Origin of the sequence: Micromonospora sp. DT178 (assembly GCF_049841695.1) — a bacterium.
GTDB lineage: Bacteria > Actinomycetota > Actinomycetes > Mycobacteriales > Micromonosporaceae > Micromonospora.
Genome location: NZ_JBNCKV010000028.1, coordinates 1 through 57,671, shown reverse-complemented (window position 1 = coordinate 57,671; position 57,671 = coordinate 1). Strand labels below are relative to the sequence as shown.

Annotated in this window: 32 protein-coding genes (1 of these 32 running past the window's edge); 15 read left to right on the top strand and 17 right to left on the bottom strand. The window is 70.4% G+C overall.

Annotated features, from left to right (window positions below; all coding sequences use genetic code 11):
* Nucleotides 1-962, top strand: partial view of a TIR-like protein FxsC gene (locus ACLQ22_RS30755; RefSeq protein WP_425695392.1) — the 3' portion only. 250 nt of this gene lie to the left of the window's left edge; only the last 962 of its 1,212 coding nucleotides appear in the window; its start codon lies beyond the left edge, outside the window; it ends in the stop codon at nucleotides 960-962.
* Nucleotides 959-4,870, top strand: coding sequence for an FxSxx-COOH system tetratricopeptide repeat protein (gene fxsT, locus ACLQ22_RS30750; protein ID WP_425695391.1), 3,912 nt, complete (start codon nucleotides 959-961; stop codon nucleotides 4,868-4,870). Before ACLQ22_RS30755 ends, fxsT begins: the two co-directional genes overlap by 4 nt.
* Here the strand turns inward: fxsT and ACLQ22_RS30745 are convergent.
* The 3 genes from ACLQ22_RS30745 to ACLQ22_RS30735 all read right to left on the bottom strand — a co-directional run bounded on the left by ACLQ22_RS30745 (nucleotide 4,864) and on the right by ACLQ22_RS30735 (nucleotide 7,633).
* A complete protein-coding gene (locus ACLQ22_RS30745; RefSeq protein ID WP_121397644.1) occupies nucleotides 4,864-5,814 on the bottom strand; it encodes an alpha/beta fold hydrolase in 951 nt (316 codons plus the stop codon). The two genes, fxsT and ACLQ22_RS30745, sit on opposite strands and share 7 nt — an antisense overlap.
* Before the next feature lie 320 nt (nucleotides 5,815-6,134).
* Nucleotides 6,135-6,902 (bottom strand): RluA family pseudouridine synthase, encoded by a 768-nt coding sequence (locus ACLQ22_RS30740; RefSeq protein WP_425695390.1) that lies wholly within the window; start codon nucleotides 6,900-6,902, stop codon nucleotides 6,135-6,137.
* Between the two features lie 233 nt (nucleotides 6,903-7,135).
* On the bottom strand, nucleotides 7,136-7,633 hold the full coding sequence (locus tag ACLQ22_RS30735) for a pyridoxamine 5'-phosphate oxidase family protein (protein ID WP_425695389.1): 498 nt from the start codon (nucleotides 7,631-7,633) through the stop codon (nucleotides 7,136-7,138).
* A 195-nt stretch (nucleotides 7,634-7,828) separates the two neighbouring features.
* Here ACLQ22_RS30735 and ACLQ22_RS30730 point away from each other — a divergent pair, with 195 nt between their 5' ends.
* Both ACLQ22_RS30730 and merB read left to right on the top strand, forming a co-directional pair.
* Nucleotides 7,829-9,697 (top strand): ABC transporter ATP-binding protein, encoded by a 1,869-nt coding sequence (locus tag ACLQ22_RS30730; RefSeq protein WP_425695388.1) that lies wholly within the window; start codon nucleotides 7,829-7,831, stop codon nucleotides 9,695-9,697.
* A 277-nt stretch (nucleotides 9,698-9,974) separates the two neighbouring features.
* Nucleotides 9,975-10,640 (top strand): organomercurial lyase, encoded by a 666-nt coding sequence (merB, locus tag ACLQ22_RS30725; protein WP_425695387.1) that lies wholly within the window; start codon nucleotides 9,975-9,977, stop codon nucleotides 10,638-10,640.
* Between the two features lie 66 nt (nucleotides 10,641-10,706).
* Here merB and ACLQ22_RS30720 read toward each other — a convergent pair whose 3' ends face one another.
* Complete coding sequence (locus ACLQ22_RS30720) at nucleotides 10,707-11,939, bottom strand: trypsin-like serine peptidase (RefSeq protein WP_425695386.1); 1,233 nt, start codon at nucleotides 11,937-11,939, stop codon at nucleotides 10,707-10,709.
* Between the two features lie 226 nt (nucleotides 11,940-12,165).
* Here ACLQ22_RS30720 and ACLQ22_RS30715 point away from each other — a divergent pair, with 226 nt between their 5' ends.
* Complete coding sequence (locus tag ACLQ22_RS30715; protein WP_425695385.1) at nucleotides 12,166-12,729, top strand: hypothetical protein; 564 nt, start codon at nucleotides 12,166-12,168, stop codon at nucleotides 12,727-12,729.
* Here the strand turns inward: ACLQ22_RS30715 and ACLQ22_RS30710 are convergent.
* Nucleotides 12,726-14,015: a GAF domain-containing protein gene (locus ACLQ22_RS30710; protein WP_425695384.1), complete on the bottom strand. Its 1,290-nt coding sequence runs from the start codon at nucleotides 14,013-14,015 to the stop codon at nucleotides 12,726-12,728. The two genes, ACLQ22_RS30715 and ACLQ22_RS30710, sit on opposite strands and share 4 nt — an antisense overlap.
* Nucleotides 14,016-14,266: 251 nt before the next feature.
* Between ACLQ22_RS30710 and ACLQ22_RS30705 the strand changes: the two genes are divergently transcribed.
* Nucleotides 14,267-14,719, top strand: coding sequence for a helix-turn-helix transcriptional regulator (locus tag ACLQ22_RS30705; RefSeq protein ID WP_425695383.1), 453 nt, complete (start codon nucleotides 14,267-14,269; stop codon nucleotides 14,717-14,719).
* Between the two features lie 274 nt (nucleotides 14,720-14,993).
* Here the strand turns inward: ACLQ22_RS30705 and ACLQ22_RS30700 are convergent, their stop codons facing one another.
* Genes ACLQ22_RS30700 through ACLQ22_RS30675 form a run of 6 tightly spaced genes read right to left on the bottom strand, consistent with a single transcriptional unit; the run spans nucleotide 14,994 to nucleotide 26,693 of the window.
* A complete protein-coding gene (locus ACLQ22_RS30700; protein WP_425695382.1) occupies nucleotides 14,994-15,728 on the bottom strand; it encodes an SDR family NAD(P)-dependent oxidoreductase in 735 nt (244 codons plus the stop codon).
* A gap of 57 nt (nucleotides 15,729-15,785) precedes the next feature.
* Nucleotides 15,786-16,226 (bottom strand): nuclear transport factor 2 family protein, encoded by a 441-nt coding sequence (locus ACLQ22_RS30695; RefSeq protein WP_425695381.1) that lies wholly within the window; start codon nucleotides 16,224-16,226, stop codon nucleotides 15,786-15,788.
* A 9-nt stretch (nucleotides 16,227-16,235) separates the two neighbouring features.
* Entirely contained in the window at nucleotides 16,236-17,114 is an 879-nt protein-coding gene (locus tag ACLQ22_RS30690; protein ID WP_425695380.1) for an SDR family oxidoreductase, read from the bottom strand.
* 3 nt (nucleotides 17,115-17,117) lie between these two features.
* The gene (locus ACLQ22_RS30685; protein ID WP_425695379.1) at nucleotides 17,118-18,440 is read right to left on the bottom strand and encodes a phthiocerol/phthiodiolone dimycocerosyl transferase family protein; all 1,323 of its coding nucleotides are present in this window, start codon (nucleotides 18,438-18,440) and stop codon (nucleotides 17,118-17,120) included.
* Nucleotides 18,430-19,596, bottom strand: a complete 1,167-nt coding sequence (locus ACLQ22_RS30680; RefSeq protein ID WP_425695378.1) for an FAD-dependent monooxygenase — start codon at nucleotides 19,594-19,596, stop codon at nucleotides 18,430-18,432. Before ACLQ22_RS30680 ends, ACLQ22_RS30685 begins: the two co-directional genes overlap by 11 nt.
* Nucleotides 19,593-26,693, bottom strand: a complete 7,101-nt coding sequence (locus tag ACLQ22_RS30675) for an amino acid adenylation domain-containing protein (protein WP_425695377.1) — start codon at nucleotides 26,691-26,693, stop codon at nucleotides 19,593-19,595. The genes ACLQ22_RS30680 and ACLQ22_RS30675 overlap by 4 nt, the downstream gene beginning before the upstream one ends.
* 546 nt (nucleotides 26,694-27,239) lie before the next feature.
* Between ACLQ22_RS30675 and ACLQ22_RS30670 the strand changes: the two genes are divergently transcribed.
* From ACLQ22_RS30670 to ACLQ22_RS30630, 9 genes are all read left to right on the top strand, one after another.
* A complete protein-coding gene (locus ACLQ22_RS30670; protein WP_425695376.1) occupies nucleotides 27,240-28,694 on the top strand; it encodes an alpha/beta hydrolase in 1,455 nt (484 codons plus the stop codon).
* A 327-nt stretch (nucleotides 28,695-29,021) separates the two neighbouring features.
* Nucleotides 29,022-30,272: a S8 family peptidase gene (locus tag ACLQ22_RS30665; protein WP_425695402.1), complete on the top strand. Its 1,251-nt coding sequence runs from the start codon at nucleotides 29,022-29,024 to the stop codon at nucleotides 30,270-30,272.
* An 848-nt stretch (nucleotides 30,273-31,120) separates the two neighbouring features.
* A complete protein-coding gene (locus ACLQ22_RS30660) occupies nucleotides 31,121-32,170 on the top strand; it encodes a Gfo/Idh/MocA family oxidoreductase (RefSeq protein ID WP_425695375.1) in 1,050 nt (349 codons plus the stop codon).
* 35 nt (nucleotides 32,171-32,205) lie between these two features.
* A complete protein-coding gene (locus ACLQ22_RS30655; RefSeq protein WP_425695374.1) occupies nucleotides 32,206-33,579 on the top strand; it encodes a phenylacetate--CoA ligase family protein in 1,374 nt (457 codons plus the stop codon).
* Nucleotides 33,572-34,807: a hypothetical protein gene (locus ACLQ22_RS30650; protein ID WP_425695373.1), complete on the top strand. Its 1,236-nt coding sequence runs from the start codon at nucleotides 33,572-33,574 to the stop codon at nucleotides 34,805-34,807. Before ACLQ22_RS30655 ends, ACLQ22_RS30650 begins: the two co-directional genes overlap by 8 nt.
* Before the next feature lie 19 nt (nucleotides 34,808-34,826).
* A complete protein-coding gene (locus ACLQ22_RS30645) occupies nucleotides 34,827-35,702 on the top strand; it encodes a phytanoyl-CoA dioxygenase family protein (RefSeq protein WP_425695372.1) in 876 nt (291 codons plus the stop codon).
* Nucleotides 35,699-36,373 (top strand): ABC transporter ATP-binding protein, encoded by a 675-nt coding sequence (locus tag ACLQ22_RS30640; protein WP_425695371.1) that lies wholly within the window; start codon nucleotides 35,699-35,701, stop codon nucleotides 36,371-36,373. The genes ACLQ22_RS30645 and ACLQ22_RS30640 overlap by 4 nt, the downstream gene beginning before the upstream one ends.
* Nucleotides 36,349-37,086 (top strand): hypothetical protein, encoded by a 738-nt coding sequence (locus ACLQ22_RS30635; protein ID WP_425695370.1) that lies wholly within the window; start codon nucleotides 36,349-36,351, stop codon nucleotides 37,084-37,086. The genes ACLQ22_RS30640 and ACLQ22_RS30635 overlap by 25 nt, the downstream gene beginning before the upstream one ends.
* Nucleotides 37,083-37,775, top strand: a complete 693-nt coding sequence (locus tag ACLQ22_RS30630) for a hypothetical protein (RefSeq protein ID WP_425695369.1) — start codon at nucleotides 37,083-37,085, stop codon at nucleotides 37,773-37,775. Before ACLQ22_RS30635 ends, ACLQ22_RS30630 begins: the two co-directional genes overlap by 4 nt.
* Nucleotides 37,776-37,860: 85 nt before the next feature.
* On the opposite strand, the gene ACLQ22_RS30625 is transcribed toward ACLQ22_RS30630, so the two are convergent.
* The 6 genes from ACLQ22_RS30625 to ACLQ22_RS30600 all read right to left on the bottom strand — a co-directional run bounded on the left by ACLQ22_RS30625 (nucleotide 37,861) and on the right by ACLQ22_RS30600 (nucleotide 57,671).
* Nucleotides 37,861-39,135, bottom strand: coding sequence for an MFS transporter (locus ACLQ22_RS30625; RefSeq protein ID WP_425695368.1), 1,275 nt, complete (start codon nucleotides 39,133-39,135; stop codon nucleotides 37,861-37,863).
* 156 nt (nucleotides 39,136-39,291) lie between these two features.
* Nucleotides 39,292-40,452 carry a lactate 2-monooxygenase gene (locus ACLQ22_RS30620; protein WP_425695367.1) on the bottom strand — a complete coding sequence of 387 codons (1,161 nt, stop codon included), beginning with the start codon at nucleotides 40,450-40,452 and terminating at the stop codon, nucleotides 39,292-39,294.
* A gap of 105 nt (nucleotides 40,453-40,557) precedes the next feature.
* Entirely contained in the window at nucleotides 40,558-41,328 is a 771-nt protein-coding gene (locus ACLQ22_RS30615) for an alpha/beta hydrolase (RefSeq protein WP_425695366.1), read from the bottom strand.
* Nucleotides 41,325-43,376: a glycosyltransferase gene (locus ACLQ22_RS30610; protein ID WP_425695365.1), complete on the bottom strand. Its 2,052-nt coding sequence runs from the start codon at nucleotides 43,374-43,376 to the stop codon at nucleotides 41,325-41,327. Before ACLQ22_RS30610 ends, ACLQ22_RS30615 begins: the two co-directional genes overlap by 4 nt.
* Before the next feature lie 83 nt (nucleotides 43,377-43,459).
* Nucleotides 43,460-45,010, bottom strand: a complete 1,551-nt coding sequence (locus ACLQ22_RS30605; protein ID WP_425695364.1) for an AMP-binding protein — start codon at nucleotides 45,008-45,010, stop codon at nucleotides 43,460-43,462.
* A gap of 52 nt (nucleotides 45,011-45,062) precedes the next feature.
* Nucleotides 45,063-57,671, bottom strand: a complete 12,609-nt coding sequence (locus ACLQ22_RS30600; protein WP_425695363.1) for an amino acid adenylation domain-containing protein — start codon at nucleotides 57,669-57,671, stop codon at nucleotides 45,063-45,065.

The window sequence follows — 57,671 nt, the reverse complement described above, 5'->3', positions numbered from 1 at the left end:
CGCTCAGCCTCGCGCACGTCTTCGTGCCGCTGCACTCACCGAACTACTTCCGCAACGCGTGGGCCCTGGGCGAACGCGAGTCGTTCCGCAGCCGACTCACCCGGCTCGCCCCGGCGCAGGCCGAGCGGCACCTGGTGCCGGTGCTGTGGCTGCCGCTGCCGTCCTGGGGCGAGCGGCCGGAGACGACCCGGGCCCTCGACCTGGTCCCGGACGCCGGCGACCGGGCCGACTACGCCGAGAACGGCCTGCGGGCCCTCTGCAAGCTCAGCGCCTACCACGACCTGTACCGGCGGGTCCTCGATGCACTGGCGAGGCAGATCGTCACGGTGACCGAGACGCAGCCGCTGGCCCGGTCCCGGGCGGCGACGCTGTCCAGCCACCCGGTGCCCGACAGCGTCGGCCCGGCGCTGGTGGTCACCACCCTCACCGACCACGCACGCTGGCGGCCCTACGCCGGGCAGCACGAGCTGGCCGTGGCCGACTACGTCGCCGCGACCGCCGAGCGGCTCGGTCTGCCCACCCGGGTCGTCGACCTGGCGGCGGCCCGGGCCCTGGCGCCGCAGAGCCCCACCGTCGTGCTGGTGGACGCCGCGACCGGTGCCGCCGCCATCCGTTCGGCGCTGGACGACCTGCCCCGCTGGGTCGTCCCGCTGGTCATCGCCGCCGGCCACGAGCGTGGCGCGACGGCACCCGAGTCGGTCTCCGAGGCGTTGCAGGCCGCCGGGTTCCCCCGGGTCATGCCGGTACGGGCGATCGACGAATTCGAGCGCTGCACCCCGCTGCTGGTGACCGAGGCCCGCAAGCAGTTCCTCCGGTACGGTCCGGTCGACCCGCCGGACGGCCCGGTCACCCCGAGACCGAGCCTGCGCCCGGCCCGGCCGTTCGACGGACCGCCGGGGTCCGGCGCGACCCTGCCGCCGGTGCGGCCGTTCGACACGACGCGAGGGAAGGACGAGCGATGACGCCATCGCGCGAAGGGCAGGTCATCACCTTCTACTCCTACAAGGGCGGTACGGGCCGCACGATGGCGCTGGCCAACACCGCCTGGATCCTCGCCGCGAACGGCCAGCGGGTGCTCGTGGCCGACTGGGACCTGGAGTCCCCCGGCCTGCACCGGTTCTACGCCCCGTTCCTCGACGCGGAGCAGGTCGCCACCACCGGCGGCGTCATGGACCTGATCCTGGACTACGAGTGGGAGAACGCCCGCCGGCGCGAGGAGACCGGCGCCGACCCCCGGCCCGGCGACTGGCACCGGGAGTACGCGCGGGTCCACCGGTACGCGTTCTCGGTGAGCTGGGAGTTCCCTGGCGGCGGCAGCCTCGACCTGCTCCTGGCCGGGCGGCACAATCCCGACTACGCGACCAGCGTGACCGGCCTGAACTGGGACAACTTCTACAACCGGCTCGGCGGCGCGCAGTTCTTCGACGCGCTGCGCGAGGACATGAAGCGGCACTACGACTACGCCCTCATCGACAGCCGCACCGGGATCAGCGACGTCGCCGAGATCTGCACCATCCACCTGCCCGACGTCCTGGTCGACTGCTTCACCCTCAGCGACCAGGGCATCGACGGCGCCGCGGCGGTGGCCGCCCGGGTCCGCGACTACGAGGGGCGTCGGGCCCGGCGGGTGCTGCCCGTGCCGATGCGGGTCGACGACGGGGAGAAGGGCAAGCGGGACGCCGGGCGGTCGCTGGCCATGCAGAAGTTCGCCGGCCTGCCGGGCGGCATGACCGACAGCGAGCGGCAGGCCTACTGGCTCACCGTCGAGGTGCCCTACCGCGCGTACTACGCCTACGAGGAGACGCTGGCGACCTTCGGCGACGAGCCGGGCGGGCGCACCACCCTGCTGTCCGCGTACGAGACGTTGACCAGCCACATCACCAACGGCAGGATCACCGGCCTGCCCCGGATGGACGACCAGGTGCGTCGCCGGACGGTGCAGCGCTTCGAACGCAAGCCGACGGTCGTGGACGAGCTGATCCTGCTGCGGCACGTGCCCGAGGACCAGGTGTGGGCGGAGTGGGCGCAGGCCGTGTTGAACTCCGCGGACCTGCGGGTGGTCACCGCTTCCCTGGACGGGCCGGCACCCGAGCAGACGGGCACGGCCGTCCGCGAGGTCCGGCTGGTCTCCCGCGCCTACCTGGCGGCCTGGCGTGCCCGCTCCGGCACCGGTGACGACCGGGCCGCGCCGGGCTGGCTGGCCGTGCACGTCGACGACACCCCGCCCGTGCCGGACGTCCCGGTCGGCAGTTGGACGGCCGTGCACGACCTCACCGCCGAGGACGCGGCGACCCACCTGCTGAAGCTGGTGGGACGCACGGTGGGCGCGGCCGGCCTGCGCCCCGCCCGCTTCCCCGGGGTGCGCGCGACGGTCTTCAACGCGCCGGCCCGCAACGCCCGCTTCACCGGGCGCGAGGACCTGCTGCGCCGGCTCCGTGAGGAGCTGAGGGCCTCGGGCGGCAGCGGCACCCCGGTCGCCCTGCGGGGCGGTCCCGGTCTCGGCAAGACGCAGCTCGCCATCGAGTACGCCCACCGGTTCCGGGGCGCGTACGACATCATCTGGTGGGTCGCCGCCGACCCGCCGCAGTTCGTCGACGTGATCATGACGGAGCTCAGCGACGAGCTGGGCCTGCCGAGCCAGACGACGATCCCGGAGACCAACCGCGCCCTGCGGCAGCGGCTGGGTCAGACCGAGCGCCGCCCCGACGGCAGCCCGCCGCCGCACTGGCTGCTCATCTTCGACAACGCCGACCAGTACGAGGACGTCCGGCCCTACCTGCCGCAGGGCAACGGACACGTGCTGGTCACCACCCGCAACCCGGACTGGGGTGACCTGGCGCGGGCGGTGGACGTCGACGAGTTCGAGCGGGCGGAGAGCGTGGCGCACCTGCGCGCCCGCCTCGGCGAGCACCTGATGAGCGTCGCCGAGGCCGAGCGGGTCGCCGACGCCGTGGAGAACGTGCCGATCTTCGTCGCGACGGTCGGGGCGTGGTTGGCCGACACCCGCACGCCGGTCGAGGAATACCTGGCCGGGCTGCGCCGCACCGGCCTGGAGACGGAGGTCTGGGACCTCCCGCTCCAGCGGCTGAGGGAGGGTTCCCCGGGGGCGTACCGTCTCCTTCAGCTCGCGTCGGTGCTCGCCCCCGAGATCTCCCTCGACCTGCTCTACAGCGACCGGGTGGCGCGGGTCATCGCCCCGCACGACCCGGTGGTCGCCGCGCGGGTCGCCGACCGGGTGTCCGAGCGCGACATCGCGGCGACGCTGGTGCAGCGGATGAACAAGCTCGCGCTCATCAAGCTGGACCCGCACGCCCACCGGGTGCAGGTGCACCGGCTCCTGCAGACCGCGCTGCGCGCCCGGATGACCGACGACGAGCTGGTCACGGCCAAGCACGAGGTGCACCAGATCCTCGCCGGGTCGCGACCTCCGGGTGAGGTGGAGGACCCGGTGAACCGGCAACGGTTCCGGATGCTCTGGCCGCACCTCGACGGCTCCGACGCGATCTCCTGCCGGGACGACGACGTCCGGCAACTGGTCATCGACCGGGTCCGCTACATCTACGTCAGCGGCGGGTACGAGCAGGGCGAACGGTACGCGCGGGAGACCGAGGCCGTCTGGTCGGCGCTGTTGGCGGAGCTGCCGCCCGACGGGCCGGAGCACCGCAAGCTGCGCGTCCAACTGCTGCACCTGCGGTTCAACTGGGCGAACGTGCTGCGCAGCCTCGGGCGGTTCGACGAGGCCCTCCGGCTGGACGAGGACACCCTGCACCAGCAGGAGGAGCTAATCGGCGACAGCCACCCGCACACGCTGATGACCGCCGGCGGTTACGGGGCGGACCTGCGCACCCTGGGCCGCTACCCGGAGGCTCTGGAGCGCAGCCTGCAGACGTACGCCGCATCGGTCGAGGTGTTCGGCGAGGATCACCGGCGGACCCTGACCGCGGCGAACAACCTGGCCGTGTCCTACCGGCTGATGGGCATGTTCGACCGGGCGCTCGAAGGCGACCAGGCGACCAACCGGCGGCTGCGGGTCGTCCTCGGGCCGGAGCACCCGAACACCCTGGTGTCGGCCAACAACCTCGCCCGCGACCTGCGGGAGACCGGCGACTACGAGGGTTCCGTGGCGCTGCTACGGGAGGTGGTGACCGGCTACCGGAACCTCTTCGGCGAGCAGTCCCGTGACCTGCTCACCGCGCAGGCCAACCTGGCCGTGTCGTTGCGCAGCACCGGGGAGATCGCCGAGGCGGCCCAACTGCTCGACGAGACCTACCAGCGGCTGCTGGCCACCCTCGGGCCGGCCAGCCCGGACACCCTGCTCAGCCGGCTCAGCCGGACGGCCAACCTGATGTTGCAGGGGCAGAACGCGCAGGCCCTGGCGGAGCTGGTCGAGGTGGAGCAGCAGTTCGTCCAGGTGTTCGGCGCCGACCACCCGTACTCGCTGGTCTGCCGGGTCAACCTGGGCGTGGCCCAGTGGGACGCCGGCGACACGGGCACCAGCCTGTCGCTCACCGAGGCGGCCGCGGCGGCGATGATCGCCGCGCTCGGCGACCAGCACCCGTTCACCATGGCGGCGGCCAACAACGTCGCGGTGTTCACCATCCTCACCGGGGAGCCGGAGCGGGGACGCGACCGGCTGCTGGCGGTGGTGGAGCAGCTCGCGGAGGTCCTCGGGCCCGAGCACCCCGACACGTTGCGGGCCCGGGGCAACCTGGAGACCGTCAACCAGGCGTTGTCCGGCGGCCGGGTGAGCATCGGGCGGATGCGGATCGCCGACCGGCTCGCCAACCGGGTCGGGCAGCACCACCCCAGTGTCGTGGTGCTCCGCGACGGGCGGTACGTGCGGCGGGTACTCGACCCGCACCCCTACTGACCGGGCCGCGCGCCGATCAGCAGGTCGGCGCTCAGCGCGGGGTCGGGGTCGACGAGCCAGCGCAGGATGCGCGGCAACTCCTCGACCGCGTCGAAGTGCGCCGCCCCGGGCCGGACCTCCATCTCGGCGCCGGGTATCTGCGCGGCCAGCCAGCGGCCGTGGCTGACCGGGGCGAAGTTGTCGTCGGCGCCGTGCCACAGCCGGACCGGCGTCGCCGCGGTGTCGATCGCCCGCAGGTCGAAGGCCCAGGGGCGGCGGAACGCCAGCACGTCGTCGATCCACCCGTACGGCCCGGAGCGGAGCGCCTCCGCGTAGGTGTCGGTGATGAGCCGGCGCAGCGCCGGGTCGTTGACCGCCCGGCGGTCCGCCGCGCTCATCTCCGTCTTCAGGTCCGCGAGGAGCAGCCGTGGGTCCGCAGCGGCCCGCTCGGCACGCTGGCGGATCTCCTCCACCACGGCGGCGGTGTCGGGGCTGCCGGCGCCGAACCCGCGCACGTTGCCGGTGTTCATGCCGCCGACCCAGTCCAACTCGATGGCGTTCCACGGGGCGAGACTGACCAGCACCGCCACCCGGGTCACCCGGCCGCGCAGGCGGGCATCGGCCGCGCAGGCGAGGGCGTGCGGGCCGCCGCCGGAGCGTCCGACGACCGCGAACTCCTCCACGCCCAGGTGGTCGGCGATCGCCTCGACGTCGCGGGCGGCGTCGGCGACGTCGCGGTTCTCCCGACGGTCGGAGTCGCCGTAGCCGGGCCGGTCGTAGGCGATCAGCCGGACGCCCATGCGGTAGAGGACGATGCCGCGGGGCTTCGGGCCACGCCGGCTGCCGGGCGTGCCGTGGAGCAGGAAGACGGGGAAGCCGTCGGGCGCGCCGGTCACCTCGTACGCCACGCGTCTGCTGTCCTCGCGTTCGGCGAAGTCGGCCCCTGGCTCGCCGTCTCGGGTCACTCCGTCCTGCCCTTCGGTGCCGCTACCAGCTAATACTCGCAACCCGGCATCGAGTAGAGACGATGTCGGACGGCTCCACTCAACAATCGAGCCTAATGGTCGGGCCCGCCGCGCCGCTATGCCGAGCGGGAACATGGGGCCGGATCTGTCTGAAACGACACCTACGGCCCACCTGGGCTGGAACTTCCGGCTGCCCCGCCGACCGGGACGCCCGTCGGGGGATCCCGTCCGCCCGGGGCGACCGGGCGCGGGTCCGCCCAGTCGTCGGCCGCCGCCCGTGAGGGCCACCGCCCGGAGCGGCGGAGCCGCCGCGCGCCGGGTCAGCCGGCGAGCGCATCGAGCGCGTCGTCGAGCCGGGGCTTCCGGCCGTCGGCGAAGACGTCGAGGAACTCCTCGCCGGGCGCGGCCCAGAACCGGGTACGCGGCTCGTCCCGCCAGTCGCAGGTGATCTCGCAGCCCCACGAGTGCAGATACGTCCGCTGGTCCGCCTGCCCACGGTGGAACAGGGGGTCGCCGACGATCGGGAAGCCGAGCCAGGCCAGGTGTACGCGGATCTGGTGACGCCGACCGGTGACCGGCTTGAGCACCAGCAGCGTACGGTCGCCGCTGACCAGCGCCGTGGCGAAGTCGGTACGGGACTCGTAGGAGGGCTTGGAGCGGTCGACGGCCGACTCCGGCAGCGCGAAGCGGCGGCGGTCGGCGTCGTAGCTGATGGCCTCGCGCTCGCCCGCGATCCGGATGGTGCCCTTGCGGCCCGGCCGCAGCGGCAGGTCGATGGTGCCGGTCTCGGGCAGCCGCGCCCCCTCGACCCAGGCCAGGTAGCGCTTGTCGGCGCCCCGGTTGGCGAACTGCCGGGTCAGCGAGGCGTGCGCCGACGGCGTCCTGGCCAGCAGCAGCAGCCCCGAGGTGACCTTGTCGATGCGGTGCACCCAGTGCACCGGCTCCCCGGCGGCGGCGGCCAGGTCGGTCAGGGACTCGGCGTGCCGCTCGCCCATCACGGAGATGCCCGGCGGTTTGTCGAGCACGAGCAGGTGGTCGTCCTCGTGGATGGGATCGCGCCGAAGTTCCGACCAACTGAAGGTGGTCATCATCGCCTCGGCTCTCGACTGTGCTGAACTGCTCCGTGTCGCCGACGGCCGCGCCCGGGACATCGGTGACGCGGGGAGCGGGGTCGAGCCGGCCAGGTGGGCCGGCACGGCGAAGGATATCAACCCGGCGTCGGCGCCCCCCGAAGTCGAGCAGCGCCATCGCCTACCGGTGGCTGCACCGCACCGCCCGCCGGCACGCCTCGGCGCTCAGCTGACGCGCCCGGCCGGCGTGCTCACTCGAACCGCCACCGGGTCGCGCTGAAGCCGGACCCCTTGTCCATGCCGATGACCTTGGCCGGGGTCACCTCGAAGACGATGTACGGCGACGGGCCGATCCCGTCGCCGTCGATCCCACCGTCGACCGGGGTCACCTCCCAGCCGTACTTCTCCCCGTACGCCTCGGCGACGCGCTTGATCGTCGCCGGGTCGCTGATCCGGGCTGCCGTGCCCTCGATCGAGAGGTCCAGCTCGGGGCTGCCGACGGTGAGGACGCAGTGCGGGTTGGCGGCCAGGTTGTCGACCTTGTGGGCGGTCTCGCTGGAGCAGAAGTACATGCTCCGGTCGAGCCACAGGGCCAGCAGCGGCACGGCGTGCGGCCGGCCGTCCGGCCGGACCGTGCACAGGAAGAACTCTCCCGCCTCCGTCAGCCGCTCACGCGCCTGCGACCAGGGCATCGGCTTGGAGTCTTCGCTGGCAAAGGACGGTTCCGCGACCGGCTCACGGTCCACCATGGGTTCCCCTTCGAACGACGACATCGTGACTGGAGCAGCACGGAGAGTATCCCAGTGTGACGGTGTCCGCGCGCGGACGGACGCCGCCGCCGCGGAGTGTCGGAGGGGCACGCCCCTCGACCGCCCCGCAGTCCCGCCTCCACAGGGGACGAATTCGCTTGACCTCAACCTCGCTCCAGGTCCTAGGTTCGCGGCATGAGCATGGAAGTCACCGCGTGGATGTCCCTGCACCACGCGATGCATCAGCGTGACCAGCGACCCTTCTCCAAGGCGACCCTCAGGCGGATCGGCGGCTTCGCCCGCCCGCACCGCCGCCTGCTCGCGTGGTTCCTGGCGGGCAGCGTCGTGGCCGCGGTGCTGACCGTGGCCGCACCGGTGCTGGCCGGGCGGGTGGTCGACGCGATCGTCTCCGGCACCGACACGGCGACGGTGGTGCGGCTGGCCGTGGCGATCGCCCTGATCGCGCTCGCCGAGGCCGGGCTGGGGCTGCTCACCCGCTACCAGTCGGCGCGGATCGGCGAGGGCCTGATCCTCGACCTGCGGACCGCCGTCTTCGACCACGTGCAGCGGATGCCGGTCGCCTTCTTCACCCGTACCCGCACCGGCGCCCTGGTCTCGCGCCTCAACAACGACGTGATCGGGGCGCAGCAGGCGTTCAGCGACACGCTCTCGGGCGTGGTCAGCAACGCCGTGACGCTGCTCCTCACGCTCGCGGTGATGCTGACCTTCTCCTGGCAGATCACCCTGCTGGCGCTGGTGCTGCTGCCGATCTTCGTGCTGCCCGCGCGGAGAATGGGCCGGAAGCTGGCCCGGCTCGAACGGGAGGCGGCCGACCTCAACGCGGCGATGAGCACCCGGATGACCGAGAAGTTCTCCGCGCCCGGCGCCACACTGGTCAAGCTCTACGGGCGGCCGGCGGAGGAGTCCGCCGAGTTCGCCGCCCGCGCGCGGCGCGTGCGCGACATCGGCGTCCGTACCGCCATGTTGCAGACCGTCTTCATCACGGCCCTCACCGTGGTCGGTTCCCTCGCGCTGGCGCTGGTGTACGGCCTGGGCGGCGTGTACGCCATCCGCGGGCAGCTCGACGCCGGCGCGGTCGTCGCGCTCGCCCTGCTGCTGTCACGCCTGTACGCGCCGCTGACCTCGCTCGCCAGCGCGCGGGTGGAGATCATGAGCGCGCTGGTCAGCTTCGAGCGGGTCTTCGAGATCCTGGACCTCAAGCCGATGATCGAGGACAGGCCGGACGCCCGGCCGCTGCCCGACGGGCCGGTGGCGGTCGAGTTCGACGACGTCCGCTTCGGTTACCCGTCGGCCGAGAAGGTCTCCCTGGCCTCGCTGGAGGACGTGGCGAAGCTCGACACCCGCGGCGGCGAGGAGGTGCTGCACGGGATCTCGTTCCGCGCCGAGCCGGGGCAGATGGTCGCCCTGGTCGGCTCGTCGGGCGCGGGCAAGTCCACCATCGCGCAACTGCTGCCGCGCCTGTACGACGTGGAGGAGGGCGCCGTCCGGCTCGCCGGGCGCGACGTCCGCGACCTGACCGGCGACTCGGTCCGGGACGCCCTCGGGGTGGTCACCCAGGACGGTCACCTGCTGCACGACACGATCCGCGCCAACCTGCTCTACGCCCGACCCGACGCGAGCGAGGACGACCTGTGGGACGTACTACGTCGCGCCCGGCTGGCCGACCTGATCCGCTCGCTGCCGGACGGCCTGGAGACGGTCGTGGGCGAGCGGGGGTACCGCCTCTCCGGAGGCGAACGTCAGCGGCTCACCATCGCCCGGCTGCTGCTCTCCCGCCCGCGCGTGGTGATCCTCGACGAGGCCACCGCGCACCTCGACTCGACGTCCGAGGCGGCGGTGCAGGCAGCGCTGGGTGAGGCGTTGACCGGGCGGACCAGTGTGGTCATCGCGCACCGCCTCTCCACGATCCGCTCCGCCGACCAGATCCTGGTGCTCGAACAGGGCCGGATCGTGGAACGCGGCCGGCACCCCGACCTGCTGGCCCGGGGCGGCCGGTACGCCGAGCTGTACCGCACCCAGTTCGACCAACCGGTGCCGGCCTGACGTGTGCCACCGTGCTCACGGGCAGCGGGTTCCGCCTGCCTGCCCTCACCGAGCGGGACGGAGGCCGCCGCGCCCGCCGCTCAGCGCCGGTTGCGCGATCGGCGGGCCGCCAGGACCCCGCCGACGACCGCCGCCACGGCCGGCAGGACGCAGCAGATAGTCAGGACGAACATGTGCCACGGCTTGACAGCTCCCATGGCCGCGAGGATAGGCACCGCGGGCCACTGCCGCCGTCCGCAGTCATGCGCCGTGGCACCAGGATGACGAGGGGTGCAGGGTGACAGATCGGGACGAAAGCGTTCGCCTGGCCGTCTACCGCGCCCTCGCACGGACAGGGCAGCTCCCGACGGTAAGTGCCGTCGCGAAGGACACCGGGCTCGATCACCCGGCCGTCGAGGACGCGATCGAGGCGCTGGCTGCCGCCCGGCACCTCGCCCTCGACGCCGACGGGCGCATCGTGCTCGCCCACCCGTTCGCCGCCCGGAACTTCGGCTTCTCCGTGATGTGTGAGCGCACGCTGTGGTGGGGCGGCTGCGCGTGGGACTCGTTCGCCATCCCCCACCTCGTCCCCGACGAACCGTCCGTGCTCGTCGCGACCACCTGTCCGGCGTGCGGCACACCGCACGCCTGGGTGGTCACCCGCTCGGAGGAGCCGGCGGGCGAGCAGGTGGCGCATTTCCTCGTGCCCGTCTCGCGTGCCTGGGACGACGTCGTACACACCTGCGCGCACCAACGGATCTTCTGCTCCCCCTCGTGCGTCGACAACTGGCTACGCCGGTCCGGGCACGAGCGCGGCGCGGTCTTCGGCATCGGGGCCCTGTGGCGTCTCGCCTCCCGCTGGTACGAGGGACGCCTGGACACGCCCTACCGCCGCCGGGAGCCCTCGGAAGCAGCGGCCTACTTCGCCTCGGTGGGACTGACCGGCCCGTTCTGGGGGCAGTGAGCGAGCGCGCGGACGGGCCGCCGGGGTGCGTGTCGCGCCCCGACGGCCCGTCGTCGTCAGTCGTCGTCAGCCGTTGTTGTCGATCAGGCTGGCGATCTGGCTGTAGATCACGTGCGCCTTCGCGCCCTGGTTCGACGGGCAGCCGCCGAGGTGGTGCAGGGCGATCACCCGGTGGCTGGAGTTCAGCACCGGCGAGCCCGAGTTGCCGCCGGAGGTGTCACAGCTGTAGCTGATGTTGGAGGCGTTGTAGTTCGCGTTCTTCACGGTGCACGTCGCACCGTTCTGGGTGTCCTCGTAGATCGACAGTCGCTTCGGGCTACCGTCGCCGTGCCCCGGGATGTACATCCGCGTGCCGGTGGTGGTGGCGGTCGTCGCCAGATACAGCGTGCCGAAGCTCTGGATGCTGGTGAAGTTGTTCACCGAGTACAGGGCGTAGTCCAGCTCGCCGGAGCCGCCGCTGCTCACCTTGTAGAGGGTGGCGCCGCTGACCTTGGTGCCGGCGCCCGGGTTCGAGCCGCCGCAGGTGGCGCACTGGTAGTTGAACTGCATCTCGCTGCCGCTGACGGCGGCCTGCGTCGAGAAGCAGTGCTTGTTGGTCAGCATCCGGTTGGTGTTGCCGACCCGCCAGGTGGTGCACATCCCACCGCCGCTGATCAGCAGCCGCGCCACCGCCCTGCCGCGCGCGTACTCGGTCGGGTGGCTGTTCTGGTAGCAGACCACGTCGCGGCGGGCGTCGGTGCTGCAGACGGACTGCGTGGAGAGGTTGTGCTGCGCGATCTCCGCGCGGTCGTAGCCGCGCCAGAACCGGTCGATGGTCGCGACGTTGCCACGGGAGGCGCGGCTGCTGTGCATCGTCACCACCGCGGTGTCGCCCTCCACCGACATCGCCCAGAAGCCCGGCTGTCCGTCGGTGGTGTAGTCCGAGCCGGTCGCCCGGTTCAGGTAGCGGTCGTACCGGTAGCTCTCCCGGCCGTCGGGGCTCGACACCGTGACGTAGTCGCCGTGGGCCAGTCGCAGCGCGTTGAAGTGCACCTTGACGTACGACGCACCGGGGTGCCGGATGACCTGCGTCCGGCCGTCCCCGGCGGACGACAGCGTGCCGGTGACGGTGCGGAGTTCACCGACCGTGGTGACGCCCTCCGCCGAGAACTGATCCGATTCGGGTGCCCGTTCGGATTGCGGCGCGAGGGGTTGCACCGAGTACGCCTCGGCGGCGGGTACCGACATCAGACTCAGCCCGAGTGTGCAGGCGCCGAGCGCGACCGCCGCCGTTCGTAGGCGGCGCATGGCATGTTTCATCGTCGCTCCCTCCGAGGAACCAGCACCCAGACGTGCTTGCAGCCTTCATACACGAGTCGATGGACACATGTAAACATGTCGATGTCTTGTCGATCGGTCGACGGCCTCGACCGGCCGCACCAGAACAGTCACCGAGGTGCGGTTCCTGACGTCCGGGATGGCGGGAGGTGTTGCCGTCGTCCCGTACCGTCCGGGCGGCAACCCACTCACCGCACGGGGGAATCCTTTGACGAATTCGTTCAGTGCCCGTCGCCTGCTCGCCTGGACCGCGCCGGTCGCGCTCGCGATGACCGCGCTCGCCCCGGCCCTGCCGGCCCAGGCCGCGCCGAGGCCCACACCCGCCGTCACCACCGGCCCGGTCGACAAGGACCTCGACGGCGACGGGGTGCCCGACCTGATCGCTGTCGGCGGTCCGGGCACCGGTCTCGGCTCCGGCGTCTGGTCCGGGCTCGGCGTGAAGTCCCACAAGACCGGCGTCGGCACCGGCCTGGTGCAGGCCCCGGCCAGCAACGTCGGCCTGCGCGGCACCGGTGTCACCGGCAACAACTCCCCGACCGACTTCGACGGCGCCCAGGTCATCACCGGGCGCTTCACCGGCGCCGACCACCAGGACTTCCTGTACTACCACCCGACCGGAACCTCCGCCGGTAACGGTGGCGTCATCCGCGGTGCCGTCAGCCCGCTCGCGGTTGCCAGTGCCAGGTCGACACCCGGCGCGCCGACGGCGATGAGAACGAGCGGCGCTACCGCCCAAACCCTGACCGGGCGGCCCTGCCGGGGTCGTGGCTAGCGGTTGAGGTAGGCCGCCAGGCCGCCGAGGGCCTCGCTGGCGATGAAGACCGAACGCACGTTGAGAATGGCTTCCTCGACGTGGACGGAACAGCCCCACGCCGAGTCGCCCCACGAGTCGGCGATCTTGATCTCGGCTGGTGCGGTGCACCCTTGGACGCCGCCGAGTTGGCAGTGCTCGGGGTGTGGTGCGGCGGCCTGCGCGGCCGCGGCCGCCCGCATCTGGGCGGCGAGTTCCGCGGCGGCGGCGGCGCGCTGCTCAGCCTCGGCGCGCAGTTCCCGCTCCGCGCGTACCGCCTTGGTCAGTTCGTCGTGGGCCGCTTTGGCGCGTGCTTCGGCGGCGAGTTTCCCCTGCTCGATGTGGTGGCGTTCGATGGCCAGGGCCGCTGTGCCGGCGAAGACCCGGGCGAGGGCGAGGTCGGTGTCCTGCGGGACGCGTGGGGTTCGGTGATACATGGCGAAGGTACCCAGCAGGCCGCCGTCGCGGGCCAGGATCGGCGTCGACCAGCAGGCGGCCAACCCGGCCCGGCCGGCCAGGTCCCGGAAGTCGTCCCAGAACGGGTCGGTGGCGATGTCGGTGACGACGACCGGTTCCCGCCGGTGGGCGGCGGTGCCACAGGAGCCGACGCCTTCACCGGTGGCGATCCCGTCGATGGCCTCGTTGTAGAAGTCGGGCAGGCTGGGCGCGGCGCCGTGGCGCAGGTGCCGGCCGTCGGAATCGGCGAGCAGCACGGAGACGAGGATCTCCTGCGGTGCGAGGTTCTCGATACAGCGAGCCATCCCGTCGAGCACCTCGGTCAGGGGTGCCTGACGGGCGATCTGCTCCAACAGGGCACGATGTTCGGCCATCAGTCGTTGGGCATGCTTGACCTGGGTGGTCTCCACCCCGATCACACGGATCCCGGTCACGGCACCGTCGGCGTCCCGACGCGGCTCGTACGTGAAGTCGAAGAACGCCTCCCGCGCGTGTGGCCCGGCGCCCAGCACCACCCGGACGTCACGGCCGGTGTAGGGCTCACCCGTGCGGTAGACCTGGTCCAGCAGCGTGATGAAACCCTGACCGGCCAGTTCGGGCATCAGCTCGGCGATCGCGACCCCGGTACGCGCCCGTTCTTCGCCGATGGCGGAGAAGAACGCCGGGTTTGCCGTCTCCACCAGATGTGCCGGCCCTCTGAGCGACGCGAAGACGGCGATGGACTGCCAGAACAACGCCCGCAGGTCCTCCGCTGCCTGCCCGGCGACCGCCGGATCCGCAGCAGTCGGCCGCTGGCCCGATACCGCCGTCATGTTGGGGTTCGCCTCTCGTCCGCGGATGCGGGGAACGATCGATGATGCGCCGGTCGCTGACGATGGCCACAGTGCGCAGGGAATCGACTGAGGCCACCGCGCAGTTTACCGGCGGCCCACCGGCCCGGGCAGGCGGAGCAAGGCAGGGAAGGCGCGCTACCGCGCCGCTTCCGGCGCCGAGCGGGGCGCTGGCCGGCGGGATGATCACGACGGGCACGGCCAGCATCAGGTACGCGACCCGGACCCCGTAGGTGTCTGCGGCCAGCCCGCCGCGGCGGCGGCGTAGAGCAGGCCCGCCATCGGGTGGGAGACGGGTGCCCTTGCCCGACTGCTTGACCAAGGGCACGCCGCGGCCCTTCGGGCCGCCGGCGAGCTCTCTCCGCGGTCGTTACGCCGCGCCGTGGCCTACATCGACGACAACGCCGGCGAGCCGATCACGATCGAACAGGTCGCCGCCGCGGCCGGCGTGCGCCCCAGGGCTCTGCAACTCGCGTTCCGCCGCCCACCACGACACCACCCCGATGCGGTACGTCCGCCAGATCCGCCTCGAACGCGCGCACCGCGACCTGCAGGCCGCCGACCCGAGCACCGGTGTCACCGTCACCATGATCGCCAGACGCTGGGGCTTCACCCACCTCGGACGCTTCAGCACCGACTACCGCGCCGCCTACGGCAGCAGCCCCAGCCACACTCTGCGCACCTGACGCCAGCATTCTCGTGGAGAAGCGCGGATCCAGCGATGTGCGCCCACCGCCGCATCCGGGACCCGCATGCGGCGCTGCTGATCCCTCGGCGCTGCCCGTTCGCGGTGAGATCACCGCCCCGTGAAGGCTGTCGGCACGTCCGAGCGGGTGCGGCCCGTTCTTTCCCGCCTGGCCGTCGCCGCCACGTGCTGCACCGCTGCGGTGACGGCGTTCGCGGCGAGCGACAACGCCTGGTACCGGTTCGACGCGACGAGCCGGACGTGCCGACGGGCGGTCAGGCTATCCACCGCAGGCCGCCGCTGACTTCGAGGATGTGGCCGTTGATGTAGGAGCTGGCGGGGGTGGCGAGGAAGATCGCGGCGGCGGCGACCTCTTCCGGGGTGCCGAGACGGTCGAGGACGAGCCGGGACTGGTAGCGCTGCCAGCGTTCGGGTGCGGCGGCTAGCCGGCGACCCATCCCACCGTTGATGTAGCCGGGGGCCAGGCAGTTGACGGTGACACCCTTGGGCCCGAGCTCGATGGCCGCGGTGCGGGTGAAGGCCTCCACCGCGGCCTTGGTGGCGCTGTAGGCGGCGGCGCCAGGGACGGGCTTGGTCGCGACGCACGAGGAGACCGTGATGATCCTGCCCTCGCCACGGGCGGTCATGTGGGCGGCTGCCTCCCTGGTGCAGAGGAACACGCCCGTGAGGTTGGTGCGGACGGTGGTGTCCCAGTCGTCGAGGGGGAGCCTGACGATCTTGCCGTCTCGACTCACGCCGGCGTTGGCCACCAGCACGTCGATGCGTCCAAAGGTATCCACCGTGGTCCGCATGAGGTGGCGGACGGACTCTTCCTCCGTCACGTCGACCCGACGGTAGACAAGGCGATCGGTGGCCACCTCCCCGATGTCGTAGGGGTTGCGGGCCGCGCAGATCACGGTCGCGCCCTCGGCGTGGAACTGTTCGGCGATGGCCCGGCCGAGGCCTCGGGTGCCGCCGGTGACGATAATGATCTTGTCGGCCAACCGCATTGGTGCCCCTTCCCCTAGGCCGCGACTTCCCACACCATGGGATCTCCGATCAGGTGGCTATGCGGCGTCGATCTGCTCGATCGTGTCCATCCCCAGCGCCTCGATGACCGGCAACGGGTTCCAAAAGTCCTTGAAGTGGACGAACTTTCCGTTTCTGGTCCGCACGACCGAGATGTAGGTCTGGTGGAAGGCGCGGCCGGTGGGGACCGCCTTGCCGTCCGCCCGGAACTCGGCGATCACCAGCTCGGGGTCGACCGTGTCGTGGAAGACCAGGTCGGCGAAGCGCACCCGGAGCAGCTCCGGGAAGTTCTTCATGTGCTCGTACAACGCGTCGTGGCCGGCGAAGCGGTACGGCACACCCGGCGGGCCGTAGGCGAACTCCAGCACGCCGTCCGGCGTGAAAAGGTCCACCCATTCCCGGATCTTCTCGGCCTCGATGTACTGCAGGTTCCGGGCGAACGCCGCCTGCGCCCGCGTACGGATCTCCTGGTCATTCATGGGTCCTCCTCAGTCGGTCGAGACAAGTGGGGACAGCCGCTTGTCGAGCGCGGAGTCTGGGAGCAGCCGGGTCAGCACCCGGGTCCTGCGCATGTCCGCGCCGACCGGATAGCGGGTCCTGGGCCGCTGCGCGGTGAGGGCCTCGGCCACCACCGCGGCGAAGTCGTCCGGGGTGGTCCGGCAGACCTCGAGCTGATGCGCGTTGATCGCGAGGAATCGGTCGAACGATCCCTGGTACAGGTCACGTCGTTGGGCCGTGGCCATGATGTCTCGGCCGGCGCTGGCCATCTTCTCCCAGATCGGGGTCCGGATCGCACCCGGCTGGACCACCGAGACCGACACCCCGAACGGCGCGAGCTCGCGGCGCAGCGCGTCGCTCATGCCTTCCTTGGCGAACTGGGAGGCGGCGTACGCGCCGAGGTAGGGCAGGGCGATGCGGCCAAGGCCGGACGTCACGTTCACGATCCGGCCCCGGCGGGCGCGAAGCTGCGGCAGGAACGCCTGGGTCACCGCGAGCTGACCGACCAGGTTGGTCTCCAGCTGCAGCCGCAGCTGCTCGGCCGGCAGGCACTCCAGCGGGGCGGGAACGCTGATGCCGGCGTTGTTGACGAGACCCCACAGTCCCGAGCAACCCACCGCGGCGGACACCTCGTCGGCCGCTGAGCTGATCTCGTCCGGCCTGGTGACGTCCAAAATGATCGGGGAGATGCGGTCGTACCGTGACTCGGCGAGGAGCTTCTTGCCGTCCTCGGTGCGCCGTACGGCCGCGAACACCCGGAAGCCGACCTGTTCCAGATGGACGGCCCCGGCCCGGCCGAGCCCGGAGGACGCACCGGTGATGACGACCGACCTTCCGTCCGGTGACAACGGTCTTCGCCTTCTGAACACGCCCTACTCCTCTCTCAGCGCAGCGAGGACCGCGTCGAAGCTCGCCGCGACGAGGCGTACGGCCCGCTCCCGCGTCAGCCCGCCCTCGACGTAGCTGAAGTTCCAGTGGAGCCGGTCATGACTCGTGTTGACCGTGGCGACGAAGTACCCGCACACCGACAGGCCGGCGAGGAACTGGGCGCCGGAGAGCTGCCACGGCCCGATGCTGGCCGGGAAGTCGTACCGTCCGATGTTGGAGATGCAGAGGTTGACCGGGCCCTGCGTCTCGATGAACTCGATCAGCGGCGCGCTTTCCTCGACGGTCATCGGGCACGAGCCGCCGACCAGGTTGACCATGCCGAAGTGCTCGCCGCGGCGCTTACGCCTGACCAGGTCCCGGCTGATGGTCCTGGCCATCGACCAGAGCGACGTCTCGACCGGGACGAGCGATCCGACGGTGGCGACATAGGTGCCGACGGCGGTGTCCGGCACCGGCGGCACGAGCCCGTCGCGGAAGTTGATCGGCGAGCCGATCGCCACGCCGGCGGGGCGTTCCGGGCCGTCGCCGGCCACGGCGGCGACCATGGCGGCGGCGAGCACGCCGTGCACGGTGGTGCGCTCGCGGCGGCAGGCCCGCAGCAGCGCGTCGACCTGGTCCGCCGAGAGCGACCGGTGCACCACGCGGGTCCGGCGGGCGGTGAACGGGACGAACTCGCCCGGCTCCACCCGGGCGGGCCGCAGGCGCCGCAGCCGGCGGTCGTCGCGACTTCGTTGCCACCGCAGGCGACGCGCACCGGCCCGGCCACGGTGCCGTCGTGGAAACATCTCCTCGCAGGCCGGCAGACCGGGCTCGCGCACGTCCGACCCACGGCCGGCCGCGAGCGTGAGCCAGTCCTTGACGAGGGACAGCACCGTTGTGCCGTCGGCGATACAGTGCGGGAGCGTCAATATCAGGTCGTGCACGTCGTCGTTGGTCACGACGACCGTGCGGCACAGCGGGCCGGTGCGCCAGTCGACGGCCTGGACCATCTCGTGCTCGTTGATCTGGCGAAGCCAGTCGTCGTCGGCCGTGCCCGCGACCCGGCGAAGCGGGATGGGCGCATCGGTCGGCACGAAGCAGGGACCGTCCGCGCCGGACTCGATCGCGACACGCAGCAACGGATGGCGCACCCGCAGCGCGTCGAGCGCCTGGCGGAGCAATGACGGGGTCAGCCGGCCGGTGACCCTGACGCGGGCGATGACGTTGAGCGGGGACACCTGGTCGGCGATCCAGTACCAGCGCTCGAGTGGGCTCAACGGCCGGCGGACCACCGGAAGCACGGCCCGGGCCGAGGCATCAATGACCATGATCATGCACCGCCAGCGATCGTGCGTCGAAGGTCATCGCCGCCTCGTTGCGGCGGTCGATCACCGATCGCGGTACGAACCGCATGTAGAGGTCGCGCAGCAGGCTGGCGACCGGACGGTCGAGCTGCTCGACGCGGCTCAACGCGGACGAGACGTCCACCATGAGCCTGGCCCGTTCACGGCGTTCCGCCTCGTACCCCCGCAGGGCCTCGTCCACGCCGGCGGCGCCGCCGAGGTGGCGCGCGAGGACGACGGCGTCCTCCACGGCCTGGGCGGCCCCCTGCGCCATGCTCGGCAGCATCGGGTGTGCCGCGTCACCGAGCAACGTCACCGGCCCGGTCCCCCACTGCTCGAGGAACGGACGGTCCTGGGCCGGCACACTGATGATGGCCGCCGCCGGTGTCGCGGCGATCGCGGCCCGCACCTCCGGCGCCCACCCGGCGTAGGCGCGGAGGATCGCGTCCTTGCCCCCGGCCCACCCGCGGGCATCCGGGACGTTCTTGGTGCCCCACCAGTAGATCCGCCCGCCGCCGATGTCGACGAGCCCGAACCGCTGTCCCCGGCCCCAGTAGTGGGCGCAGTACCCGTCGGTCACGGTGGGGTGTCGGAACGGCAAGGTGGCGAGCCAGCACACGTAGCCCGGCTCCCGAGCCTCCTCCGGTCCCACCAGCTGCCGCCGGATCGCCGAGTTGAAGCCGTCCGCCCCGATGAGCACGTCGCCGCGCGCCACACCGCCGGCCGCGAAGTCGACCCGGACGCCGTCGGCGTCCACCTGAAACCCGGTCGCGGTGGCGCCGAGCCGGACCGCCGTGGCGTCGAGGTGTTCGAGCAGCGCCTGCTGCAGATCCGCGCGGTGGATGGCGACGTTCTGCGCGCCGAGCCGGTCGCCGATGTGCCCGAACGGGATCCGCCGGATCCGGCGGCCCCGGGCGGTGCGGAAGTCCAGGCTGTAGTAGACGCTGCCCCGGCGCTCGACGTCGAGCTCGATTCCCAGGGTACGCAGGGCGATCCGCGCGTTGATCGAGAGCGAGAGTGCCGACCCCGCCGGGCGCAGCTCGCCGGCCCGTTCGTAGACCTCGGCGTCGACACCGACCCGGCGCAGGCTCGCCGCCGCCGCGAGGCCGCCGATGCCGGCGCCGATGATGATCGCCTTCACGCCGCCTCCTCGCGGCTGTCCAGCGCCTCGGCGATCCGCCGCGCGACCTCGGCCACGTAGGGTTCCTCCATCAGGACGATGTGGTCGCCCGGCACATCGATCACGTCGATGCGCCCGCTGGTGTGTCTCGCCCAGCCGTTCGCGGGGTCGGTGTGGAGGGTCCCGGCGGCGGTGTGCATGGGCAGCAGCACCATCGGCAGCCGATCGCTGGCCCGGACCAGGGTGAGGTCCTGGTCGAGGACCCCGGGCTCATAGGCCATGAGTGCCTCCCAGTGCGCGGAGAACATCCGGAACAGCCGGCGTACCGACGCCCGCGAGCTGCCGGGCCGCAACACCCCGGAAGCGGTCGCGCGCGCCATGATGAAGTCGAACTTCTCCTCCTCGGCGAGCCCGTCCGGGATGGCCTCGACGGGTGCCTTGCCGCTGCGCTCGAGCCAGATCAGCTCCCAGAAGAACCATTCCAGCAGGGCGTGGTCGGCGACCGGGTCGCGCGTGCCCGGCTGGCGGGCGATGGGATCGAGCAGGATCAGCTGCTCGACACTCGCTGGATCCTCGCGCCGAAGCTGGCGCGCCAGCTCGAAGGCGACGACACCGCCGAAGGACCAGCCGCCGATGCGGTACGGGCCGCTCGGCTGGACCCGCCGGATCGCCTCGAGATAGGAGCGCGCGAGTTCGGGAATCGACCCGAGCGGCTTGGACCCGGGGTCGCTCCCGGCCGCCTGCAATCCGTACACCGGCTGCTCGGCCGGCAGGTGCCTGGCCAGGCGCACGTAGCAGAGCACGTTGCCGCCCAGCGGATGCACGAGGAAGAGCGGCGTTCGGTCTCCGCCCGCGCGGATCGGCACCAGCGGGTCGTAGGTCAGGCTGGCGCCGCCGGAACGCAGCAGCGCCGCCAGCCCGGCGACGGTCGGCGTGGTGACGAACGCGGAGAGCGGCACGCTCACCTTGAACCGCTTCTCCAGCACCACGACCAGCCGCATCGCCGTCAGTGACGTACCACCGATCTCGAAGAAGTTGTCGTGCACGCAGAGCGAGGGCAGGTGGAGCAGCTCGGTGAGGATCTCCACCAGCGAACGCTCGTAGGCGTCGCGCGGTGCGACCTGCTCGGCGGCACTGACGGCAGCCAGCGGAATCCGGCGCAGCTCCGCGTCGTTGCGCTTGCCGCTCGGCGTCAGCGGCATCCGGTCCAGCCAGGTGATGTGCGACGGCACCAGATGGTCTGGCAACGACTCACGCAGCAGGGCACGCACCTCGTTCAGGTCGACCGCACCCGCGTCACCGACCAGGAACGCGGCGAGGAACGAGTCGGCGCCATCCCGCCGCCGCGCGACGACCGCGGCCTCGCGGATGCCCGGGAAGCGCTGCGCCAGAGCCATGATCGCGATCTCGACCTCGAGCGGCTCCACCCGGTAGCCACGGATCTTGGTCTGGGTGTCGGTCCGCCTGGCCCAGACCAGGTCTCCGCTGGGCAGCACCCTGGCCAGGTCACCGGTGCGGTAGAGCCGGCTGCCCGGCTCGCCGAACGGGTTCGCGACGAAACGCTGCGCGGTCAGCTCCGGCCGGCCGTAATACCCGTCAGCCAACGCGATTCCACCGAAGTACAGCTCGCCCAGCACTCCGCGCGGCACCGGGCGTAGCCGCTCGTCGAGCAGGTAGAGCTCGACGTCGTTGATGACCGGACCGATCGGCGGCAGGTTCGGGAACTCCTCGGGGTCGCCGGCCAGCGGGTACGCCGTGACGAGATGCGTTTCAGTCGGGCCGTACTGGTTCTCCAGGATGGCGCCGGGCAGGGCGGCCATGAACTGCCGGATCTCGGCCGTGACCCGCAGCTGCTCGCCCGAGGAGATCACCACGCGAAGCTTGCCCGGAACGATGCCGAGCATGATCGCGGCCTCGGCGAGTTGTTGGAGGGCGACGTAGGGCAGGAAGATCCGCTCGACCCCCTCGCGGTCGAGCAGGCGCAGCAGGCTCCGCATGTCTCGCCGCTGCTCCTCGTCGATGATCCGCAGGGTGCCGCCGCCGCTGATCGTCGTGTAGATCTCCTGGAACGACACGTCGAAGCTGAGCGGCGCGAACTGCAGGGTCGTGCCACCGACCGCGCCGCTGGGCACGTTCGTCTGCCAGGCCTGATAGTTGTCCAGCGCGCGGTGCGGCTGTGCCACCCCCTTCGGGGTGCCGGTCGACCCGGACGTGAACAGGATGTAGACGAGGCTTTCCGGATGGATCGCGGGAAGCGCGACCGGATCGGCGTCCTCCGTGATCGACTCCCAGGTCACGAGCAGGGCCGGATCCGCGATCAGGCCGGCGCGCGGGGCATGCGCGACGATCCGCACGGGTGCGGCCTGCTCGATCATCGCCGTGATCCGCTCCTGCGGGTAGGTGACGTCGATCGGCACGCACGCCGCACCGGACTTGGCAATGCCGTAGATCGTCGCGATCATCTCCGGCGACCTGTCCATGGCGATGCCGACACACGTGCCCGGACCCGCGCCGAGCGACACCAGCCGCCAGGCCACCCGATTGACGATCCGGTCGAACTCGGCGTAGGTCCAGCGCTCGGTCCCGTGCGCCACGGCGATGGCGTCCGGAGTGCGCGCCACATGGCTTTCCAGGCGCCGCACGATGTCGCTCGACGACTCGATGGCGGGCAGCGGCTTGGCCGGCGGGTCGGCCAGGAACGTGAAGTCCACCGCGCCGTGCGGGTCGTCGACGATCCGGCGCAGGATCGCGAGGTAGTAGTCGATCAGAAGGTCGGTCTGGGCCGGTGTGATCGTGCGGCCGTCGGCGTCCACCCGCAGCGAGATGTGCCCGTCCGTCGGGCTGACGACGGCGTTGAGCAGCAGCGTGAAGTTCGTTTCTTCGCGGGTCTGGAAATCCAGCAGCTCGACACCGGGCAGTTCGAAGATCGGCGTGAGCACGTGCATGTGGACGTAGTTGAAGACGGTCTCCAGCACCGGCGCGCCGCCCCGGTCGTTCTGGATGGCGTGCAGCGGGTAGCGCCGGTGTGGGTGGATCTCCCGCTCCTGGCGGTAGACCTGGCCCACCACCCCCAGCCAGGTCTCCGACGCCGGGCCGACCCGCAACGGCACGGTGTTGAGGAACAGGCCGGCGATGCTCTCCGCTCCGGGTCGCTCCGGGCGGCCGTGCGTGATCAGGCCCGTGGTGACGTCGTCCGTCCCGGACAGTAGCCGCAGCGTCAGGCAGTGCGCGGCGAGCAGTACGGACTTCACCGGAACTTCGTGCGATCTGGAAAACTGCCGGACCCGTGTGTCGAGCCCGTCCGGCAAGCTGACCCAGCGGGTGTTCAGCTGGTCGTCACCGGGCGGCTCATACTGGCGGAAGCCGTCGAGCTGGGTCAGCTCGGCACCCTCGAGTGTCTCGCGCCAGAAGCGCTTGCTGACGGCCGACTCGATGGTGCGGCGCTCGTCGACCACGTACGCCGCCGCCGAGGGCAGCGCGGCGGCCGAAACCGGTGCGATGTCCGCGCCGGACAGGTGCAGGTAGTCGCGCAGCAGCTCGCTGATCAGGCTCGCGACGCTCCAGCCGTCGAGGATCACGTGGTGGAAGCTGAACACGAGGTCCACCGCCGACTGCCTGACGTGCGCGCGGATCAGGTACAGCGGCGCCCGGTCGAACTCGTACCGGTGGCGGCAGCGCTGCTCGATGTGCGCGGTGACCTCGGCCTCGGCGGCGTCCTCCCCGGCCGCGCGGAGATCGGCTATCTCCAGCCCGCCGCGCGCCCGCGGGTGGATCAGCTGGAGGGGCTCGGAAAAGCTGCCCAGGTCGAACGAGGACCGCAACACCGGGTGCCGCTCGACAAGCCGGTCGAACGCCTCCCGCAACGGCTCCTCGTGCCACGGCATCCGGACCTTGTAGCGGAAGACGTCGTGGTAGACGGCGGATCCGTCGTGTTCCGCGCCGTGGTAGAGCAGGCCCAGCTGGAGCTGCGTCGCCGGGTAGGCGTCCTCCGCACCGGACAGTCGTGACCTGTCCATGGTCGGCACGAGCTGGAACGGGACCAGGTCCGCGATCGAGTCCGTCAGCTCCTCGGTCGAGACGCGGTGCGCCAGGGCGGCGATGGTGGGATACCGCACCAGGTCGGCCAGCTCGAAGTAGAGCCCACGCTTCTCGGCCTCGGCTCTGACTTGCAGGGCGAGGATCGAGTCACCACCGATGGTGTAGTAGTTCCGGTGGATGCCGACCCGCTCCACACCCAGCACATCCGACCAGATCGCCGCGAGCGCCGCCTCGATCTCGGTGCGCGGCGACTCGTCCGGAACGTCCACGGCGGCCGGGGACGGGAGCGCGGACCGGTCCAGCTTTCCGTTCGGCGTCAGCGGGATCCGGTCGAGCCGTACGAAGAACGCGGGAATCATGAACTCCGGCAACGTGTTCGCCACGTGCGTCCGGAGCCGCGCCGGGTCTACCTCCTCGCTGGCGACGTAGTACCCGACGAGACAGGTGCTCCGCGCCTCGGACCGGTGGTCGATCACGATCGCGTCGCGCAGACCGGGGAACGTGGCAAGGCTGTCGCGGACCTCCCCCAGCTCGACGCGATTGCCCCGAATCTTCACCTGACCGTCGATACGGCCCAGGAACTCGAGGTTGCCGTCGGCCAACCAGCGCGCGAGATCACCGGTGCGGTACATCCGCTCGCCCGGGTGGAACGGGTCATCGACGAACCTCTCCCCGGTCAGCTCCGGGCGGTCCAGGTAGCCCCGGGCGACACCGGCACCCGCCACGCACAGCTCGCCGGCGACCCCAGCCGGCTGAGCCTCGCCGTGACGACCCAGGACGTAGAGCCGGATGTTGTCGATCGGCCGGCCGATCGGCACCCGCGACACCGGCCCCGGCGGGCAGTCGAAGGCAGACACGTCGACCGTGGCCTCGGTCGGCCCGTACAGGTTCACCAACTTCGGGCCGCCATCACCGAATATCCGGGTGAACTGCTCGACCCTGCCCGGCGTCAGCTCCTCGCCGCTGCAGAAGACCAGCCGCAGCGTGCCGGCGGAGTCGCGCAGTCGCGGCGAACGCTCGATCAGGTCGAGGAACGGCCCGAGCATGGACGGCACGAAATGGATCACGGTGACGCCGTGTGCGGCGATCGCGCCGAGGATCGCCTCCGGGTCCTTCTCCGCGCCGGCGGGTGGCAGCGCCAGCCCCGCTCCGGCGAGCGTCCACCAGAACAGCTCCCACACCGAGACGTCGAAGGAAATGGGTGTCTTCTGCAGCAACACGTCGGCGCCGCCGATGGGATAGCGCCGCTGCATCCACACCAACCGGTTCACCACCGAGTGGTGCTCCACCATCACGCCCTTGGGCTTTCCGGTCGAGCCCGATGTGTAGATGACGTACGCCAGGTCGTCAGCGGTCGCCGCCGGCTCGACCGGCGCTCGCGAGCCGGTCAGCGCGTCGACGTCGCGCACCACCGCGTCCACGGCGGGCGGCCGTGTCGCGCCGGATACGAGCACGACCCTGGCGCCGCTGTCTTCGATGAGGAACCGGATGCGGTCGGCCGGATAGCGGGGATCGATGGGCACGTAGGCACCGCCGGCCTTGAGCACGCCGAGGATGGCGGTGAGCATCGTCGCGTCACGCTCGATCAGCACGGCCACCCGGTCGTCCGGCCGGATCCCGTCCTTCCGCAAGGCCCGGGCCACCTGGTTGGCGCGAGCGTCCAACTCCGCGTAGGTGAGGGCGCCGGTCACGACCGCTGTCCGGTCGGGCGTACGCGCGACCTGCTCCTCGAACAGGCCGGGCAACGTCTGGTGCCTCGGGTACCCGATCCGCGCCGGGTTCGCCGCCTGTACGAGGCGTGCGTGCTCGGCCGGCGCCAGCATCGCGAGACTCGACACCGGTGCGTCGGGCGCGTCCAACGCGTTGCCGATCAACGTCGTGAGATGGCCGGCGAGCGACTCGATGGGAAAGTCGTCGTCGAACACGTCCGCGGCGTAGTCGATGTCGATGACGACCGGGCCGTCCTCCGTGAACTCGTTGACGACGATCGCCAGCGCGTCGGTCTCGTGGGCGTGGCCGTACACCATCGTTTCCCGTGTCACTCCGGGAATCTCCGTGGAGCTGGGCCACCGCAGGGACGACAGTGTCACGTCGAACAGGTGACGCGGCCCGGAGTCGGAAGGCCTGAGCTCCCGGAGCAGCTCGCCGGCCGGCAGGCGTTCGTGGGCGCGCATGGCTCGGGTGGAGCCGCGAAGGCGCGTCACCAACTCCCGAAACGTCTCCCGCCCGGTGGTGTTCATCCGCAGGGGCATCGCGTTGGCAAAGTGCCCGACGGTGTTCCGCTCGGCATCGGTGCGCCGGTTCAGCAGCGGGACGCCGATGACGACGTCGTCAGTGCGGTGAATGCGGGACAGGTAGATCGTCAGCGCGGCGGCGACGACGGCGAACATCGAGCCGTACTCGCCGGTCCGGGCCCGTTCGACGGTGAACGTGTGGCGGCCGGTGCGGTACGAGCCACCCGGCGCCTTCCTCGTGAACAACGCCGGCTCGACTCCAGCGAGCTCTTTGCGGTAGAACGCAATGTCCGCGGCACGTTCGTCGGAGTTCAGGTAACGGCCCGCTTCCGTCACGAAATCCAGGTACGACGGCGCCCGATCGGCCGACTCCTGCTGGTATTCCGCCCTGATCTGGCTGATCAGCAGATGGATTCCCCACCCGTCGCACACCAGGTGGTGCACGTTGAGGTAGACGTACACACTTGACTCGCTCTCCTTGAGCAGAGCCACGTCGAACATCCTGGAGCGTTTCAGGGAGTACGCGCGGGAGAACGGCCGCCGCATCCACGACAGGCACGCCTGGCGGGGGTCCCGGTCACCGGACAGGTCGACGACTTCGATTTCCGGGACGTCCTCATCCACCCACTGGTACGGCGTCCCGTTCGCCTCGTCGAACCGAAGCCGCAGCCCGTCGTTGCGCCGCACGACCCGCTCGACACACGCTTTCAGGAGAGACAGATCCAGTTTTCCGGTCAGTCGCTCGTAGACAAGCGTGTTGAACTGCGGAAGATCGGGACGCAACGAACTGGCAAACCAGAGTTCAGACTGGTAAGCCGTCAGGGGAATGCGATGGGAGAGACCCACGCCACGAGACTGCCGAAGGTGATCGACTGCCGGCACCTTCCAAAGTGCGTGGACTACGGGAGGCCGATGCGGCGGCTCGCGGTCGCGGGCGACAGACCGGCTTGAGGTGGGCGAGCGCGCCGTCCACGGCGGGTGGCGCCCATGGCTGGGCCAGGTGAGACGCGAGCACCGGGACCTGTGCGGGTGATCCCCCGGCCGCAGGCAGAGCCCCTGTTTTCGGATACTGCTCGCAGCACTCTGTGAGAATTACCGGCCCGTTCTCCGGTCTACAGTGGGTCCTGCTCGGTGGTGAGATGCGTCCTGCGCAATCCGTGCGCTTCTGGCATGCCCGAAACGGGGGCAGCGTTCCATTGTTCGGCTCGAGCCGATGCCTGAACGCGCCCAGTTCTGCAATGAGGGGGAATTGTGGCTCGAAAGATCGCGAAGGGCCTCGCCCTCCTCATCGCCGCGGCGACGGTGGCAGTCGCACCTGCGGCGAACGGCGCCTCAGCGGCGCCCGGAGCGGAGACGGCAAAGGCCGCAAAGATCAAATGGGAGCCCTGCGGGATGCCCGACCCGCAAGGGGTCGGCGCTGAGTGCGGCCTGCTCGACGTGCCGCTGGACTACAGCAAGCCGAACGGCAGGAAGATCCAGATCGCCGTCTCGCGGATCAGGTCGACGGCAGCCGCCAAGGACTACCAGGGCGTCATTCTGTCCCTTCCTGGTGGCCCCGGCAATTCCGGGCTCTGCACGTCGCCGGCAGTATGCATTCCCTCCAGCGTCGGGAATGCGTACGACTGGATCGGCTTCGACCCGCGTGGCGTCGGCTCCAGTGTGCCCGCCTTGTCCTGCGACAACGACTACTTCGACGGGCCACGCCCGGAGTACGTCCCGTGGAGCCGGAACATCGAGCAGACCTGGCTCAACCGATCGAAGACCTACGCCGACGCCTGCCGTGCGGCCGGCGGCGCGCTGCTGGACCACATGACCACGCTTGACACGGTCAAGGACGTGGAGTCGATCCGCAAGGCGCTCGGCGTCGGCCAGGTCAACCTGTACGGCGTCTCCTACGGCACCTACATCGGCCAGGTGTACGGCACGCTGTACCCGGAGACGGTGCGCCGCATGGTGCTCGACAGCAACATCGACCCGCGCAAGGTCTGGTACCGGACCGGCCTGGATCAGGATGTGAACTTCGAACGCAACCTGCGCTTGTGGTTCGAGTGGGTGGCAAGGTTCGACGACGTCTACCACCTCGGCAAGACCACCGGCCAGGTCAGGCAGCGCTGGTACGCAGTGCAGAACAACCTGCGCACGGCGCCGGCCGGCGGCGTCGTCGGCCCCGCCGAGTTCACCGACATCTTCATGTACGCCGGCTACTTCCAGTGGATCTGGCCGACCCTGGCCGAGTTGTTCGCCAGCTCCGTCAACGACCCCGACGCCGAGCTGATGGTCGCGGCGTACGAGAGCTCCTTCCGCCCTGCCAACGACAACGGCTACGCGGTCTACAACGCGGTGCAGTGCACCGACGCCCGGTGGCCGCACAGCTGGAACACCTGGCGGCGCGACAACTGGCGCACGTTCCGCAGCGCACCGTTCGCCACCTGGTACAACGCCTGGTACAACGCGCCGTGCCTCTTCTGGCCCGGCAAGGTCTCCAAGCCGGTCGAAGTCGACGGCTCGAAGGTCAAGAGCGTGCTGTTCGTCAGTGGCACGCTGGACGCGGCCACGCCGTTCGAGGGCAGCCTCGAGGCGCGCCGCCGCTTCCCGAACGGCTCGCTGTTGGCGGAGGTCGGCCAGACCACCCACGTCAACTCGTTCAACGGCAACCCGTGCGTCACCAGCGTCATCGCCGACTACCTGGCGACGGGCAGGCTGCCGCAGCGCAAGCCCGGCAACCAACCTGACGCGACCTGCAACGCCCTGCCGCAGCCCGTCCCGACCGCAACGTCGCCGCAGGCGATGTCCCTGCGGGCCGACATCGGAGCGGTGCGTGCGCCGCGGTACGCAGTGCGCCGCTGAGGTCTGTGCGCCGCGCGGAGGCAGTTGGGCTTCATCGGACTCTGACCCAGCCACGATTTTGACGAGGCCCGGCGCCGCGCCCAGGACGAGGCTGCCCGCGGCCCCGCAGACAGCAGCAGCCGCAGTCGAGGCGCCGGAAGCAGCCCTGATACATCGAGCCAGAACTCTTCTCACTCCATGCCGAAAAAGACTTTCATCGATCGAATTCAGAATTCGACGATGGAATCCGGCCTTATATCGACTGTACGATCCAGCAAAACCGTTCGGACCATTCAATCGGCGCGTCGTACGCCCGCCGAAATGGCCGGAACAAAGGGAGGCTGGGAGATGAGACTCCACCGCCACACGATCTTCGCCCGCGGGCGTCGAGCCGGAACGGCCGCCATGGCCACGCTCGCCACCACGGTCATGCTCCTCACCGTGGCTGCCGGACCGGCCACTGCGACACCCGCCACCGAACCGCGGTCCGGGACGACCGGCGAGATCCTCGGCACCGGCAACGCCACCCCCGTGCCCGGCAGCTACGTGGTCATCCTCAAGGACAGCGGCGGTACGGTCGGCGATCGGCAGGCTGGCGTGTCCCGCCTCGCCGACCGGTACGGCTTCCGCCCGGACCAGGTCTGGCGCGACGCGCTGAACGGCTTCTCCGTGCGGACCTCGGAGCTGGTGGCCCGCCGGCTGGCCGCCGACCCGGCGGTAGCGGTCGTGGAGCAGGACCGTTTGACCAGCTTGGCCACCACCCAGACGAACGCGCCGTGGAACCTCGACCGGATCGACGCATCGCTGGGACTCAGTGGTACCTACAACTTCACCAGTGTCGGGACCGGGGTCCGGGCGTACATCGTGGACAGCGGGATCCAGATCGGCCATGCCGACTTCGGCGGCCAGGCGGTGTACGGCTACGACGCCGTCGACGGCGCGCTCCCGGCCAACGACTGCAGCGGGCACGGCACCCACGTCGCCGGCACCGTCGGCGGGACGACCTACGGGGCGGCCAAGAACGTCGTGCTGGTCGCGGTCAAGGTGTTCGACTGCGCCCTGCCGAGCACGCTGTCGATGTTGATAAACGGGATCAACTGGATGATCGCCAACCACCCCGCCGGGCAGCCGGCCGTGGCGAACATCGGCGTGCTGACCAGCCCCACCGTCGCGCTCAACACCGCAGTGACGAACGCGGTCGCCGACGGCATCACGGTAACGGTTCCGGCCGGCAACTCGAACGTGAGCGCCTGCACCGTCTCACCCGCGTCGGTGCCGACCGCGCTGACCGTAGGCGCGACGTTGACGAACGACAACCGGGCAAGCTGGTCGAACTTCGGTCCCTGCCTGGACATCTTCGCTCCCGGCGACCGCATCACGTCGGCCTGGTGGAACTCGATCACCGCGACCCAGACGATCAGCGGCACCTCACACGCCGCGCCGCTCGTCGCCGGCGTCGCCGCTCGGGTGCTCAGCAACAACCCGACCTGGACACCGGCCCAGGTGGCCAGCTACCTGTTCAGCGTCGCCAGCCCGGCCGTGATCAACCCGGGGGCCGGCTCGCCCAACCGCCTCCTGCACCTGTCCCCGGCGCTCTGACCTGGCCCTCCCACCGGCCGGCCCACGCGGTCAGCGCTCGCCATCGGAAACGGAGCGAGCAGGCCGCGCAGGGCCGGCCCGGGTCGCCCCGACCGACCGCTCGCTCCACGAACCAAGATCAATCCTTGTTCGGTCCACGACCGGCGGGGAACAGCGGGCTCAGGACGACCTCCGACCAAGATGTGCCTCCGACCGACCAGGAAGGGTGGCTGATCTTCGAAGTACCCGGCGGGATTCGAACCTGCCGGAAGTCAGATACGTGGATCACTCGACCGTCACCGCCAATGATCGCCCGCAGCCACGGCGAAGACGCAGGCCAGGAGGCCGAGGCACGACGGAAAGCCGGCACAGACGGCGACACCCCATCGCATCCACGTGACACCCACGTCCACGAGGGCCGGGCCAAACGGACGCGACCGAGGTGCGATCCCGAGCAGAAAGTGACCTGCATCACAACAGACGTGGGCGCTCTGTGACGAGGGTCCACTTCCGCCTATCTGCGGATCGGACCCAAAACACCTGATCATTCATCCTGGCATGGCCACCCTCGCCCTCACTTATCGTAACGGCGCATCACGGCATCACCAGCCGCAAGGCCATCGGGGCAGCGGCGGCGAATGAATCCCGCTAGTGTCGCTTCACGTCAATCTTCGATTGGCAAACCACCTTGTCGCGGAAGACCGGTGGAAGGAAACGGGGGTGATTTCCATGAAGGTCAAGCCGATCGTCCGGACCAACCCGGCCTGAGCACAATGACGTGGGCTTGGGCGGGATTCATCCCGCCCAAGCCCACCTCAGGCTTTTTCACGAGCCGCCCATTGAAGGGGCGGGTTTCACGGGGGATCCACATGAGAATAGCCATCATCGGCGTCGGGAACATTGGGCGCCGCTATGCTGGTTATCTCCACGAGCACGGCCTCGACACCGTATTCGTGGACAGCAACGGCCAATGTAACCATCGGCGCGTCGTCGAGGTGTCGGAGCCCGGCAGGGTCGACGCCTGGATCGTCTCGACCCCGACGGACACCCACCTCGGGATCGTCCAGGAGGTCCTCGCGCAGGCACCCGGGGCTGCGGTCCTCATCGAGAAGCCAGCCTGCCATCCAGCCCAGATCAGCACGTTGATCGGCTTGGCCACCCGATATCGGGACGCCCGCCTGATGGTCAACGACGTCTACGCGCACAGCGCGACCGTCGAGGCGCTAGCCTCTGCGACCCACGGCAGGTCGGCGAGCGACCCGGTCCGCCGAATCACCGTCGAATTCTCGAAGAACCGCCTCAAGGACATGGCCGCCGGTCGCTTCGTCGACCAGGTATACGGCGACGTGGGCTACGAGTGGTTCCACATGCTGTCCATCCTGCGGGCACTTCTGCCACGCCCGGATTTCGATTCTTTTCTTAACCGGCTACCCGATGTCGCGACGGCTGGGGTGCACGCGGAGACGGCCCTGGCGTCGAATATCAACATCGCGCTCCACTCATCCGTCATCGGCGACATCGGCTTCCCGGAGATCGGGCTTCGATACATCACGGCGGCAGAGCCGCAGAGGCATCTTCGAGGCTGCACAATTCCATACGGCTCAGATTTCCGGTACCGCGTAGCAGCGGTCGACTTTCAGTCAGGGGCCACCGCGACGGCAGTTTTCGAACCGCACTACGGCCGGACCACCAATTACAAGAACCAGCATCTCGTGGAGGTGCGTGCGGGCGGTCTGACGGAGCGGCACGACATCGCCGAAAACCATCTGCGACGTGCGCTGCTGCGGCAGATCGAGGTCATTACGACCGCGGGCCCGCACGACGACGCACGGCTACGCCTGAGCGAACACCGGCACATGGCCCGCCTCGCCGACTTGCTGCAGCTGACCGACGACCGACGACCCCTCAACATCGCCTGAGCACATCGCTCCTGTCTGACGCCGGAGGCTTCCTGGTGGACTCACTCTTCGCACCCCCCCACCTGCGACGTCGCCTCGGCACCCAGGAGGTGCTGGCGCGTTATCCCGAACTGAACTGCGACGACGAACAGTACGAGGACTCCCTGCCTGATGTGCCTCACCTCCACTCGGTGCTGGAGACCTTCGCCCAACGGCTGACCGCCGAAACGCCCGCGTGGGAGTGGACGGAGGCCGCCTCCCGACAGGTACGGCGGCATCCGATCTACGCCGGAGACGAGTACGACGCCACGGATCTCACCGAGCTGCCGACGCTGACGAAGCCGATGCTACGGCGGCATCCCCGGCCGTTCGACCACCTCGCGGAGCCGACAGCCGTCATCTACACCGACAAGACTTCCGGGACCTCGGGAGCGCCCCTTGATCTCGCCTACAGCCAGCAGTTCATGTCCCAGTCGCTGTACCTGGAGCCGATCAAGATCATGATGCGCGCCGGGCTGACCGGACTGGGCACCCGGCCCGTGCTGTCGGCGTTCCTGACCGACAATCCCAGTCGCGGGAGCGGGTTGATCGTCCGGAACCCTCTGGAAGGGGTCGGCCACACCCTGGTGGTCCACATCGATCCCAACGATCCGGCGTCCCTGCAGCGGGTGGGCAGGCTCCTCGAGGACCTGCAGCCCGAGGTGCTGTCGTCCAAGCCGAACCTGTTCCGCATGATGCTCGACCGGTGGGGCGGCCGGAGCCCGTTCGTGTCGTACCGTCCCCGGCTGGTCGTCTCCGGTGGCGCGATGCTGGACGACGTACTGCGCCACGCCTTGGGTGCGGCCCTGGGATCCCCGGTGACGAGCAGCTACGCGATCAGCGAGGCCGGGTACGTCGGCTCCGAATGCCCGCACGGTCGGATGCACCTCGACCTTTCCGTGCACAACCGGTTCGAGGTCATCGACGAGTACGGTCGCCCGGCGACCACCGGGGAACTCGTGATCACCACTTTGGCCAACAGTTGCATGCCGCTGGTGCGATACCGGATGGGTGACACGGTGACGCTCGCGGACGGCTGCCGGTGCGGCCGGCCAGGACCGGTCCTTCGGGAGTTGCGCGGGCGGTCGACCCAGATCTTCGACCTGGGTGGCGGCGCGAAGCTGTCCCCCACCCGCTATATGAAGCTCTTCGAGCTGCACCCCGCAGTCCTGGAGTACCAGCTCACCCAGACCTCCGACCGGCAGTTCCGGCTACGGGTGGAACTCGAGCCGGACCTCGGCGCCGCCCAGCGCCGGGAGGCACTCGCCGCGGTCGCCCGGTACATCGCGGCCGGAATGCCGGTGCCAGTGGCGGTGGACTGCGCGGAGCAGACCTTCGACACCGCCGGCGCGAAATTCGCCCGATTCCGAAGCGAGGTACAACATGCCTGATGACCTGCTGTCAGACCTTCCCACCCTGCTGAGGGCCAACAACGACATCCTCGACGCGCTGAACGGCAGCGCCCGGGAACGAAAGGCGGTCCGCGACGAGCTGCGTACCGCCCTTGTCGCCGACCCCACAACGTACGACCTCTTCGTGTCCGTGTGCTGTTTCCGGGAGCCGTACGGTGAGAGCTGGGTGCACGGCCCGGGAGACAATGGGCCTTACCTCTCCCTGGAGATCGCGGCCGACACTCTCGACGAGGATCAGTACCGCAGGCTGCTGTTCTCGGTGGTGACCAGCGACTCCGCCGCGGTGCCCTACGACTACCGGGCTCTCGCCGCCGCTGGTCTGGTCGGGGCCGGCGCCGGCGAGTACCTGGCGGAGCTGACGGAGCTGGCGAAGCCGGTCGACCTGCCGGTCCGCGGCCTACCGGCCAAACTCGCGAGCCGCACCGACGGCATCGACCACCTCTTCGCCGTCCCCGAAACCGTCGCCGACCGCCTGCGGCTCCTCCGCGCCGCAAGCGCCGCCCTCACCGCCGAGACCCGGTCTCGGCTGGCACGGCGGATCATCGACGGGCTGCGCGGACAACCTCCGACGGCTGACTCGGAGGCCGCGGACGCCTACCTGTCGGCGGAGGCAGAGCGCCTGATCGGCGCGGACATCGCCGGTAGCCTCGCCGTTCCCCGGGACTACCTGGTCGTGTGGGACCAGATCCCGGTTCCGGGTCCCGACGGTGACGGACTGACGATCGCGGAGCTGCTGCGGGTCGTCCTGCTGTGCGGGGAATTCAAGCTGCCGGATTCGACCGTTCGCCCGGTGCTGATCGACTTCTACCGCGCCGTCCTGCGGATCAGCGGACGCGCCATCATCGGGCTCGGCGCGGGAGTCTTCCACGTCGAGCACGGGGTGGACGCGATTCCCTCCCTGTTCTATCTGGGGCGAGACGCCGTCCTCGGCAAGGGCTGCGTCGTCGACTGCGTGGGCGGCGCGGTTCTCCAGTCCGGTAGCTTCCTCGGCGGTGGCTTCATCCCGATCCTCATCCACACGCACAAGCACATCCGGAGCGTCGGCGAGCCGGGTTCCGCCGAGCGGAAGCGCGTCCTGCCCTGCGTCTTCGTAGCGGAGGCCGGCGCACGGTTGCCGATGGAGGCAATCGGGATCTTCGAGAGTGCCAACTACCTCGACGGCACACCTGTCCCGTACGCCGGCATCCGTGCCCTCCCCCTGCGCTGACGAGAGAGCGAGAGCAGCCGTGACTTCACCGACGACCGCAGCTGAGCCGATCGCCCCGGCGCCCGCCGGGTTCACCACGGAAGCCTGGGACACGTTCGCCGCCGACGGCATCCTCGTGATCGAGGACGCTCTCGACCGGTCCGAGATCGCACGCCTGACAGCGGCGGTGCGGGAGGCTCCCGAGGCCACCGCGTGGAATATCGTCGAGACCGATCCGCGCTTCGCCGAGATGATCGATCACCCGGCACACGTGGGCTACGTCTACGACGTGTACGGCGAGATGTTGAAACTGCTGCGCAGTGAATACTTCCGCCGCCCACCCGGACAGGCCATCCGCAACAAGTGGCACTTCGACGGCCCACGCTCGGTACCGTTCCAGGTCTTCGCGGAGCAGGCACCGCTACGCATCAAGGTGGGCTACTGGCTCACCGATCTGCCGCATGGCGAGATGGGAAACCTGACCTACGTTCCGGGTAGCCACCGCCGCCCGCACCTGTCGACCTACCACACCCATGAGCCGCACCCCGAGGAGGTGAACCTCACCGTCCGGGCCGGAGCGATGACCCTGATGTGGGGCGGGCTGTGGCACCGCGTCGCTGAGAACAACAGCGACGTCACCCGCCTGAACATGTTCCTGGAGTACGGCCCCACGTGGATCGTCACGAGCGACCGGGAGCACAGTGCCCCCTCCTTCCTGGCCGGGCTTGGTCGCACTCGCCGGATCCTGATGCGCGACTACCGCCATCCGAACCACCTCATCAAGCTGCCCGGCGAGGATGTGCCGTTGTTCGCGCCCCGCGCCGGGGAGAGCGGTGACGACGGTCCGTACGGTCCACACGTGCCGTTGGAGCTGCGCAAGCGGTCCACCTGGCTCGAGCGGAATCTGTCCTCATGACCGCGCTCCTTGAACTGCACGACGTCGGATACCGCTACCCGCATGCCACGAAGGCCAGGGGTGACGTGCTGCACAGCGTCTCGCTCAGTGTGGCGGCCGGGGAGGCGATCGGCATCGTGGGCAGCAACGGCTCCGGGAAGAGCACGCTACTCAAGGTCCTCGCGACGTTGCTGCGCCCGACCCGCGGCCGGGTCCTCTTCCGGGGTACGCCCGTCCAGGCGAGCCTGCGGTCTTACCGGGCCGCGTTGAACTATTGCAGCGGGGCTCCCCAGGGCTTCTATCCGCGCCTCACGGCGGCCGAGAACCTCCGGTTCTTCTCCGGCATGAAGGGGCGGATGTTGTCCCGCCGGGAGATCGCGGCTCTGCTCGACCGGGTGGGGCTTGCGGAAAGCATGGATGTCAACTACTCACGCTTCTCTCTGGGGATGCGACAGCGGCTGCACCTGGCCGCCGTCCTGTTCGAGCCCGCGGAGGTCTGGATCCTCGACGAGCCCACCAACGGTCTCGATGCCGACGGCATGGCGCTGCTACAGGTCCTGCTGACTGAGGCGGGCGGCCGGGTGGCCCGGGTGGTCGTGAGCCACGACGCCGACTTCCTCTCCCGAGTGGTCGACCGCACGATTCGCCTCGTCGACGGGACAGTGACGTGTTCAAGTTCGCAATCTTCCTGATCCGGGTCCAGTGGATCGACCGGCTCGCGACGTCCTCGTTCCTGATCGGCATCACCATTCAGACCGTCCTGCTGGCGCTGGCGCTGTACCGGACGGCGGAGACGCCGACCGAGGCGCTCGTGCTCGCCACCCGCGCGTCGCTGCTGACCTGTACGGCCATCGTGCTGCTGTCGGCGATGTCGAGCGTGCAGAACGAGTTCCGGTACGGCACCGTCGAGAAGGTGGTGCTCGGCGCCGTGCCGATGCCCACCCTGCTGCTCATCCGAGCCGCGGCCTCAGCCATCGTCTCGTCGCCGGCGATCGTCGTGCCGTTCCTGGCGGCGTACGCGCGGTTCCCGGAGCTCATCGGCGCACGCAGCCTCTTGGTCATCCTCATGGCCTATGTGTCGCTTACCGCTGTCTGTTACCAGTCCACGCTGATCTTGTGCCAGTTCAAGGCGCCCATCGGGGTGGTGCCGTGGCTGCGGCTCGCGCTGCTGATCGTGGGGCTGTCCGTGCTGCCGTTCACCGGCTCCGATCTGGTCGCGCTGATCCTGCCCAGCGGTTGGATCCTCCGGCTCGTCGACGCCTCGGGTCCGTATGCCGCAGCTGCGGCGCTCGCAGGTTTCACGGCGGTCACCGCGGCCTGGACCGGGGTCCTCTGGAAGGTGCTGGGAGGCCGGCTGATGAGCCGTGTCGAGGACAACCTCACAGATGGGGCGGAGACCCGGTGAACAGCTGGAACATGGCCACCCTCGTCCTGCGGAACCGGATCCGTCAGGAGGGCCTGACGCAGTATCTCCTGCGGGTCGGTCCGCTGAACCTGCTCAACGTCCTGCTGCTCGCCGCCGTGTTCACGACGGCGAAGGGCAGGTCCCTGGACGTCGACCTGCTCGCGGACCAGTACGTCTACTTCATCCCCCTGCTGGCTCTGAGCGCTGCCGTCGGCACATGGGAGGTCGAACTCTTCGCCGGCCTCGGTGAGAGCTATCTGCTACGGCCATCCTGGCTGTGGCCGACGCGGCTCGTCAGCGCGACCGTCGAATGCGTCGTGCCGCTGGTGTTCTTCGTCGTACTGATCTCGCTGTCGTCCGCCGCCGACCGCTGGCAGCACGTGCTGACCGCCCTGCTGATGCTGGTGGTGTTCATCCTGGTCGGATCGGCACTCGGATTCTGCATCGGCTTCCGGCACGAGAAGGCGGTCAACAACTTCCTCAACGTGATCATCTGGGTACTCGGCTTCGGCCCGGGCCCCTTCTTCGGCAACGACACCTCGGGATTCCGGCTGCTCTTCCCGGGCGGCTTCTCCCTGCGCGGGGAGTTCGGCGCGGAGTGGGTGCGCCTGGCCTGCCTGGCGGTTCTGGGAATGGCGCTGGCGTACTGGGGCCGCCTCCCCCGCCGGCAGCCGTTCTTCGCGCGCTGACCCCGTCCGGGAGGTCCCGGTGCCCGGTCCGGCAGATCGACGAACCGGCACCGGAGACCTCCCGGCGGTCAATCCCGCCCGAGTTCTAAGCGGGCTGCTCCGCGTACTGGCGGGTCCGTTCCGCCCAGCGCACCACGGACGGAGTCACCGCGCCCACCACGAGGAAGACACCGCCCAGCACCAGCCACCCGGGCACCCCCCAGCTGATGCAGAAGAGCACCAGAACCGACGGTGCGATGACGTTCGCCAACCCGGAACCGAAGCCGAACAGGCCCATGTATTGCCCCTGGGCGTGCGCGGGCGCGAGCGTGAACCGCAGCTCCAGCGAGCCGGCGGTGTGCCACAGCTCACCGACGGTGTGCACGAAGATGCCGACGACGATGCCGACCAGGGCGAGCCAGGTGGGCAACCCCGCGGCCAGGGCCATGGCCGCCATCCCCAGGAAGAACGCCACTCCGGAACGGCGCATCGCCCGGCCGGCGGCGGTACTGTCGTCGACCCCGCGGCTGGCCCGCACCTGGAGCAGCACCACGAGGGCGGTGTTCACCAGCGCGGCCGCGCCGACCAGCCAGCGAGGCGCGTCGGTATGACCGACGATCCAGAGCGGCAGGGCGAACAGCAGCACCTGGTGATGGATCGACATGATGCCGTCGAGGGCGGTGATCGCCACGTATCCCCGGTCCTTCAGGACCGCCCACCGGCTGGCCTTGGGTGGTGCGGGCACCGGCGGCAGCGACGGCAGCGCGGCGATGATGGCCGCGCTGGCCACGAAGCTGAGGGCGTTTCCCAGCACCAGGGCGAGATAGGCGGGCCGGCTGTCGAGCTGGACCGCGAATCCTGCGGCCACGGCGGCGCAGCTGCCGGCGAGGTTCGCCACGGATCGGAGGTAGGCGCGGTAGCGCGTCAGCTCGGCGCCGCCCACTCCGCGGACGAGGGGACCGCGAGCCGCGCCGCCCGCGGAACGCGCGAGCTCACCCACGCAGAGCGCTACCAGGACCAGCCAGAAGGACTGCACCAGGACGAGCATCGCCATCGCGACCCCCTGGATGACGAGCATCCACAGGTACACCTCCCGCGGGCCTCGCCGGTCAGCGAGGTGACCGACGGGCACGCCGGCGAAGAGGCCGGCTCCGGCTGCGAGGCCCATACCCAGACCCACCTGCGCCAGCGGAAGCCCGACGACGCGAGTGAAGTACAGCGCCGCGCTGACCATGAAGACGCCGCTGCCGATCATGTTGACGAACGTCGCGAGCGCGAGAATCTTTTGCGGACGCGACTCAGGTACCAGCCCACGCCGGATCAGCCACGGCTTCGTCGGTTTCTTCCCGCCGTTCTCCGCTCCGTCACCTGACTGCTCCACGGATTCGTATTGCGATGTCGTCACAGACCCCGTTCCTTCCTTCTGACAACTCGGCCAATGTAGATGTGTATCTGTGTCGGGTGAATCGGCCCGTTACCCGATGCCAGGAAATGTCCGGCTCTGCTAAAGTTCTTGCATCGGAGGCGGAAGTTCCGGTCAGCGCGGCTCAGCCTTCACGAGCACCGACGGGTCGAGTTCCGCCGGCGAGACGAAGCCGGCCAGTCCCAGAGTGAGGTCCAGCTCGGCCAGCAGACTCCGCACGACCTGCCGCACCCCCGCCTCACCGCCGGTGGCCAGGCCCCAGACGTAGGGGCGGCCGAGCAGCACTGCCCGGGCACCGAGAGCCAGGGCCTTGAACACGTCCGAGCCGCTACGAACTCCGGAGTCGAACAGCACACTGAGCCGGTCGCTGGCCGCTGCGACGATCCCCGGCAGCGCGTCGAGCGACGCGACGGCACCGTCGATCTGCCGGCCGCCGTGGTTCGAGACGACGATGCCGTCCATGCCCGCGTCCACGGCGCGCAGCGCGTCGTCGACGTGTTGGATGCCCTTGAGCACGATCGGCCCGTCCCAGTTGTCGCGCAGCAGCGCCAGCTCCGGCCAGGTGTGGGCGCGACCGTTGAACATCGGGATCCACGCCTCGATCGCGGCCCGCACGTCCTCCTCCACCGGTCGCTCCAGCCGGGACCGGAACACCGGGTCGGAGAAGGGGGTGGCCAGCCCGTTGCCCCGCAGGAACGGCAGGTAGGCGCGGTTCAGGTCGTGTGGACGCCACCCGAGCGTCCAAGTGTCCAGCGTGACGACGAGTGTCTCGTACCCGGCCTTGGCGGCCCGTTCGAGCAGGCTCAGCGTGACCTCGTCGTCATGCGGCCAGTAGAGCTGATACCACCGCGGGCCGGCTACCTCCGCCACCTCCTCGATGCTGAACGAGCCGGCCGTGCTCAGCGTCATGGGGATCCCCAGGGATGCGGCCGCACGCGCGGTGGCGAGGTCTCCCTCCGGATGGACGATCGACTGAACGCCGACCGGGGCGAGAACGAGTGGTGTCGGATAGGTCCGGCCGAACAGCTCGGTACGCAGATCGCGGACGTCGGCCGCCCGCAGCATCCGGGGGACGATCCGCCAGCGCCCGAAGGCGGCGCAGTTGGCCGCGGCGGTGTCACCGGTGCCGCAGGATCCTGCGACGTACCAGTAGGCACTGTCGTCCAGTGCTTCGCGTGCCGCCTGCTGGAGACCCGCCACGTCCACCGGATACCGCGGAGGACCGTCGCACAGCCCCGCGCGGTAGATCTCGAACTGAAAGTCAGCATGGTTCACAGGGGCCTGCCTTCCGCGGGCTGGACGAGAGTCGTACGAGCCGGAGGGCGCGGTGTCATGCCGTCCCGTCGAGTGTGAGTGGAGCAATGTCATCGGCGGCCGGTATCAGAAGCCGTTGTGCCGTAGCCAGCGCACGCAGTCGGTGGTCCAGTTCAGGCCGGTGTTCCGGGCGAGACCCAGGGCGTGCGGGCCGGACTGGTAGATGTGCAACTCGCAGCTGAGTCCGGCGTCGTGCAGCGCACCGGCGAAGGCCGTCGCGTTCCGGGCCGTCACCTCGTCGTCGTCGAGGGTGTGCCAGACGAAGCATGGAGGTACCCGGTCGTCGACCCGCAGTTCCGCGGAGAAGCGCCGTCGATGCTCCTCGTCACCGGCCAGCTCGCCGAGGAAGTTCCTCCTCGTCTCGGCGTGTGCGAGCGGATCGTTCATCGAGATCACCGGATAGCACAGCACGCCGAGCGCGGGCCGGGCCTCCTGCGGGCCGGGCGGCCCCTCGCCGGTCAGCATCATCGAGGCGAGATGAGCCCCGGCGGACGATCCGATGACACCGATCCGCTCGGAATCCAGTCCCCACTCGTCCGCCCGTGCCCGCAGCACGGCCAGTGCCCGCCAGGCATCCGCCAGCAGCGCCGGGTAGCGGTGGCCCGCCGACCCCAGACGGAAGTTCACCACGGCGGCGGCGATCCCCTCGGTCGCCAGCCACCGCGCGTACTGCACACCGGACTTCTCCGACAGGAAGGTGTAGGCACCGCCGGGCAGGACCAACATCCCGGCGCCGGTGGCCTGTTCCTTCGGCGGCAGCTGGATGTCGAGGTGGGGAACGTCCTCGTCCGGGCCGACACCGTGGGGCACCGGCCCGTCCCAGAGGTCGATTCTCAAGACGCCGTCTCCCGGTCGCTGTTCATCCGTACCACCTGACCGCGCTCAATGTCGATCACGAACTCCTGCCCGTCCCACACGGCGGAGGGATCGATTTCCGGCGGTGCCTCCCGCATGGCGTTGCGCGACTGATCGACCTCGTCGAGCAGCCACTCGTAACTGCTCGCCGGCATCCGTTCGGCGCGGAAGTAGTCACGCAGTGTCCGCTGGTAGCAGGCGAGGATGTCGTCGTAGTGCTCGGCGATGATCTGCTCCGCGATCCGCTCGGCCAGGTCGGGCCGCTCATCGTGCGAGGCCGTTCGGATCGATTCCAGGACTTCGGCGCTGAACCAGCGTTTCTCCACGTCGGCCGCGCGCTCCCCGAAGACCGTCTCGAGGAACCGCTCGCGGACGACGCCCTGTGCCTGCGGCTCGTCATGGGCGTAGAACCGGACCGCGTTCTGGAACATCCACCGCAGCGGAAAGAGCACCCGCTCAGGGAAGATGTTCCGGCAGAAGTCTCGGTCGTCGTACGACCGCACCTCGTTCTCGATGTCACCCTGGATGCGGGTCATGTGTACGTACAGCCCGCTGGCCCGCTCGATCATCGAGTCGCGGGTGTTGCCGTAGAAGACCGCCTGGCTCTTCATCAGGTTCCGGGCCATCTTGATCAAACGATCCGTCTCGGTCTGCGCGCACGCCACGGCGGAGGCGAGGCGCACCGTGCAGCCGACGGCCTGGAGCACCCGGCCCGACTGGTAGTCGCTCCCGGTGACGATGCGCAGCCCGGGACGGCGTAGTTGGTGCTGGCCGCCGATGGCGGCAGCCCAGACCCGGAACGCCTTGAGGGCGTCGCTCGTGTCGGGATAGATCATCTCCTCCGGAGCGCCCATTCCGGCGAAGAGCCAGGACAGGAAAATGTCGTGACCGATCACGGCGTGCCAGCGCCACTTCTCGTCGGCCCGGACGCCGCCGTTCTCGAGAAACGTCAGTGCCGCGTCGTCGCCGGACACGGGCGCCTCCGCAAGCACGAGGGTCCGGTCCTCCAGCAGGTACGCGAGCCGGCCGCCGGCGTCGCGGAGCACGCCGAACCGTCGCCCGTGTCCGTCGCGGCTGCTCAGCGGCACGTCGATCGCACCGGCACCCCGCACGCGCAGCCGCGCGCGCTCCCCGGCGACCTCCCTGGCGTGGCGGGGCAGCTCGGCGAAGGCCAGCTCGGTAGAGAGGTCGACCGGCACGTCGACGACCGCCGACAGGTCGGCGTCGCGCGCCAAGCTGTCCGGATACGCCGGCACGTAATCGGCGAAGAGCCGCAGCGCCGCGGTGAGTTTGTAGGTGAGGAAGGGCATGACACCGTCGACGGTCGGGCTCTCCTCGAACACCCGCAACAGCTCCCGCAGAACGTGCGGGTGGTAGACGGTGTCCCCGTCGGACACCGCGATGACGGCTCTCTGCAGCCGGCTCCAGTCACCGTCGATGAGGCACATCTCCCGCACGGTCGCGATGCAGGTGTCCATGCCGAGTCGGGCGGCGTGGCCGGCGCCCGGTTGCGCCTGGTTGACGTAGATGATCCGTACCGGCCCGTCGTTAGCGGCGCTGATCCGCTTGACGATCTGGTCGGAGCCGTCGGTGGAGTTGTTGTCGACCGCGAGGATCACCACACGCCCCAGGTCGACGTCCTTCTGGTGCAGCAGGGACCGCAGAGTGGCCTCGATGTGGGGCGCCTCGTCCATGAACTTGATGACGAGGAAGACGTCCCGTCCCTCCGCCACGAAGCGGGCAGCATCCGTGAGTGGTCGGCGCTGGGCCTCGGGGAAGCGAGCCCGTCCGGCGAGGAACGCCTCGACCACCTCCCGCTGCGCGTCGGGCACGGCGGTCACGTCGACACGGCCCGCCACCGCCTCGTCCCGGAGTTTCAGCACGGCGCGCGCCCGCTCGATCTGCTCCACGCGCAGCGGGTCGACGTCGGACGTCATGTGCAGCTGCAACAGGGGGCTGCGAAGCGTGACCTCCGCGGGCTCGTCCCTACGACGGTCCGTCCAGGTGTGGTGGAACAGGCCAGAGGTCATGTGCGCTCCCAGGATGGTGAGTGGGTCGGACCGGCGGAGGACGGGTGGTGTCCGCCGGCCGGGTCGAGGGCGGGCAGCCCTGGTCATCGGGGGGACGGTCGGTGTCCCCGACCGGTCGCCGCGCGGCTTGCCAGGTCCCGCAGCCGGCGATGCAGGACCTTGCCCACGCTGTTGCGGGGCAGGGCCGGCAGGAAATGGATCTGGACCGGCACCTTGTAGGACGCCAGTCGTGCGGTGGCGAAGGTTTGCAGCTCGTCCTCGGTCGCCGAGGCTCCGGCACGCAACACCACCGCTGCCGCCGTCTCCTCGCCGAGGGTCGGGTGCGGCCGACCGAAGGCCGCCGCCTCGCGTACCGCGGGGTGGGTGGCGAGCACGGTTTCGATCTCGGTCGGGGAGATCTTCTCGCCGCCACGGTTGATGATGTTGGCGGTTCTTCCCCGCAGGGTCAGATAGCCGTCCTCGTCGAAGGCTCCCTGGTCCCCGGTGCAGAGCCAGCCGTCGAGGAAGGGCTGCTCCCCGGCCGGGACGTCGAGGTAGCCGGCGATGACGTTCGCGCTACGGATCAGGACCTCGCCCGTGCTGCCCGGCGCATCGGTCAGCTCTCCCGCCGCCGTCCGCAGGACGATCGCCGAGTCCTGCGGGAGGCCCACCGTGCCCGGCTTGCGCGGACCGTCCAGCGGGTTGCTGGCGACCTGGCCCGGGGCCTCTGTCAGCGCGTACGCCTCCACCACCGGCACCGCCAGCGTCTCCTCCAGCCGCTCCAGCAGTGGAACCGGGAGGGCGGACGAGGTCGACCGGACCACGCGCAGGCGCAGCTCGTCGGCGATCGCGGGAAGGCTGCGGATCATGGCCAGCATGGTGTGGTGCACCACGGGTGCCGCCGAGTACCAGGTCGGCGCCGCCGCACGGATGAGCTCGAGCAACGCCTCCTGGGTGGTCAGCGGAACGCAACTCGTGCTGCCCCCGCTCACCAGCGGGGCCAGCAGACCGGTGAGGATGCCGTGGGCGTGGTGCAGCGGCATCGCGTTCAGAGCGCGGTCCCCCGCGTCCAGCCGCAGCGTCTTCGCGACGCTGTCCGCCGCGGCGGAGAGATTGCCCTGGGTGATCTGGGCGACCTTCGGGACGCCCGTCGTGCCGGAGGTGAAGAGCAGCAGCGCCGGGTCGTCGGCCGCGCGCGGGTCATCCTCCGCCGAGCCGTCCAGCTCGTCGACCGACCAGGACAGGATCGGGGTGTCCGCACCGAGCAGGGACCGCAGCCGGGGTGCGTTCTCGGCGTCGGCCAGGACCGCGCGCGGACGGAGCCGCACGAGGTAGTCCCTCAGCTCGCGATCGGCAAGGCCCGGGTCGAGCGGCGCCACCGCGCACGCCGACATGGCGGCGGTCAGGGACAGCGCCATGCGCCAGTCACGGCCCATGACCATGCCAACGCGGTCCTGGCCCGTCACACCGGCATCCCGCAGTCGTGAGCGCGCCCCGTCCCGGATCCGGCGCAGGTCGTGGTGGGTGGCCAGGACCCCGGTGGAGCCGAGGAGGGCCGGCGCCTCGCCCACCCGGATCGCAGCGGCGCGTAGCCGGGCCTCCAGGGTCGCCGGACTGGTCGTAGAAGTCGTCGGGTCCGGGTGGTCTGTCAGCATCGTGTCCTCCTGGCGGTCAGGCCCGGTGGCGGTTGTCGGGGGTGGTGGTGCGTCACGACGAGCGCAGCGCCTTGTCCAGGGCCTCGCCGATGGTGGCGAGCGGCTCCCGGGACAGCGCCGGTCCGATCGACACCAGGGGTGCCATGGCCAGCAACTGGTAGTGGGTGCAGGCGATGTGGATCTCCTCGAAGCCGCCGTCGACGTACGGGCCCCACGTGCTCCGGGCGGGGATGGGCTCGCCCTTGTCGGCGGTCGCGCGGAAGAACAGGACATCCCCCCGGTACACCCGGGGCACGTGACGGCGTCGGACCTGCCGGTGGTAGTGGTAGGCGCTGAGGGCGAGCCGCTGCTCGTCGCCGTGCAACAGGTTGAGTGTCGGCACCGTGCCACCGGCCAACTGCCGAATCTCCTCGGCCATGGTCGCCGGGTCACCGGGCTCGTACCGCAGGTGCTCCTCGGGCACCGGCGTGCCGACGGCGTCCGGGTCAAACACCATGTTCGTGTCGAGGATCCCCAGCAGGGACACCTCCTCGCCGGCCTCCTGGAGCTGCACGGCGACCTCGTGCGCCAGAACGCCCCCCAGCGACCACCCGATGACCTGGTACGGCCCGGACGGCTGCACGGCTCTCATGTGGGTGACGTACTCCCGGGCCATCTCCTCCACGCTGCCCGGTCGACGACCGGTGCTCGCCATGGCCACCGACTGGATGCCGTAGAGCGGGATGTCGGGATCCAGGTGTCGCAGCAGACCGCTGTACACCCAGCTCAAGCCGCCGCCGGAGTGCATGCAGAACAGCGGGGTCCGGGTGCCCTCGGCCCGAATCGGATACACCACGTCGAACGCCTGCCGCAGGCCGCCGGTCAGCAGGTACCGCGTCAGCTGGCGCGGGGTCGGCGCCTCGAAGACCGCACGGACGGAAAGGCCGGTGTCGAAGGTCGCGCGGATCCGGGTGACGAGCCTGGTCGCCAGCAACGAGTGACCGCCTCGGTCGAAGAAGTTCTCCTCGACCCCGACCTGGTGCACCCCGAGCACCTCCGCGAACAGGTCGCAGATCAGCTGCTCCTGAAGCGTGGTGGGAACCAGGTCGGAAGTGGGGCCGCCGGCGTAGTCCGGCGCCGGCAGTGCCCGGTGGTCCAGCTTGCCGTTGCCGGTCAGCGGCAGGTCATCGAGGACCAGCACGGCGGCTGGGACCAGATGCGCGGGCAGCCGCTGGCCGAGGAACCGGCGGACCAGCCCGGGCAGCCCCTCGCGCGCGCCGTCGGCCGGCACCACGTACGCCACCAGCCGGACGTCTCCCGGGACGTCCGCACGAGGAACGACCGCCGCCTGCGCCACCTCGGGGTGGGTCAGCAGGGCGGCCCGTACCTCGCCGGGCTCGACCCGGAAGCCCCGGATCTTGACCTGTTCGTCGGCTCGGCCGACGAACACCAGTTGACCGTCCGCGGTCCAGCGGACCCGGTCCCCGCTCCGGTACATCCGGCCGCCCGTCTCGAACGGGCATGCTACGAAACGTTCGGCGGTCAGGCCGGGACGCCCGACGTAGCCCCGGGCCAGGCCCTCCCCGGCGATGTAGAGCTCACCGGTCACGCCGGGCGGAACCGGCTCGAGCGTGGCGTCGAGGACGTAGACCCGTGTGTTGCCGATCGGCGTGCCGATCGGCACCTGCCCGCCGCCCAGCGCATCCGAGGTCAGCCTGCCGGTGACCGCGCCGACGGTGGCCTCCGTCGGTCCGTAATGGTTGTGGATCCTCCGCTCGCCGGCGACCGCCAGGACGGCCCGCACCAGTTCCGGCGAGGCCGCCTCGCCGCCCAGGATCAGCGACTCGGCCGGTAGCACCGGCCCGACACCGTTCTCCGCTGCCAGCGCCGCGAGATGCGACGGGACCAGCTTCACGTGGTCGATCCGGTGCGCCGCCAGGTAGGCGGCGACCGCCACCGGGTCGGTCGCCGTGTCGGCGTCGGGCACGTGCAGCTCACCGCCAGTGACGAGGCTCGCGTACAGCAGTGTGTTGCCCAGGTCGGTGACCTGCGGCTGGAGCAGGGCGTACCGGCTGCCCGGCTGGCCCAGTCCGAGCCGCTCGGACACCGAGGTCACATAGTTGGCCAGTGATCCGTGCGTCACCGCCACCCCCTTCGGGCGACCGGTCGAGCCGGAGGTGTAGATCACGTACGCCAGTCCACCGGCGGCCACCGGCACGCCGAGAGGGCCGTGCGGCGCTGCGGCGAGGGTGGTGAGCGTGAACGGGTCGTCCAGCGCCAGGACCGGCGTCGGCCCCTCGGGCAGGTCCGCCCGGTTGCCCACCAGCACCGCGGCGCCGCTGTCGGCCAGCAGGAACGCGGTCCGCTCGGCGGGATGGGCCGGGTCGACCGGCAGGTAGGCCGCCCCGGCCTTCCACACGGCCAGGATCGAGGTCACCATGTCCGCCCCGCGCGGCAGGCACAGTCCGACCACCGTCTCCGGCCCCACGCCCTTCCTGACCAGGAGGCGGGCCAACCGGTTCGCGTGGTCGTCGAGTTCCAGGTAGGACATGCGCGTGCCGTCGCAGACCAGGGCCGTGGCGGCCGGTGTCCGCGCCGCCTGCCGCTCGAACAGCGACACGACGGACCGAGCCGGCGGCGGCTCGACCATGGTGTCGTTCCATCCGGTCAGCACCTGGGTCCGCTCCTCGGGGGCGAGGATGTCGATGGCGCTGAGTGGCAGCGTGGGGTCGACCACTACCGATGCGAGCACCCGGTGTAGGCGATCGACCATCCTGCGGACGGTCGGCTCGTCGAACAGGTCGACCGCGTAGCGGACGAAGGCCTCCACCGGTCCCGGCTGGCCGTCCGGCGCAGAGCCGACGAACAGGGTGAGCGACAGGTCGAACTTCTCCCGCTGCTGGAACGCCGTCAGCCGCTCGGCCCGTACGGCGGGCAGTTCCAGGCTGGACGCGCCGGTGAAGATGACCTGCTGCATGATCTGGAAGAGGGGGTTACGCGCAGCCGATCGCGGCGGATTCACCACCTCCACCACCCGCTCGAACGGCACATCCTGATGCGCGAACGCACCCAGACTCGCCTCCCGCACCCGCCCCAACAAACCCCGAAAACTCGGATCCCCCGACGTATCGACCCGCACCACCACCGTGTTCAGGAAACACCCGACCAGATCCCCCAACACCCCATCCGAACGCCCACCCACCGGCGTCCCGACCACAACATCCTCACCCGCCCCCAACCGCGTCAACACCACCGCCAACGCCGCATGCGCCACCATCGACACCGTCGCCTGACACGACCGCGCCAACTCCACCAACCCCGCATGCAAACCCGCATCCCACCGCTCCACGAAACCCGCACCACGCCCCGACCCCACCACCGGACGCGGCCGATCCACCGGCAGATCCACCTCCACCGGCAACCCCGCCAACACCCCCGCCCAATAACCCAACTGCCGCGACACCACCGAATCCGGATCACCCTCCGAACCCAGCACCTCCCGCTGCCACAACGCGAAATCCCCGTACTGCACCGGCAACGGCGCCCACCCCGGCACCCCACCCTCCAACCGCGCCCCATACGCCACCGAAAGGTCGCGCCCGAACGGTCCGGCGGACAGGCCGTCGGTGGCACTGTGGTGGAAGAGGATCATCAGCACGTGGTCCTCGGAGTCCTCCAGGGCGATCAGGCTGGCTCGCACCCCGGGCTCCGCCGCGAGATCGAAGGTGTATTCGACCGCCTCCTGCAACGTGTCCCCGAGCGTCGCCTCGGCGCTGCGCAACCGCCGCAGCCGCTGCGGGGCGGCGGGCAGCACCACCTGAACCGGCTGCCCGTCGACCTCCTGCAGCAGCGTCCGCAGCACCTCGTGGCGTGCCACCACGTCGGAGAACGCCAGTTCCAGCGCGTCCACGTCGAGCGGACCCGAGAGTCGATAGATGAACGGCATGTTGTAGGTGGCACTCGGACCCTCGATCTGGTGCAGGAACCACAGCCGCTGCTGCGCGTACGACATCGGCAGCCGGGCGGGGCGGTCACGCGAGGTCAGGGCGGGCCGGGCCTGAGCGGCCGTGTCCAGCAGCCGGGCCAGCTCGGCCGGCGTCGGAGCCTCGAATACCGCGCGCACCGTGACCTCGCAGTCGAACGCCCCGCGGATCAGCGACACGAGGTGCGTGACGAGCAACGAGTGCCCACCGAGGGCGAAGAAGCTGTCGTCGGCAGCGACCGCGTCCACCCCGAGGGCCTCCGCGAACAAGCCGCAGAGGATCTCCTCCTCGGCGCTGACCGGTCCGCCGTCCGCAACGGCGACGGCGCTGTCCGGCTGGGGCAGCCGGGTGTGGTCCAGGCCGCCCGCGGCGGTGCGGGGCAGCTCGTCGAGGGTCACCACGGCACCGGGAACGAGGTGCCGTGGCAGCAGGCGCCCGGCGTGCTCGTGCAGCGTGGCCGGTTCGCCTCCCTCCCGCACGACGACGTAGGCGACCAGCTGCCGCTCGCCGGCGCGGACGTCGGCGACGGTGACGGCGACGTCGGCGACAGCCGGGCAGGCGGCGAGCGCCGCCTCGACCTCGCGAAGGTCGACGTACCGACCCCCGAGCCGAACGATCGTCTCGGGGTCGCCGACATATTCGAGCAGACCAGCCGAGTTCCAGCGAACCCGATCGCCGGTGCGGTGGGCCGGTGTGCCGATCGGGTCCCCGGAGTGGGGCAGGCGGACGTCGTCGTCCGGACCACCGAGGGACGGGCCGCCGCGCGGCAGACGAGATCCCTCAAGGTACAGCTGCCCGACCACACCGTCCGGGGCGAGGGCGAGCGTGTCGTCGAGCACGTACGCGGCGACCCCGTCGCGGGGCCGGCCGAGCGGCGCCCGCACCGGCACGTCCATCCCCCGCTGCCAGGTCGCCGACAAGGTCAGCGGAGCGCCGTCCGGGCCGTGGTAGGTGCGCACCTGGAGGCCCGGGCAATGTTCGAGCACCCGCTGGACGGCGTCGGCGGGCGGCACCGGACCGCGAACCATCACCTCGGCGACCCGTGACAGGCACTCCGGCTGCTGTTCGGCCACCGCCGCGAACAGGCCCGCCGGCAGGTCCACGGCGGTCACCGCCTCGTCCTCCACGAGCCAGCCGATCGACTCGGCTGTCATATCCTCCGTGCCGGCCAGGATGGCGGTGCCGCCGTGCAGCAACGGATACCAGAGACCGTGGCTGAACGGCTCGAATCCGTACGGCGTCACGGTGAGCAGCCGCCCGTGGACCGACGGGGTGAAGATCGGATCCGCCACCAGGTCGACGACGTCCCGGTGGGTGAGCACGGTCGGTCGCGCGGTCGTGGGCGCCGTGACGAACGCGGGTTGCCCGGCATCGGCGACGTCGCAGGGGTCTGTGGTGTGCGGCTCGCCCGGCCCGACGTCGTCGATGCGCACCACGACCACGCCGTCGTGCGCCAGTGAACCGTCCACCGCCTGATCCGCCAGCAGCAGCCGGGCACCGTACCGGTGCAGTACGGACCGCAGCTGCGCGGGAGCGGCGTGCGGCAGCAGGGGTACGCACCATCCGCCGACCTTCAGGACCGCCAACGTGGCGGCCACCGCCCCGACGGAGGGTTCCAGCAGCACGACCACGGGCTGCCCCGGACGCATACCCGCCGAGAGCAGGTGGTGTGCGAGCCGGTCGGCCCGATCCTCGAGTTCGAGATAGGTCAGGGTGTGCCCCGCGCAGTGCACCGCGACGGCCTCCGGCACGCGATCCACCTGCTGCCGGAACGCCTCCGCGAGAGTCCGGGGCGCGGCCGCGCGGCTCGCCGGCGCGGCACCCGTGCCCTGCCGCACCAGCCGGGCCCGCTCCTCCTCGTCGAGCAGTTCGATCGCGCTGATCGGCTGATCGGGGTCTACGGTCACGGTTTCGAGCACCCGCACCAGTCGGGCGATCAGCCGGCGGACGCTCGACGCGTCGAACAGGTCGGCGGCGTAGCGCACGATGGCCGACATCGGCCCGGGGCGTCCCGCCACGGTCTGCGCATGCAGCATCATCGAGATGTCGAACCGGGCGGCGTCCAGATGCGCGGGGAGCTCCTCGACGTCGAGCCCGGGCAGGTCCGGGATCGCCGTAGCGTCGAAGCTGACCTGCTGCATGATCTGGAACAGCGGGTTGCGACCGGCGGACCGTGGCGGGTTCAGCACCTCGACGATCCGTTCGAATGGCACGTCCTGGTGCTCGTACGCGGCGATGCTGGTGTCCCGCACCCGGGCCAGCAGATCCCGGAAGGTGGGGTCGCCGGCGGTGTCGATGCGCATGACCAGGGTGTTCGCGAAGAACCCGATGAGCCCGTCCAGGGCATCGTCCGCCCGGCCGGCGACCGGGGTCCCCAGCGGGATGTCCGTGCCCGCGCCGGCCCGGCTGAGAACGGCGGCCATGGCGGCGTGCGACACCATGGCGAGGGTGGTGCCGGTGACCCGGGCGAGTTCGTTCATCCGCTCGTGCAGCTCCGTGCCCAGGTCCTGGACGAACGCCTCACCCCGGCCGGAGGCGACCGCCGGACGGGGCCGGTCGGTCGGATAGTCCAACTCGACCGGCAGGTCCGCCAGGGCCCGCGTCCAGTAGCGCAGCTGCCGGCTCACCGCCGAGCTCGGATCGTCCTCGGAACCCAGCATCTCCCGCTGCCACAACGCGTAGTCCGCGTACTGCACCGGCAGCGGTGCCCACTGCGGTGCCCGGGTCCGGTACGCCTCGGCGAGGTCCCGCGCCAGTGGCCGCATCGACCAGCCGTCACCCACCACGTGGTGCAGCAGGATCACCAGCAGGTGGTCGTCGGTGTCCGCCACGGAGACCAGGCTGACCCGGATGGGCGGCTCACCGGAGAGGTCGAAGGCGTGGCCGAAGATGGTGCGCAGCACCTCGTCGACCTCGGACTCGGCACATCCGGTCCGGTGCACCGGCACCGGCCCCGCGGGCAGCACGACCTGCACCGGCCGCCCGTCGACCTCGCGCAGCACAGTGCGGAGACTCTCGTGGCGGGCCACCACGTCGGTCAGCGCCGCCGTCAGCGCCGCCAGGTCGAGGGGACCTCGGATCCGCCAGGTCACCGGCAGGTTGTAGGTGGCGCTCGGCCCCTCCAACTGGTTGAGGAACCAGAGCCGCTGCTGCGCGTAGGACATCGGTACCTGCGCCGGACGCGGGCCCGCCGTCAGCGGCGGACGGGCACGGGTCGCATCCCCCAGCCGCCGCGCGAGTGCCGCCGGTGTCGACGCCTCGAACACCAGGCGTACCGAGAACTCACGGCCCATGGCGGCCCGGGCCCGGGAGATCAGCCGGGTGACCAGCAGCGAGTGTCCGCCCAGCGCGAAGAAGTCGTCGTCGACGCCAACGGTGTCGACCTCGAGCACCTCGGCGAAGAGGTCGCAGAGGAGCTGCTCCTGCTGGTTGGCCGGCTGCCGGCTCTCGACACTCGCCGCGCGGTAGTCGGGAGCCGGCAGGGCACGCCGGTCGAGTTTGCCGTTGGAGTTGATCGGGAGCGCGTCGAGCGTCACGAACGCCGCCGGCACCACTGCCTCCGGGACCGCCGCGCCGACGTGCCGGCGCAGGTCCGCGGCGGACGGGGCCGACGCGTCCGGCGCCGGGACGACGTACGCGACGAGCCGCTTGTCCCCGGGGCGGTCCTGCCGCACGACCGTCGCGGCCTGCGCCACCCCCGGGTGGGTCGCCAGCACCGCGTTCAGCTCGCCGAGCTCGATCCGGACGCCGCGGATCTTCACCTGGTCGTCGAGCCGGCCGAGGAAGTCCAGGGTGCCGTCCGGGCGCCAGCGGCCGAGGTCGCCGCTCCGGTACATCCGGTCGCCCGGCTGACCGAACGGGTCGGCGACGAAGCGCGCAGCGGTCAGATCGGGGCGGTTGTGGTAGGCGTGAGCGAGGCAGTCCCCGGCCATGTACAACTCACCCGGCACCCCTACCGGCACCGGCCGGAGTTGCTCGTCCAGGACGTATATCCGGCTGTTCCAGATCGGAGCGCCGATCGACGGGGTCAACGGCCAGTCCGCCACCGCGGCCGGCAGCGGCGTGCCGGTGACGAAATGCGTCTCCGACGGGCCGTACTGGTTGTGCAGGGTCAGGGCCGGACGAGCGGCATGGAACTCCCGGACCCGGGCGGTCAGTTGCAGTGCCTCGCCGCCCTGGATGACGTGCCGCAACGAGTCCAGACGGAGTCCCTGCTCGAGAGCCGCCTCGTAGACGGCGGCGATGACCAGGTCCGGGGCGTTGAACTCAGTGACCTTCTCCCGGTCCAGCCACGCGGCGAACCGGGCCAGGTCAAGCCGGGTGTTCTCGTCCGGTACGCAGAGCGTCTTCCCGGTGAGCAGGGCCATCAGCATCTCGTACTCGGAGGTGTCGAAGCCCACCGAGCCGAACTGCGCGATGCGGGAGCCGGGCTCGCAGGGGATGACGCTCGAGTTCCAGGCCACCTCGTTGATGAGGACACGGGTCGGCACCAGCACGCCCTTGGGCCGACCGGTGGACCCGGAGGTGAAGACCATGTAGTGGGGCGTCTCCCAGGTGACCGGTGACGGCCGGTCCGCGTCCACGGGGTCGTGTCCGGGGAAGGCGCCGAGCCGGGTCTGGAACTCCGGCCCGTCCAGGGTCCACACCCGACCTGGCAGGGTCCGGGCATCGGCGTCCGTGGTCAGCAGCACTGTCGGACGGGTGTCGTCCAGGATGAAGCGGATCCGGTCCTGCGGATAGGTGACGTCGATCGGCAGGTAGGCAGCACCCGCCTTGATCACCGCCAGGAACGTGACCACGAGCTCGCTGCTGTGCCGAAGGGCCACGCCGACGAAGGAGCCCGGCCCGATCCCGTCCGCGAGCAGCAGGTGAGCCAGGCGGTTAGCCCGCTCGTTCAGCTCACGGTAGGTGAGCTGTCCGTCGTGCGCGCGCACCGCCACCGCGTCGGGGGTCCGCCTCACCTGACGCGCGAGCAGCTCCGGCAGTGGCAACCGGGGCAGTTCGACCCGGTCACCGTGCCAGCCGCCCATCACCTGGTCGCGTTCGCCGTCGAGGAAGAGGTCCACCTCGGACAGCGGCTGCTCGGGCCGGGCGACGAGCCGCTCCAGCACCGCCCGGAACCGGTCGGTAAGCAGCTGGGCGGTGTCCAGCCGGAACAGGTCGGTGGAGTATTCGAGCGCCCCGCTCAGTCCGGCCGGCGAGCCGTCCGGCAGATACCGCTCGTCGAAGGTGAACAGCAGATCGAACAGGGCACTCCCGGTGTCCAACGGCTGCGCGGCGCAGTCCAGGTCGGGCAGGTCGACGTGGTAACGGTCGTACTCGACGCTGACCTCCAGCATCACCTGGAAGAGCGGATTGCGCGCCAGCGACCGGCTCGGGTTGACCGCCTCCACGACCCGCTCGAAGGGCACGTCCTGGTGCTCGTACGCGGCCAGGTCGGTATGGCGCACCCGGTCCAGCAGTTCGGCGAAGGTCGGATCTCCACCGAGGTCGAGGCGGAGCACCAGCGTGTTGACGAAGAAGCCGACCAGGTCGTCGAGCGCGGCGTCGGTGCGTCCCGCGACCGGCGTACCTATGGGGATGTCGGTGCCTGCACCGAGCCGGTGCAGCAGGGTGGCGAGGGCGGCGTGCAGCACCATGAAGACGGTGGTGTTGGTGGCCCGCGCCAGCTCCACCAGCCTGCGGTGCGTCGACGGTGGGACGGACAGCGGCAACCGACCGCCGCGGTAGCTGGCGACACCGGGACGCGGGTGGTCGGTGGGCAGCTCGAGCTCCTCGACACAGCCGTCGAGGTTGCGGCGCCAGTAGTCGAGCTGGCGGTGGGCGAGACTGGCCGGGTCCTCCTCGGCGCCGAGCATCAGCTGCTGCCACAGGGTGTAGTCCGCGTACTGGACGGGCAGCGGGGCCCACGTTGGAGCCCTCCCGTCCAGCCGGGCGGTGTACGCGTGACGCAGGTCCCGGGCCAACGGGCGCATCGACCAGCCGTCGCTGCCGATGTGGTTGAGGATCAGCAGCAGTGTGTGCTCGTCGGATCCGTCGGTGAACAGGCGGGCCCGCAGCGGCACGTCGACGGTCGGGTCGAAGCGGGCCCCGACGGCCTGGCGCAGCGCCAGCCGAACGTCGTCGACCCGCTCCACCGGCAGCGCGGGGCGGGCCTGCTCGGCATCGAGGACCACCTGACAGGGGTGGCCGTCAACCTCGGGGAAGACCGTCCGCAGGTTTTCGTGCCGGGCGACGACGTCCTGCAGTGCGGTCTCCAGCGCCGCCGCGTCGAGCGGCCCGGTCAGGCGGACCGCGAGAGGCAGCGTGTAAGCCGCGGACCGTTCCTCCAGTCGGTTGAGGAACCAGAGTCGGCGCTGAGCGTAGGAGAGCGGTATCCGTTCGGGGCGCGGTGCGGGAAGCAGCGGTGGACGTGCCGCCGGCGCCTCGTCCACGAGCACCGCCAGGCCGGCCGGGGTGGGGGCTTCGAACACCGCGCGGACCGCCAGCTCACACCTGAAGGCGGCACGGATCCGCGAGACCAGGCGGGTCGCCAGCAGCGAGTGCCCACCCAACTCGAAGAGGTTGTCGTCGATGCCCACCCGGTCGACCGGCAGCAGGTCGGTGAAGAGCTCGCAGAGCACTGCCTCGGTCGTGGTGCGCGGCGGCCGAATCTCGCCGCGCGGGGAGAGCGCGGGCGCCGGCAGAGCCCGGTGGTCGACCTTGTTGTTGGCGGTCAGCGGGAGCCGGCTCAGCCGGACCACGGCGGAGGGCACCATGTACTCCGGCAGTCGTCGCCGGGCCTGCCGCTCGAGGGCGTCGTCCAGGTCACCGTCCCCCACCACATACGCCACCAGCCGCTTCTCGCCCGGCTGGTCCTCACGGGCCGACACCGCGACCTGGCGGACCCCCGGCAACTCGGCCAGCACGGACTCGATCTCCGACAGTTCGATGCGAAAGCCACGGATCTTCACCTGCCCGTCCGCCCGCCCGACGAAGTCGAGCAACCCATCCGCGGTCCAGCGGACCCGGTCCCCGGTGTGGTACATCCGGGTACCAGCTGGCCCGAAGGGGTTCGCCACGAATCGTTCCGCGGTCAGGTCCGGCCGCCCCAGGTATCCGCGAGCCAGTCCGGAGCCGGCGAGGTAGAGGTCGCCGACGACGCCGTTCGGCACGGGGGCCAGGGACGGGTCGAGCACGTAGGCGCACATGCCGTCGAGCGGGCGGCCGATCGGCACCGGGGTCGGCACGTCCTCCGCGCGGCGCCATGGGGCGGAAGTAGCGAAGAGGGTGGTCTCGGTCGGGCCGTAGTTGCTACGTACGAGCAGACCGGGGCAGTGCTCCAACACCCGGCGGACAGCTACGGGAGAGACGACGTCCCCGCCCGTGATCACCACCCGGACGTCGGCGAAGCACTTCGGGTACTCCTCCGCCATGACCCGGAACAGGCCGGCGGTCACGTCGACACCGGTGATCCGCTCGCGCCGCATCAGTCGCGCGAGCCGTTCCACGGTCAGGTCCGCCTCGGGTGCGATCACGGCCGTTCCGCCGTGCAGCAGCGGGTACCAGAAGGAGTAGGTGGACGGGTCGAACTCGTACGGGGTCAGCAGCAGCACCCGGTCGTGATCGCCGGGCGTGAAGATCGAGTCGCTGATCAGCTCGAAGACGTCGCCGTGGGTGACCGCGACGCCCTTCGGCTCACCGGTCGACCCGGAGGTGTACATGACGTAGGCGAGCTGGTCGCGGTAACCGGCGACCTCCGGGTCGGTGGCCGGGAACCCGGTCAGGTCCGGGTCGTCGATCGAGATGACGCAACCGGCGACGGGGATGCCGCGCTCGCGCATCACCTCGTCGGTCACCAGCACGTCGGCGCCGCACTCGGTGAGCACCCACTGCATCCGGTCCTGCGGCGAGGCGTGGTGCAGCGGAACGTAGAAGCCGCCCGCCTTGAGGATGGCCGTCAGCACGACCACCAGGTCCACCGTCCGGTCCAGCAGGGTCGCCACGGGCCGCTCGGGCCCCACGCCCGCGGCGCGCAGCCGATGGGCCAGCCGATTCGATCGCTCGTCCAGCTCCCGGTAGGTGAGGCTGCGGTCGCCGCAGCGGACGGCGACCGCCTCAGGGGTACGGGCGGCCTGCCGCCGGAACGCATCCTGCAGGCTCCGGTCGGCGAAGGCAGCCGGATCGGGGAGGGCCCCGGTGCCCTGCCCCAGGAGCCGCTCCCGTTCCTCACGGCCGAGTACGGGGATCTGGCTGATGCGCCGGTCGGGCTGTGCCGCGACCGCCCGGAGCACCCGGGCGAGGCGCTCGACGAGTTGTCGGGCGGTGGGCGGGTCGAACAGGTCGAGTGCGAACTCCACCTCGGCGGTGAGAGGCCCCGGTTCCCCCTGGGGGGTGCGACCGCAGCGGAGGTTGACGGCGAGGTCCAGCGTCCCACGCTGCGGGCCCCGGGAATGGTCGGTGGCGACGGCGTCGCCCAGCCGTAGCGGCACCCGATCGTCGTCCTCGACGTGGAGCATGATCTGGAAGAGGGGGTTACGCGCAGCCGATCGTGGCGGATTCACCACCTCCACCACCCGCTCGAACGGCACATCCTGATGCGCGAACGCACCCAGACTCGCCTCCCGCACCCGCCCCAACAACCCCCGAAAACTCGGATCCCCCGACGTATCGACCCGCACCACCACCGTGTTCAGGAAACACCCGACCAGATCCCCCAA

What these genes read in the sequence shown, in the direction of transcription:
- ACLQ22_RS30695 (WP_425695381.1), bottom strand. Translation starts at nt 16,226, where the DNA reads ATGAATGACCAGGAGATCCGTACGCGGGCGCAGGCGGCGTTCGCCCGG.
- fxsT (WP_425695391.1), top strand. Translation starts at nt 959, where the DNA reads ATGACGCCATCGCGCGAAGGGCAGGTCATCACCTTCTACTCCTACAAG.
- ACLQ22_RS30660 (WP_425695375.1), top strand. Translation starts at nt 31,121, where the DNA reads ATGAGAATAGCCATCATCGGCGTCGGGAACATTGGGCGCCGCTATGCT.
- ACLQ22_RS30730 (WP_425695388.1), top strand. Translation starts at nt 7,829, where the DNA reads ATGAGCATGGAAGTCACCGCGTGGATGTCCCTGCACCACGCGATGCAT.
- ACLQ22_RS30605 (WP_425695364.1), bottom strand. Translation starts at nt 45,010, where the DNA reads ATGCTGACAGACCACCCGGACCCGACGACTTCTACGACCAGTCCGGCG.
- ACLQ22_RS30650 (WP_425695373.1), top strand. Translation starts at nt 33,572, where the DNA reads ATGCCTGATGACCTGCTGTCAGACCTTCCCACCCTGCTGAGGGCCAAC.
- ACLQ22_RS30735 (WP_425695389.1), bottom strand. Translation starts at nt 7,633, where the DNA reads ATGGTGGACCGTGAGCCGGTCGCGGAACCGTCCTTTGCCAGCGAAGAC.
- ACLQ22_RS30640 (WP_425695371.1), top strand. Translation starts at nt 35,699, where the DNA reads ATGACCGCGCTCCTTGAACTGCACGACGTCGGATACCGCTACCCGCAT.
- ACLQ22_RS30740 (WP_425695390.1), bottom strand. Translation starts at nt 6,902, where the DNA reads ATGACCACCTTCAGTTGGTCGGAACTTCGGCGCGATCCCATCCACGAG.
- ACLQ22_RS30610 (WP_425695365.1), bottom strand. Translation starts at nt 43,376, where the DNA reads ATGACCTCTGGCCTGTTCCACCACACCTGGACGGACCGTCGTAGGGAC.
- ACLQ22_RS30710 (WP_425695384.1), bottom strand. Translation starts at nt 14,015, where the DNA reads ATGACGGCGGTATCGGGCCAGCGGCCGACTGCTGCGGATCCGGCGGTC.
- ACLQ22_RS30670 (WP_425695376.1), top strand. Translation starts at nt 27,240, where the DNA reads ATGCCCGACCCGCAAGGGGTCGGCGCTGAGTGCGGCCTGCTCGACGTG.
- ACLQ22_RS30685 (WP_425695379.1), bottom strand. Translation starts at nt 18,440, where the DNA reads ATGGTCATTGATGCCTCGGCCCGGGCCGTGCTTCCGGTGGTCCGCCGG.
- ACLQ22_RS30665 (WP_425695402.1), top strand. Translation starts at nt 29,022, where the DNA reads ATGAGACTCCACCGCCACACGATCTTCGCCCGCGGGCGTCGAGCCGGA.
- ACLQ22_RS30700 (WP_425695382.1), bottom strand. Translation starts at nt 15,728, where the DNA reads ATGCGGTTGGCCGACAAGATCATTATCGTCACCGGCGGCACCCGAGGC.
- ACLQ22_RS30720 (WP_425695386.1), bottom strand. Translation starts at nt 11,939, where the DNA reads ATGAAACATGCCATGCGCCGCCTACGAACGGCGGCGGTCGCGCTCGGC.